Annotated in this window: 55 protein-coding genes and 3 pseudogenes (2 of these 58 running past the window's edge); 28 read left to right on the top strand and 30 right to left on the bottom strand. The window is 59.9% G+C overall.

The window, feature by feature from the left end; translation table 11 throughout:
* Positions 1-913, bottom strand: a pseudogene (locus ACQY4G_RS03860) (IS3 family transposase) (it extends 438 nt beyond the left edge of the window).
* A gap of 107 nt (positions 914-1,020) precedes the next feature.
* Here ACQY4G_RS03860 and ACQY4G_RS03855 point away from each other — a divergent pair.
* The 5 genes from ACQY4G_RS03855 (at position 1,021) to ACQY4G_RS03835 (ending at position 5,123) form a co-directional block, all read left to right on the top strand.
* Entirely contained in the window at positions 1,021-1,644 is a 624-nt protein-coding gene (locus ACQY4G_RS03855; RefSeq protein ID WP_067695897.1) for a hypothetical protein, read from the top strand.
* Between the two features lie 44 nt (positions 1,645-1,688).
* Positions 1,689-2,051: a hypothetical protein gene (locus tag ACQY4G_RS03850; protein WP_157075206.1), complete on the top strand. Its 363-nt coding sequence runs from the start codon at positions 1,689-1,691 to the stop codon at positions 2,049-2,051.
* 127 nt (positions 2,052-2,178) lie between these two features.
* A complete protein-coding gene (locus ACQY4G_RS03845) occupies positions 2,179-2,976 on the top strand; it encodes a Fic family protein (RefSeq protein ID WP_083508390.1) in 798 nt (265 codons plus the stop codon).
* Between the two features lies 1 nt (position 2,977).
* The gene (locus tag ACQY4G_RS03840) at positions 2,978-4,138 is read left to right on the top strand and encodes a hypothetical protein (protein ID WP_067695891.1); all 1,161 of its coding nucleotides are present in this window, start codon (positions 2,978-2,980) and stop codon (positions 4,136-4,138) included.
* A gap of 202 nt (positions 4,139-4,340) precedes the next feature.
* Positions 4,341-5,123, top strand: a complete 783-nt coding sequence (locus ACQY4G_RS03835) for a hypothetical protein (protein ID WP_067695888.1) — start codon at positions 4,341-4,343, stop codon at positions 5,121-5,123.
* Between the two features lie 192 nt (positions 5,124-5,315).
* Here the strand turns inward: ACQY4G_RS03835 and ACQY4G_RS03830 are convergent, their stop codons facing one another.
* Positions 5,316-6,371, bottom strand: a complete 1,056-nt coding sequence (locus ACQY4G_RS03830; protein ID WP_067695885.1) for a hypothetical protein — start codon at positions 6,369-6,371, stop codon at positions 5,316-5,318.
* A gap of 111 nt (positions 6,372-6,482) precedes the next feature.
* Between ACQY4G_RS03830 and ACQY4G_RS03825 the strand changes: the two genes are divergently transcribed.
* From ACQY4G_RS03825 to ACQY4G_RS03795, 7 genes are all read left to right on the top strand, one after another.
* Positions 6,483-7,624 (top strand): IS3 family transposase gene (locus tag ACQY4G_RS03825; RefSeq protein ID WP_157075205.1). Its coding sequence is split into 2 segments (ribosomal slippage): positions 6,483-6,720 and positions 6,720-7,624, totalling 1,143 coding nucleotides; the frame shifts between segments, so codons are not numbered across the junction.
* Between the two features lie 67 nt (positions 7,625-7,691).
* Complete coding sequence (locus ACQY4G_RS03820; RefSeq protein ID WP_083508389.1) at positions 7,692-8,594, top strand: patatin-like phospholipase family protein; 903 nt, start codon at positions 7,692-7,694, stop codon at positions 8,592-8,594.
* A gap of 245 nt (positions 8,595-8,839) precedes the next feature.
* A complete protein-coding gene (locus tag ACQY4G_RS03815; protein WP_067695873.1) occupies positions 8,840-9,769 on the top strand; it encodes an ArdC family protein in 930 nt (309 codons plus the stop codon).
* An 11-nt stretch (positions 9,770-9,780) separates the two neighbouring features.
* Positions 9,781-10,221, top strand: a complete 441-nt coding sequence (locus ACQY4G_RS03810; protein ID WP_011413780.1) for a hypothetical protein — start codon at positions 9,781-9,783, stop codon at positions 10,219-10,221.
* Between the two features lie 219 nt (positions 10,222-10,440).
* The gene (locus tag ACQY4G_RS03805) at positions 10,441-11,376 is read left to right on the top strand and encodes a DUF2493 domain-containing protein (protein WP_067695871.1); all 936 of its coding nucleotides are present in this window, start codon (positions 10,441-10,443) and stop codon (positions 11,374-11,376) included.
* A gap of 70 nt (positions 11,377-11,446) precedes the next feature.
* Positions 11,447-11,716, top strand: coding sequence for a hypothetical protein (locus ACQY4G_RS03800; RefSeq protein ID WP_067695868.1), 270 nt, complete (start codon positions 11,447-11,449; stop codon positions 11,714-11,716).
* 268 nt (positions 11,717-11,984) lie between these two features.
* Positions 11,985-12,383, top strand: coding sequence for a single-stranded DNA-binding protein (locus ACQY4G_RS03795; protein ID WP_067695865.1), 399 nt, complete (start codon positions 11,985-11,987; stop codon positions 12,381-12,383).
* A gap of 66 nt (positions 12,384-12,449) precedes the next feature.
* On the opposite strand, the gene ACQY4G_RS03790 is transcribed toward ACQY4G_RS03795, so the two are convergent.
* The gene (locus ACQY4G_RS03790) at positions 12,450-12,716 is read right to left on the bottom strand and encodes a DUF6437 family protein (RefSeq protein WP_067695862.1); all 267 of its coding nucleotides are present in this window, start codon (positions 12,714-12,716) and stop codon (positions 12,450-12,452) included.
* Positions 12,717-13,061: 345 nt separating this feature from the next.
* Between ACQY4G_RS03790 and ACQY4G_RS03785 the strand changes: the two genes are divergently transcribed.
* From ACQY4G_RS03785 to mobF, 4 genes and pseudogenes are all read left to right on the top strand, one after another.
* On the top strand, positions 13,062-13,283 hold the full coding sequence (locus ACQY4G_RS03785; RefSeq protein ID WP_067696232.1) for a hypothetical protein: 222 nt from the start codon (positions 13,062-13,064) through the stop codon (positions 13,281-13,283).
* Between the two features lie 731 nt (positions 13,284-14,014).
* Positions 14,015-14,347 carry a hypothetical protein gene (locus ACQY4G_RS03780; RefSeq protein ID WP_083508388.1) on the top strand — a complete coding sequence of 111 codons (333 nt, stop codon included), beginning with the start codon at positions 14,015-14,017 and terminating at the stop codon, positions 14,345-14,347.
* A complete protein-coding gene (locus ACQY4G_RS03775; protein ID WP_067695856.1) occupies positions 14,337-16,649 on the top strand; it encodes a type IV secretion system DNA-binding domain-containing protein in 2,313 nt (770 codons plus the stop codon). The genes ACQY4G_RS03780 and ACQY4G_RS03775 overlap by 11 nt, the downstream gene beginning before the upstream one ends.
* Positions 16,650-16,708: 59 nt before the next feature.
* Positions 16,709-19,632, top strand: a pseudogene (gene mobF, locus ACQY4G_RS03770) (MobF family relaxase).
* A gap of 15 nt (positions 19,633-19,647) precedes the next feature.
* On the opposite strand, the gene ACQY4G_RS03765 reads toward mobF, so the two are convergent.
* Positions 19,648-20,283 (bottom strand): S24 family peptidase, encoded by a 636-nt coding sequence (locus ACQY4G_RS03765; RefSeq protein ID WP_067695850.1) that lies wholly within the window; start codon positions 20,281-20,283, stop codon positions 19,648-19,650.
* A gap of 439 nt (positions 20,284-20,722) precedes the next feature.
* Between ACQY4G_RS03765 and ACQY4G_RS03760 the strand changes: the two genes are divergently transcribed.
* Genes ACQY4G_RS03760 through ACQY4G_RS03740 form a run of 5 tightly spaced genes read left to right on the top strand, consistent with a single transcriptional unit; the run spans position 20,723 to position 25,557 of the window.
* Positions 20,723-21,019: a HigA family addiction module antitoxin gene (locus tag ACQY4G_RS03760; RefSeq protein ID WP_234002412.1), complete on the top strand. Its 297-nt coding sequence runs from the start codon at positions 20,723-20,725 to the stop codon at positions 21,017-21,019.
* Complete coding sequence (locus ACQY4G_RS03755) at positions 21,016-22,632, top strand: N-6 DNA methylase (RefSeq protein ID WP_067695844.1); 1,617 nt, start codon at positions 21,016-21,018, stop codon at positions 22,630-22,632. The genes ACQY4G_RS03760 and ACQY4G_RS03755 overlap by 4 nt, the downstream gene beginning before the upstream one ends.
* Positions 22,623-23,543 carry a XamI family restriction endonuclease gene (locus ACQY4G_RS03750; protein ID WP_067695841.1) on the top strand — a complete coding sequence of 307 codons (921 nt, stop codon included), beginning with the start codon at positions 22,623-22,625 and terminating at the stop codon, positions 23,541-23,543. Before ACQY4G_RS03755 ends, ACQY4G_RS03750 begins: the two co-directional genes overlap by 10 nt.
* 28 nt (positions 23,544-23,571) lie before the next feature.
* A complete protein-coding gene (locus ACQY4G_RS03745; protein ID WP_421993148.1) occupies positions 23,572-24,843 on the top strand; it encodes a hypothetical protein in 1,272 nt (423 codons plus the stop codon).
* A gap of 9 nt (positions 24,844-24,852) precedes the next feature.
* Complete coding sequence (locus ACQY4G_RS03740; protein ID WP_157075203.1) at positions 24,853-25,557, top strand: hypothetical protein; 705 nt, start codon at positions 24,853-24,855, stop codon at positions 25,555-25,557.
* Positions 25,558-25,785: 228 nt separating this feature from the next.
* Here the strand turns inward: ACQY4G_RS03740 and ACQY4G_RS03735 are convergent, their stop codons facing one another.
* Positions 25,786-27,084 carry a type II toxin-antitoxin system HipA family toxin gene (locus ACQY4G_RS03735; RefSeq protein WP_067695830.1) on the bottom strand — a complete coding sequence of 433 codons (1,299 nt, stop codon included), beginning with the start codon at positions 27,082-27,084 and terminating at the stop codon, positions 25,786-25,788.
* Positions 27,081-27,440 (bottom strand): helix-turn-helix domain-containing protein, encoded by a 360-nt coding sequence (locus ACQY4G_RS03730; RefSeq protein ID WP_067695826.1) that lies wholly within the window; start codon positions 27,438-27,440, stop codon positions 27,081-27,083. The genes ACQY4G_RS03735 and ACQY4G_RS03730 overlap by 4 nt, the downstream gene beginning before the upstream one ends.
* 149 nt (positions 27,441-27,589) lie before the next feature.
* On the opposite strand from ACQY4G_RS03730, the gene ACQY4G_RS03725 reads away from it, so the two are divergent.
* The gene (locus ACQY4G_RS03725) at positions 27,590-27,793 is read left to right on the top strand and encodes a hypothetical protein (protein ID WP_320181559.1); all 204 of its coding nucleotides are present in this window, start codon (positions 27,590-27,592) and stop codon (positions 27,791-27,793) included.
* Here ACQY4G_RS03725 and ACQY4G_RS03720 read toward each other — a convergent pair whose 3' ends face one another.
* The 18 genes from ACQY4G_RS03720 to ACQY4G_RS03635 are packed head-to-tail and all read right to left on the bottom strand — an operon-like array spanning position 27,794 to position 45,523.
* The gene (locus ACQY4G_RS03720; RefSeq protein WP_067695821.1) at positions 27,794-30,505 is read right to left on the bottom strand and encodes a conjugal transfer protein TraG N-terminal domain-containing protein; all 2,712 of its coding nucleotides are present in this window, start codon (positions 30,503-30,505) and stop codon (positions 27,794-27,796) included. It lies immediately after the preceding gene.
* Positions 30,506-30,517: 12 nt separating this feature from the next.
* The gene (locus ACQY4G_RS03715; protein ID WP_160726843.1) at positions 30,518-31,954 is read right to left on the bottom strand and encodes a conjugal transfer protein TraH; all 1,437 of its coding nucleotides are present in this window, start codon (positions 31,952-31,954) and stop codon (positions 30,518-30,520) included.
* Positions 31,944-32,774, bottom strand: a complete 831-nt coding sequence (locus tag ACQY4G_RS03710; RefSeq protein WP_230833605.1) for a conjugal transfer protein TraF — start codon at positions 32,772-32,774, stop codon at positions 31,944-31,946. Before ACQY4G_RS03710 ends, ACQY4G_RS03715 begins: the two co-directional genes overlap by 11 nt.
* Positions 32,771-34,504: a conjugal transfer protein TraN gene (locus tag ACQY4G_RS03705; protein ID WP_067695815.1), complete on the bottom strand. Its 1,734-nt coding sequence runs from the start codon at positions 34,502-34,504 to the stop codon at positions 32,771-32,773. The genes ACQY4G_RS03710 and ACQY4G_RS03705 overlap by 4 nt, the downstream gene beginning before the upstream one ends.
* The gene (gene trbC / locus ACQY4G_RS03700) at positions 34,501-35,253 is read right to left on the bottom strand and encodes a type-F conjugative transfer system pilin assembly protein TrbC (protein ID WP_050599554.1); all 753 of its coding nucleotides are present in this window, start codon (positions 35,251-35,253) and stop codon (positions 34,501-34,503) included. Before trbC ends, ACQY4G_RS03705 begins: the two co-directional genes overlap by 4 nt.
* Positions 35,250-36,263 (bottom strand): conjugal transfer pilus assembly protein TraU, encoded by a 1,014-nt coding sequence (gene traU, locus ACQY4G_RS03695; protein ID WP_050599555.1) that lies wholly within the window; start codon positions 36,261-36,263, stop codon positions 35,250-35,252. Before traU ends, trbC begins: the two co-directional genes overlap by 4 nt.
* Positions 36,260-36,898: a type-F conjugative transfer system protein TraW gene (traW, locus tag ACQY4G_RS03690; RefSeq protein ID WP_082835680.1), complete on the bottom strand. Its 639-nt coding sequence runs from the start codon at positions 36,896-36,898 to the stop codon at positions 36,260-36,262. The genes traU and traW overlap by 4 nt, the downstream gene beginning before the upstream one ends.
* Positions 36,895-37,416, bottom strand: a complete 522-nt coding sequence (locus tag ACQY4G_RS03685; protein ID WP_050599556.1) for a S26 family signal peptidase — start codon at positions 37,414-37,416, stop codon at positions 36,895-36,897. The genes traW and ACQY4G_RS03685 overlap by 4 nt, the downstream gene beginning before the upstream one ends.
* Positions 37,413-37,799, bottom strand: a complete 387-nt coding sequence (locus ACQY4G_RS03680) for a type-F conjugative transfer system protein TrbI (protein WP_228135197.1) — start codon at positions 37,797-37,799, stop codon at positions 37,413-37,415. The genes ACQY4G_RS03685 and ACQY4G_RS03680 overlap by 4 nt, the downstream gene beginning before the upstream one ends.
* Complete coding sequence (locus tag ACQY4G_RS03675; protein ID WP_050599558.1) at positions 37,792-38,172, bottom strand: hypothetical protein; 381 nt, start codon at positions 38,170-38,172, stop codon at positions 37,792-37,794. The genes ACQY4G_RS03680 and ACQY4G_RS03675 overlap by 8 nt, the downstream gene beginning before the upstream one ends.
* Positions 38,169-40,712 carry a type IV secretion system protein TraC gene (gene traC / locus ACQY4G_RS03670; protein ID WP_421993146.1) on the bottom strand — a complete coding sequence of 848 codons (2,544 nt, stop codon included), beginning with the start codon at positions 40,710-40,712 and terminating at the stop codon, positions 38,169-38,171. Before traC ends, ACQY4G_RS03675 begins: the two co-directional genes overlap by 4 nt.
* On the bottom strand, positions 40,709-41,296 hold the full coding sequence (locus ACQY4G_RS03665) for a hypothetical protein (protein WP_050599560.1): 588 nt from the start codon (positions 41,294-41,296) through the stop codon (positions 40,709-40,711). Before ACQY4G_RS03665 ends, traC begins: the two co-directional genes overlap by 4 nt.
* Positions 41,293-42,165 (bottom strand): DsbC family protein, encoded by an 873-nt coding sequence (locus ACQY4G_RS03660; RefSeq protein ID WP_050599561.1) that lies wholly within the window; start codon positions 42,163-42,165, stop codon positions 41,293-41,295. Before ACQY4G_RS03660 ends, ACQY4G_RS03665 begins: the two co-directional genes overlap by 4 nt.
* Positions 42,162-43,478: a TraB/VirB10 family protein gene (locus tag ACQY4G_RS03655; RefSeq protein WP_006834211.1), complete on the bottom strand. Its 1,317-nt coding sequence runs from the start codon at positions 43,476-43,478 to the stop codon at positions 42,162-42,164. The genes ACQY4G_RS03660 and ACQY4G_RS03655 overlap by 4 nt, the downstream gene beginning before the upstream one ends.
* Entirely contained in the window at positions 43,478-44,293 is an 816-nt protein-coding gene (locus ACQY4G_RS03650; protein WP_006834210.1) for a type-F conjugative transfer system secretin TraK, read from the bottom strand. The genes ACQY4G_RS03655 and ACQY4G_RS03650 overlap by 1 nt, the downstream gene beginning before the upstream one ends.
* Positions 44,290-44,859 carry a type IV conjugative transfer system protein TraE gene (locus tag ACQY4G_RS03645; RefSeq protein WP_067695812.1) on the bottom strand — a complete coding sequence of 190 codons (570 nt, stop codon included), beginning with the start codon at positions 44,857-44,859 and terminating at the stop codon, positions 44,290-44,292. Before ACQY4G_RS03645 ends, ACQY4G_RS03650 begins: the two co-directional genes overlap by 4 nt.
* 12 nt (positions 44,860-44,871) lie before the next feature.
* A complete protein-coding gene (traL, locus tag ACQY4G_RS03640; protein WP_006834208.1) occupies positions 44,872-45,159 on the bottom strand; it encodes a type IV conjugative transfer system protein TraL in 288 nt (95 codons plus the stop codon).
* Between the two features lie 31 nt (positions 45,160-45,190).
* Positions 45,191-45,523 carry a hypothetical protein gene (locus ACQY4G_RS03635; RefSeq protein ID WP_006834207.1) on the bottom strand — a complete coding sequence of 111 codons (333 nt, stop codon included), beginning with the start codon at positions 45,521-45,523 and terminating at the stop codon, positions 45,191-45,193.
* A 364-nt stretch (positions 45,524-45,887) separates the two neighbouring features.
* On the opposite strand from ACQY4G_RS03635, the gene ACQY4G_RS03630 reads away from it, so the two are divergent.
* From ACQY4G_RS03630 to ACQY4G_RS03620, 3 genes are all read left to right on the top strand, one after another.
* The gene (locus tag ACQY4G_RS03630; protein ID WP_006834206.1) at positions 45,888-46,379 is read left to right on the top strand and encodes a hypothetical protein; all 492 of its coding nucleotides are present in this window, start codon (positions 45,888-45,890) and stop codon (positions 46,377-46,379) included.
* A complete protein-coding gene (locus tag ACQY4G_RS03625) occupies positions 46,372-46,587 on the top strand; it encodes a helix-turn-helix transcriptional regulator (RefSeq protein WP_006834205.1) in 216 nt (71 codons plus the stop codon). The genes ACQY4G_RS03630 and ACQY4G_RS03625 overlap by 8 nt, the downstream gene beginning before the upstream one ends.
* Positions 46,588-46,796: 209 nt before the next feature.
* Entirely contained in the window at positions 46,797-47,186 is a 390-nt protein-coding gene (locus ACQY4G_RS03620) for a hypothetical protein (RefSeq protein ID WP_421993144.1), read from the top strand.
* 591 nt (positions 47,187-47,777) lie between these two features.
* Here ACQY4G_RS03620 and ACQY4G_RS03615 read toward each other — a convergent pair.
* Positions 47,778-48,008: a hypothetical protein gene (locus ACQY4G_RS03615; protein WP_006834202.1), complete on the bottom strand. Its 231-nt coding sequence runs from the start codon at positions 48,006-48,008 to the stop codon at positions 47,778-47,780.
* 85 nt (positions 48,009-48,093) lie between these two features.
* Between ACQY4G_RS03615 and ACQY4G_RS03610 the strand changes: the two genes are divergently transcribed.
* A protein-coding gene (locus ACQY4G_RS03610; protein ID WP_369765956.1) for an IS3 family transposase occupies positions 48,094-49,286 on the top strand; the annotation gives its coding sequence in 2 pieces (ribosomal slippage) (positions 48,094-48,343 and positions 48,343-49,286; 1,194 coding nt in all).
* A gap of 138 nt (positions 49,287-49,424) precedes the next feature.
* Here the strand turns inward: ACQY4G_RS03610 and ACQY4G_RS03605 are convergent.
* The 3 genes from ACQY4G_RS03605 to ACQY4G_RS03595 form a co-directional block, all read right to left on the bottom strand.
* Positions 49,425-51,011, bottom strand: a complete 1,587-nt coding sequence (locus ACQY4G_RS03605) for an ABC1 kinase family protein (protein ID WP_006834199.1) — start codon at positions 51,009-51,011, stop codon at positions 49,425-49,427.
* Positions 51,008-51,574 carry a MarR family winged helix-turn-helix transcriptional regulator gene (locus ACQY4G_RS03600; RefSeq protein ID WP_006834198.1) on the bottom strand — a complete coding sequence of 189 codons (567 nt, stop codon included), beginning with the start codon at positions 51,572-51,574 and terminating at the stop codon, positions 51,008-51,010. Before ACQY4G_RS03600 ends, ACQY4G_RS03605 begins: the two co-directional genes overlap by 4 nt.
* Positions 51,575-51,904: 330 nt before the next feature.
* Positions 51,905-52,090, bottom strand: coding sequence for a MarR family transcriptional regulator (locus ACQY4G_RS03595; RefSeq protein ID WP_228135198.1), 186 nt, complete (start codon positions 52,088-52,090; stop codon positions 51,905-51,907).
* Between the two features lie 263 nt (positions 52,091-52,353).
* Here ACQY4G_RS03595 and ACQY4G_RS03590 point away from each other — a divergent pair, with 263 nt between their 5' ends.
* Both ACQY4G_RS03590 and ACQY4G_RS03585 read left to right on the top strand, forming a co-directional pair.
* Complete coding sequence (locus tag ACQY4G_RS03590) at positions 52,354-53,241, top strand: alpha/beta fold hydrolase (protein ID WP_011415890.1); 888 nt, start codon at positions 52,354-52,356, stop codon at positions 53,239-53,241.
* Positions 53,238-53,651 carry a hotdog fold thioesterase gene (locus tag ACQY4G_RS03585; protein WP_006834195.1) on the top strand — a complete coding sequence of 138 codons (414 nt, stop codon included), beginning with the start codon at positions 53,238-53,240 and terminating at the stop codon, positions 53,649-53,651. Before ACQY4G_RS03590 ends, ACQY4G_RS03585 begins: the two co-directional genes overlap by 4 nt.
* A 156-nt stretch (positions 53,652-53,807) precedes the next feature.
* On the opposite strand, the pseudogene ACQY4G_RS03580 reads toward ACQY4G_RS03585, so the two are convergent.
* Positions 53,808-53,978, bottom strand: a pseudogene (locus tag ACQY4G_RS03580) (IS3 family transposase); the annotation flags it as partial.
* Positions 53,979-54,298: 320 nt separating this feature from the next.
* Positions 54,299-56,397: the 3' portion of a TonB-dependent receptor gene (locus ACQY4G_RS03575; protein WP_034922553.1), read on the bottom strand. The gene runs 634 nt beyond the window's last position; only the last 2,099 of its 2,733 coding nucleotides appear in the window; its start codon lies off the right edge, out of view — the gene reads right to left on this strand; it ends in the stop codon at positions 54,299-54,301.

Raw genomic sequence — 56,397 nt, 5'->3', positions numbered from 1 at the left:
TCCTCAGCCTTCATCGTCGTGCAGAGCTTCCAGGCGATGATGTAGCGTGAGTAGTCGTCGAGCACAGTCGAGAGGTAGACCCAGCCCCACCCGATGATCTTGAAGTAGGTGAAGTCCGTCTGCCACATCTCGTTGGGCTGGGTGGTCTGGGTGTGGAACGCCTCTGCCGCCTTGATCACCGTGTAGGCCGGGCTGGTGATGAGGTCGTGGGCCTTCAGGAGGCGATAGACCGTGGCTTCCGACACGAAGTAGCGCTTCTCGTCGGTGAAGCGCACGGCCAGCTCGCGCGGGGACAGCTCGGTCTGCTCCAGTGCCATCTCGACGATCTGCTGCTGGATATCGTCTCCGATGCGGTTCCACACCCGGCTCGGCGCTGAAGGGCGGTCCTGAAGCGCCTCGGGCCCGCCCTCGAGGAAGCGATCGTACCAGCGGTAGAAGGTGCGCCTAGCCACACCGAGCTGATCCAGCGTGCGCTTGGCAGGCAGATGCGACTGCTCGACGATCCTGATAATCTCGAGCTTCTCGGATGCGGGATACCTCATTCGTCGTCACCCCCATCCGCGATCATGCTTTTTTTGAGCAGCCGGTTCTCCAAAGTGAGATCGGCCACACACTCCTTCAGATCGCGTGCCTCACGGCGCAAATCCTTCACCTCGTCCGTGGTCGCAGCACGCGCAGTATCGCCAGCCAGGCGACGCTTGCCGGCTTCCATGAACTCCTTGGACCAGGTGTAATACAAGCTCTGGGCGATCCCTTCGCGGCGACACAGCTCGGCGATGGAGTCATCACCGCGCAGGCCATCGAGCACGATCCGGATCTTGTCTTCTGCAGAGAAATGCCGACGGGTCTTGCGGCGGATGTCCTTCACCACCTGCTCGGCAGGCGATTTGGACCTTGAGGATTTGGGCTTCATCTTCGTTCCTTCGTCACTACGACGAAGCCCAAATCCTCCTTAAATCACAACCGCCAATCTGTGCCATAGGTGCTGACGGGGGACACCACACCGAACAGAGCCTTGCGTTGTTCCGCCGCAGCTTTGTCCAGGCAGATGGTGCCTATCAGGCATTCCGCGAGCAGGCGCGCAACAAGGGGCTTCGGCATGCGCAAAACGAACTCCTGAGACGGCCCTCCCAATTTGGCGAGGTCGCGCTTGCGCCTACCCCGGCGGACCTAGAGGCTGTGGCGCCTTCACTGCGAAGCATTCAATATACCGAGAAGAAGATGTTCGAGGTCCGCCTTAGCGCAGACGACACACTTCTTGAAGCTGCCGCGCTGGAACGGGCGATGAGCGAGCATGGCATCTCCGGTCCGCGGTGGCAGCATTCCGCCCGCGCAAGACAGAATAGTCTTGCCGCGCAGATCTCGGCAGGGCGAGACGCACTTGAACGCGCTTTGAGTGAACCCGATGGACGCAGGCTTATTCTGATGGCCGAGGCCCGCGCCGCGAGCATCAAGCTCGATCAAGATACCTACAGGCGTCTTGATCAACACCAGAGGACCAAACTCAAGGCTATTGCGGAAGCTTTAAAGAAACCTGAGAATGCGGAGCGCCTCCGCGCCTTGGAGAAGGCGCGGACCGAGCAAGAGCGAAAACCGTTCCAGGATCAGGCTGATCCTCGAAAGTATCAATACTATCAGCGATGAGCCCGCGCGCTTCCAGACAAGCGCCGGGCGGTATAAATTTCACAGTGGACGCTAACGCCAATCCGCCGCCCGACGCCGTGCCTCTCGAACCTATATTCGAGAGGCTCATTAATCCGAAGACCGGTGAGCAGGTAATTCGACCGCTTGCGCGTAGCGCCACTCGAAATGGCCGCATCTATTTCCAGCCCATGCCGCTCATCTTTGGTGTGCCAGTGCGCGCGAAGATGCCGGTGCGACGGAGCACAATGAGCTTGCCGCCACGCAGCGACGCCGACGGGAAGAACTATGTTTGGGGCGGGCACCTAGAAAAATGCGTCGACCCCGATACCGGGGCAATTTGGTATGAACCGGTGGTCTACATCGTCGAGCAAGCTGCGCATCCAAATGGACGGCTGGTGCCCAAATAGATCCATGTCCGAGGCAAATAAGTCGGCGACAGAGGAGCTTGGGAGCCCACATTCCCTCGTCCCGACTATGACGTTGGCGTCGACGCCGACTAAGTGAAAAAGGGCGTCTACGGGCGCCCTTTTTTCGATGGCTTTGCTCAATAGGGTCGCAATGCGAGAGGACCGATTTACCTTACCGGAATGCTCACCGCACCTGACGGAACGATATTGTGAGCTGGAGAGTGTCGTCACCTCGCTCAACCGATACTACGAAAATGCAGTGTGGCGGAGCTACGGGAGCGAAGTTCGAGCCTCGGGACTCCTGCAAACTGTTTCTTTGCACGATGAGCGCATAGCGACGCATCCTCGGATTTCTTACCGCGCGCCGAGCCTGGCGACCTTTCAAGAAAGGCTATGCTCGGAGCCGGTTCTCGTCGAGCGATGGGAGCAGTTCCTCGATTGGCAAGTCAACCCTGAGTGGGCCATTGAGATGGGCTCAAAATTGCTCGGCGAAGTGGCCCAATTTCGCAACAATGAAATAGTCAAGCCACGGATGGGGCATGTTGCGGGTTGGAAATACATAAATGTAGAGAATTCGCGGCTATGGCATCCGGAATTGAAGAATGTCCGAGCGCGTCGATCCTTTCCTCCGTTGTTGGAGGCGGTAATTCTATACGCGGTCTTCGTAATTTTTCATCCTTTAAAAGAAGGCAATGGACGTGTGGCGCGCGCAATTTTTCATGGAAATCTTGCAAATCGAGGAGTGATTTCAGCACCCTTTCTTCCGCTAGGCCCCATGATTTATCATTATGGAAACTCTTTCACGCCGGCATTCCGCGGCATGGCCCAAGACGGAAGATGGGAGGAATTTCTCCAATTCATGTTAGATCTCATCGAACTCTGCTGCCAATTCACAGCATTGGAGAGAGGTATCTCGGAGCTTTAGAATGACCAATTTTCGATCCCCACGTGTGCTTATCGTCGCAGAGCCCCAAGATCACACGGCCTACGTAATGGCATTTTTGCTGGAGAGGAGGGGTGTTCAGGTCGAATTCTTTATGCCAAGCCTCATTCCCTATTACGATGAGCAAACCACTTACGTGGGCGACGGGTGGTCATTCTCAACCGAGAGCCAAACGATCCTGGGTCCTGATGTCGTCTATGATACCGTCTGGCTCCGACGGACGGCGGGAGACTCCGTCAAGGAGTTTGAAATCCACGAAGATGATCGGCCATATATAGAGCAAATTCACAAAGCTCACCGGAAATCAATTCTGTCGATGATTGATGTTATGTGCAAGAATGCCGGGAGTCTGATGGTCAACGATTTTCCAGCTAAGATGATTGGAAACAGTAAGCATCTGCAACTGATTATTGCGGCACAACTCGGCTTGCAAATCCCACAGACCCTAATCACCAACTCACCTGAACAGGTGGAGCGCTTCCGTGAGAAAGCTCGAGGACGGCTCATTTGCAAATCGCTTCTTCCTCACACTTGGAAGGGAGAGCAATCGAGTTGGCACGCCTATTCGGCAATTTTCCCGCCACGTTCCTCGCGCACTGACGAAGCTGTAAGACTTCAGCCGGCTATCTTCCAACAATATATAGAAAAGAAGTATGAGGCGAGGGTAACTATCTTCGGGGAGAAACAATTCGGCATAGCGATCGAATCCCAGGGACATGAAAAGGCAATCGTAGACTGGAGAATGTCTGGTTTGAGTGGCGTAAAGTGCTATCCCTATGAGCTATCACCGTCCTTATTCGAGAAGTGCTTGCAGCTAATGAAGGAGCTTAACCTAACGTATGGGGCGTTTGATTTTATCATAACGCCTGACGATGAAGTTGTCTTCTTGGAAGTGAACGAGAGCGGACAATTCCTTTTCTTGGAGAATAAATGCCCAGAGGTTCCTATCACCGACGCGTTTTGCCACTTTCTGGCTTGGGGAACCCTAAGCGACTGGGATGCGTCCAGCGCCCAAAACCTGTTTCCCGATGTGCTGAGTGACCCGGAATACCAAAAGTACATTGAGCAGTTTAAGTTTTTCCCTAGCCCTGATTTGGGCTTTGTGACCGATATTGGTGAGCAGGTCCCCGCGCTTTCTGCTTAGCTATCTGGAGTGCTTTGTAATGGGATATGATCAGGTCCTACGAAGTGGCGCATTCCTGAGAATGTTTAGAACTGTGCCGATATCTCTTTGCCTCCTAGGGGCGGGTGCTTTGCATGCGGGGCGGACAGACGCCAGCAGCTTGGCGGGTCTACAAGGTTCATGGTACGTTTGTGCAGAAAGTCAGGCAATTTTCCGAATTGATTTGACCAAGGAGGAAGCGTGGAGTGCCTCTCTTCTTGCACCGTCTGAATATCTGACGGACGGAGAAGATTTTTGGCAGGTGTCCGGCCCCGCCGTCTCGCGAAGATCTCTTTGGATTGAGGAACAGGAAGGTACTCTCGCAATTGCGTTTGAAGATCCCGGTGACCCTGACAACCCCGACATCATCGAGTTAAGTCCCGTAGATCAAACCAAGGGGGAATTTTCATTTAAACTGCTACCCTTTGAGCCTTTCACCATGCTGAGGGCTCCGAGTGAGGGAAAATGCGCATTTGAAGATTGGGACTCAAACGCCCGCTATAGTCACCTTAGATTTCGCCCAAGTAACCGCGAAATCGCGTCGATCTTTGACGAAGACCAGCGCGAAAGAAGCGACGCTGCCTCGTTAGATGACCAAGGGCTGCATTTGCTGGCACTCCGGGATCGAGAAAGGCGGAATCGAGCAAAGAGTTTGCTGCGGGAAGGTCAATTGAAATCAGGAAGGGACTTTTATTTCGCTGCATTCATCTTTCAACACGGCGAAGAGCCATCGGATTATTTACAAGCACACGCTTTGGCGATGGTCGCACTGGCACGCGGTGAACCGTCCGCACGCTGGATTGCGGCAGCTTCCCTCGATCGCTTTTTGCTGGCGACAAATCAGCCGCAAATCTTTGGCACACAGTTCCAGGTTGAGGATAAAAAGCCGTCGTTGCGCCTCCCGTATGATCCTGATGTTATTTCTCCTCACGTCTTGGAGGCCTTGGGGGTTCAGAAGTCGCACTAGCGCTGTAAGGATGACAGTTCCAACTACTCGAATTTCGTGGGGGCCTTACCCGTGTATTGTGGGGCTTGATCCCAAGAATGTGATCATTAGGTGCGCCAATCTAATGTGCGCGGCTGAACGGAACTAGGGACGATCTCCTACTGCCTGGAACACGAAACTGCCGTTTCGCTCGTGTTCTCGAACAGTTCGAAGTTATGGTGCTTCCCAGACCAGCGCCGTGCCTAGGCGATCAAAATGTGAGATACGAACCTGCTCGGACATCTGTGCAAGTGCGAACTCCAATGGAACCGGGTCCGCAAAAACTAGGTGGCTCTCGACGTCGGTCAAATCGGCGACCTTGGTGAACCTCGCCACAGCGTCGATATTGCCGCGAAGAATTTCGACGCGATCAAGGTGTTTACGCAGATAATCGGGCTTTCCATTCTCACGGATGACGCCCCGGAAATCAGCGAGTTGCTCCGCCACTTCGCCGTAGGTCTTCCGAAAATGCACATCCTTGCACTCAACGATCAATACCCGGCGGCTGTTCGAATCCCATGCTAGAACATCGACGTCGCCGTAGTTCCTGTCTTGGCGCTCGCCCAAGATCTTGGGGATTGTCACCTCGGTCTCGGTGCACCATCCGAGTTCTCTCAAGCGCTCCGCTACTTTCAGCGTGAAATCGTGTCCTTTCTTGTCGGCAGCCTTGCCAGCCCAACGCTTCATTTTCGGCGAAAGCTGAGTTTGCGGGAACTCACCGCGAAGCAGATTTCCAAGCATATATTTGAAACTGTCGCGCATCTGGCCAGGAGCAAATATGAGCGTTGGATCGCTATCCTCATCAAGCTGGATCAATGGGCGCCGTAGTAGCGAAAGCTGTCGGCGGAAGCGCCAAGGATGCCGGTCGCGATCCTCGAACCCGTCAGGCGTTTCCCGCCATGTGGAACGCGGCAAGTGGATAAGTGCGTCTAAGAGGCTCGCGACGGAAGAGGAGGTAATTGGCCAAGCCCCGTCACCGATCGCTAGAAGTTCACTTTTCTTGAGCTGCTGAACAGCGGACTCCGCCTTGATGCCAATGTCTTCAATCGCATCTACGAGCGCTCGGGTTTCGTCAAAACCTGCGCCGAACTGCTCTTGCCACGCCTCAACGAATTCCGGGGAAAGAAGGTGTTCGGCTTTCGGTGTCGTTTCATATTCCGTCAACTGCTCGGGATAGCTCTCGGCATCTGATGCAATCCGCCGCTCATTCGTTACGTGCGCATGAGGCATGATGATGTCATCGATAAACCCAAACCTCGCATGGATGTCGCCTAACGGGGTGTGAATAGCCCCTAGATTTGTGGACGCTTTCTTTCCTAATTTTGAGGACAGGAGGCGACGATGGGGAAGGCTAATTTCAGCGATGAGTTCAAGCGCGATGCGGTGGCCCAGATCACCGAGCGGGGCTACCGGGTGGCGGAGGTTTCCGAGCGACTCGGCGTGAGCCAGCATTCGCTGTATGCATGGAAGAGACAGTTCGCAAAGCGGCCCGAAGATGGATCAAAGGACGCCGAGATCCGGCAACTGAAGCGCGAGCTGCAGCGGGTGACCGAGGAGCGCGACATCCTAAAAAAAGCCACCGCGTATTTCGCCAGGGATGCAAAGTGAGATACGCGTTCGTGGCCGAGCATCGCACGCTGTTCCCGGTGCGCGCGATGTGCCGGTGTCTTCGCATCCAGCCCAGCGGCTTCTACGCCTGGTTGAAGAACCCGCTGAGCAGACGGGCGAAGGAAGATGTTCGCCAGACTGCGATGATCCGGCAGGCGTGGGAAGACAGCGGCAAGGTCTATGGCTACCGCAAACTGCACGACGACCTGCTCGATCAGGGCGAGACCTGCTGCCCGAACCGGGTGGCGCGTCTCGCCAGTCGTCTGGCGGGTATTAAAGCGAAGATCGGCTACAAGCGCAGGCCGGGCAGCTATGGCGGCAAGCCATCTAGGGTGGTCGACAACACGCTGGCCCGCCAGTTCGATGTCGCGGCACCGGACAAGACATGGGTGACCGACATCACCTACATAAGAACACAGGAAGGCTTTGCCTATCTGGCGGTGGTGATCGACCTTTACTCCCGCCGCGTAGTGGGCTGGTCGATGCAGAACCGCCAGACCACCGACCTGGTCCTGCAGGCATTGCTGATGGCGGTGTGGCGCAGGAAGCCAAAAGGGAAGGTTCTGATCCACTCGGATCAGGGATCGCAGTTCACCAGCATGGACTGGACGTCCTTCCTGAAGGCCCACAATCTGGAGCACTCGATGAGCCGCCGTGGCAACTGCCATGACAACGCAGTGGTCGAGAGCTTCTTCAACCTGCTCAAACGCGAACGCGTCCGGCGGCGGACCTATCGCTCACGAGACGAGGCCAGACAGGATGTGTTCGATTACATCGAGATGTTCTACAACCCGATACGCAAGCATGTGAGAAACGGGATGCTGTCACCCGTAGAGTTCGAACGGCAGCAGATGATGAGCACCGAGGGCGTCTAGAAAACTAGGGGCTATTCAGTTGCGACAAGGTTTTGTCTGGCCGGCAGCCTACGAAGCGGTCTTTAGTTTGGAAGGGCTGAAGGCGCTCTTCACCGTCTTGCTCATATCCCTTGATCGATTGGCCGCTTTGCCGACGAAGCTGATGATTTCACTATTGCCAGTGAGTCCACGCCGCGATCGCTGGCCATACCGGACGATCCTCCACCGCAGAGCAAGTCGAACGACAATTTTGAGGCGAGTTTTCGACAAAGTCTTTGGTTCGAAGCGCCTGTCCGAATTGCGTGGTGATCGACCCAGGTTGATCATAGTCGCCTGTGAGTTGCGCGCAAAGGCTGCGTTCTACTTTACAAGAGAAAAGTTGCATTGCTGGCGATACGGTTCAGCGACCTCCGAAGATACAAGCCTGGCAGATGCAGTCGCAGCATCAGCAGCATACCCGTTGGCACTGCCAGCGCTTGATACCACCGTTGAGTTCGAGCGCAACGGAACAAAGCGCTCTGATCGGATCTCACTCACTGACGGAGGAGTCTACGACAATCTCGGCTTGATGCCGTTTTGGCCGGACCGCGATCACTCCATAAGCTTGGAGGTTGATCCGGTTTACAAATTGATCGCATGTCGTGCGGGCTACTCGCTGGATGTTGGCGAGCCCTCGTCGTTAATGCCAGCACGCATGGCAGCAGTTTTTGAAAGCATTTTTGCGAGGGCTCAGAACGCATCCACCACTCGGCTCTTCGATCTGCAACGAGCCGGAAGGATCGGTGGCTTCATAATGCCGTATCTCGGACAAGACGACGCGCGACTCTCGAACAAACCAGATGACTTTATATCCGGCGACACAGTTGCTGGTTATGGAACCAATTTTTCGGCGATGGATGATGAATGGATCGATCGCCTTTCTTTAAGAGGTGAGCAGCTCGTGGTCTCCTTGGTGAGCGAGCATTGGCCAGAGATCCAGGCGAAAAACTAGCGAACGAGGAGTTCTGAGGTCTGTCCGGTGGCAACCGCGATGCATGCCTTGATCTTCGAAAGTCGCCTCCTGAGAAAAGGTTTGGGCTATCCTCCGCGCTCGACACCTCTGGAAGTGTCTATTGAACAAATAGCGCGTGAGATGAAGCTCGCGCCTGCGGTAGCCGCCACATGTAAAAGAGAGAGGAGGGAGCTTTGCCTTTCCTGAGCCGGGGCATGCCCGTCCCGGCGATCAGGAGAGCTCCCATGACCAAGTCCCGCCGCACTACTTCGACTTCGCCAGCCCAGCGCATTACCGCCGCCATTATCGAAAAACTCGAGCAAGGCACAAAGCCCTGGGTCAAGCCTTGGCGCGGTGTGCCCGTCTCGCGGCCGTTGCGCTCCTGCGGAACGCCCTATCGCGGCATGAATACCTTCTGGTTGTGGATGGTGGCCGATGGCAACGGCTACGTCTCGCCCTATTGGATGACTTACCGCCAGTGTCAGGCGCTCGGCGGACAGGTCCGCAAAGGCGAGAAATCGACCATCGCGATCTTCTACAAGAACTACACCAAGGAGGTCGAGAACACCGAAGGCGAAGCTGACACCGAGTACCGGCGCGTCCTCAAAGCTTATGCCGTGTTCAATGCCGACCAGTGCGACGGCCTCCCCGAGTTCTATCATCCCAAGCCACTCATTGCCGCGCTGGAGCCCAAAGGACGCGAAGAGCGGCTTGATACCTTTTTCGCCGAGATCGGCGCTGACCTGCGGCATTCTGGAGCCCAGGCCTATTACGAGCCGCAGCGTGACCGGGTCACCATGCCGCCAGCCGAACTCTTCGAAGCCTATGACCACTACTACGCGACGCTTGCACACGAGCTGTCGCACTGGACGGGGCATTCTTCGCGGCTCGACCGCGATCTCAAGAACCGCTTCGGGAGCGATGCCTATGCTGCCGAGGAACTGATCGCCGAGCTGTCCTCGGCCATTCTCGGGGCCGAACTGGGTCTTCCGGTCACCCACCTCGACCATCACGCCAGCTACATCGCGTCCTGGCTCAAGATCCTCAAATCGGACGAGCGCGCGATCCTGACCGCTGCGGCCAAGGCCGAGGAAGCGGCCAGCCTGTTGCTTGATCTTGGGGGTCACCAATTCGGCGAGAGCGAGGACGATATCGACCTTGCTGACGCCGCCTGAGGAGCAGTGAGATGGGACGTTCCGTCAGTTATCCGACCGGCTCCGTGGTGGCCTTTCGCCTGCTTGATGAGGGCGAAGGCGACGATGTCGACTGGGTCTACGAGTGCCTCGTCGACGAGGTCATCGATAACACGAAGGCGACCTTTCCTTCTTTCGAGCGTTTCGATGGATGGCGCGGCCGCGAGGACAGAATCCTCTTGCGCAACGCCTTCGCCGATTGCGGCATATCGACCTATTGCGGCCTTGCCGCGATCTGGCTCGCCGAGCGTGACGATGCCCGGTACTGGGAGGCGGATTTCTACAACCCACGAACGGCGAGGGCACGGCACTGGCTTACCCAGGTGTCGGATAGGTTCATCGACCTGTTCGGGGATCTGCGCCTGGTCGGGCGGTTCTCGAATGGCGAAGCGATCTTCGAGCGCTCCCGATCGAAGTGCGACACCGGGTCCTGATCCTGCCTCATCCCAGTCCGCCGGGAGAGGCCCTTGGGCCGGTCGGGGCGCGCCGCAACCTGCGGCCCGTCGGCCCGTGTTACCCGCGCCAGCCTAGGGCCGCAGGTTTCCCGCTTCGCGGTGCGTCTCGCCCCTTGTCCCGGCCCTGATCGGGCTCCGGCGGACAGGACCGAGGCAATGGTGCCTCCTCGCCTTGTCCCCGCGATCAGGAGACACCTCATGTACGACAGCTTCATCGACCAGTTGAGCGGCCTCGATCTCTCAGGCCTCAGCATCAGGCCGGCCCCATTCAACGAGACCGACTTTCCCTGCGAGGATGCGATCGAACAGACGCTTGGCGCAGTCTGGTCCGACCTTTTTGCGATGTTTTCCGACACTGCCCTGGAAGCAGATGCCGAGGATATTGCCTGGGGTATGGTCAACCTTTTCCACCGCGCCGCCAGCCGCAAGTCGGCTCAACTTGACCAGGCCAGCGACGAGATCCGGGTCCTCCTTGCATCCGCCGATGGCTCCGAAGTGCATTCGAGCAATCTTGAAGAGCAGGTCGAGCGCGCGCAGGCCGCCGAAGCCAGCATGCTGGCCTTCGAGCAGATGCGCGAGGCTGCGGCAGCACTTTACCGCGACGAGACCGGTTCCTCGTGGAAGCCCGTTTCCGGCTCGCGCACGAGCCATTCGCGAAACCTTACCTCGGCCGTGATCGATGCCCGCGATTTCCTCCGCGCACGCGCCGAGAACCGGCGTAATGCCCTGATCCCGGAAGGCACTCCGGTGGTTTTCGCCGGTGGTCGCCAGAGCTTCGAAAGCGCCGAGGACGCGCGCGTTTATGCCGACAATATCTGGGCGACGCTGGACAAGGTTCGCGACGTGGTTCCCGATCTCTTCCTGGTCCATGGCGGCGACGGCAAGGGTGCCGATCGCCTGGCCGCCAGCTGGGCCGAACGCCGCGAAGTCCAGCAGCTGACCTATTCGCTCGATCGTCGGCTTGGTGCCCGCGCCGGGTTCAAGCGCAACGAGCAGATGCTCTCGCTCAATCCGCGTTATGTCGTCGCCTTTCCGGGCAATGGCGTCACCGAACGACTGGTGATCGATGCTAAGACGCGCCGGATCACCGTGGTCGATCGTCGCGGCCTCTTGGGCACTTCTCCTGGGTCCTGAGGGGCCCTTCATCATCTTCATCTGAATTGCCTGGATGTGCATTCAGCGCCGACCCGAATATGAACCGGTCATGCAACTTGACGTTCTGCTACAGCGCTACTTTGCCACCAGCGACCTTTCCGGGGTTGCCCCAGACACCTTTGCAGCCGGCATTGAACATTGCCGGGTCGATCTCGGCCTTGAGAAGGATCGGGGCAAGCGCTTTGCATTGTGGTCGTTCCTACACATGTTCGGGTCCGCCCCCGATCTCGATGTGGCGTTCGAGAACGAGGAAGACCGGGAAGCAGCCCGCAACTTCATGGATCTACTGGCGGCATCGGAAGGCGATGGAGCAGGCTGATTGCAGTAGGGTCTTGGCACCTTCAGACCCGCACCCGATACCCATCCGGCTTTCTTCGCGAACAGTCCTGAATCAGGTCAGCTGAGTACAGCAACCCGTTCCTTTCCGGCCGTGTGGTCGCGCTTCGCGCGCCTGCCCGCACCACCCGTCATGAACAGGTTCCCCTTGGAGCTTCGCTCCTGCGGTGCAGTCCTCCCATGCCCTGCTTCTTTGGCAAGTTCGCAAGCCGGAGATGGTCTCCGGTTTGAGGAACTGAAGGACTACTATCATGACCAATATCGCAATCCTCACCGGCCGCATCGCCCGCGATCCCGACACCCGCGAGACCAAGGGAGGCACCAACGTCACCGGGATCACCGTCGTCACCGATCGCCCCGCACGCGACAAGGACGGCAAGACCTACAAGGACGAGAACGGCTATACCGCCAAGGAAAGTGAGTTCCACCGGGTGACCTGTTTCAACGGCCTCGCCAAGACCGTCGGGCAGTACTGCTCCAAGGGCCAGTTGGTCAGCGTGCAGGGCCGCATCCACTACACCCAGTGGGAGGACAAGGACGGGGTCACGCGCTACGGCACCGAGATCCTCGCCGACAAGGTCGACTTCCTCTCCCGCGGTAGTGGTTCGAGCGACGACAACGACAACACCGACGCTCCCGATATCGACTGACATCGATCCCGATCGTCCCCTTACGAAGAGGCTCTGCCGCAAGCGGCAGGGCCTCTTCCTCTGGGGTTACTGGGTTCCCGGCGCTGCATTCGAAGCACGTGTTGCACCGCGCCCCGTCAGTTTCTCGATCGCGGCATCCTCGCCGAGTTTCCCGAGTTCTTCGGCAACCTTCCTCAGGCCCCTCTTCGAGAAGCTTTCGAGACCACTTCCCAGGATGATTTCGCCGAGTTCTCTGGCCGCCTGCACTTCAAGTTCGCGTTGTCTGGCGTCGAGCGCCTCGCGGTCTGCTTCGAGCTTTTGCAGGGCTGCTATCGCGCTCCTGTTTCGGGGCATGTTACTTGTCCTTTTGTCCCCCTCGGATCTGCTCCCCGGTTGGTTTCATGCCCGCGTCATCGGGGTGTAGGAAAGACAATTCGCACGCAGCAGATGTTTGATATTGGGCGGAGGTGGTGGGTCCTTGCTCACGGTTCTCCCAGCATGATGGCCTTGCGCCTCCCGCCTCAAGGACGGCGGGGCCCCACCATTTTGCCCGCCACCGGATTGCATCCGGCGGCGAACAAAATCGTTACCCCCACCGCCGCTATCGCGGTCGCCCATCCGGGCGATCCCTGACCCGGGATGCACAAGACCATCGCGCGCACCTCCTGTCGTCTCACGACAGAAATCAGGAGGATTATCATGGCTTATTCGATGCATTGCGCCCTTCCGTCACGGAGCTATTTCGAGGCTCTGGAGACAGCCGAGAAGAGAGCGCTGCACAGCTTCTTCGATCAGCACGTTATCGAGGATGACGAACTCGGGTACTTTGCCCTCGACGAGGGTGACTACAACATATTGCCAGTGCATCTCGCAGCGCGGGTGGTCCACACGGTCCACGGCGGCATGCTCGACGAGTTTTGAGACTTCCGACAGGGCGGGAACCGGAAGCGGTTCCTGCCCTTTTTTCTTGTTCGCCGGGTAGTCCATCGAAGCACAAGAAACCGGTTCGGTCGGTTGCTCTGACGGCCGCCCACCGCAATGCGGCGCCGCCCGATAAGTGGAGCGGGGCTGTGGACGCACTCTGTCCCGCGCATCTTGCGATGCGCTCCTGAGGGTGCGGCGTAATTTGTTCTTGGGCCCCGCGCGCACTTGCGAACCGGCACCGGGTCGGGCGGCGGGAAGCTTGGGCACGCGACAGGTCCCGCTTGCTTTGCTTCCCACGCGCCCTTGGCCGCTGCCTCTTTCGCAGGTGCTGTCTTCGGCTGGAGGCGTCCAACTGCTTTCTATCTGCATGCTGTGAGCTGCCAGGCTTGGTTGCTCGCGCTCCAACATGGAGATCGGGAAAAGTCGTCCTTGATGAATCCCCCTCATTGCCTGGACCACCTCGCGCACTTGGGAACAAAGGAGCACACCCTACCCCGCGATTTCGGGATTAATCTTTCTGTTATTGCTAAAGAATGTGGTTTTGGGCGAAATCAACCCGTCTGCGAGTAGAGCGGCTTTGCGCTGATCCGCTGACAACTCACATCCATCTATCACCTTGAAATATAGTCCGAATCTTTCGATTGACTGCGAGTTGTTCACGATTTATTCTCATTGCCACCTTCCGCAAGGTGAGCCAGGTTCCGTCGGCCCGACAAGGAACCTGTTTCATGACCCGACAAGATCGGCTTCAGACATTCGTATCTCTCTCCGTGGGTAACTGGGTTCGCCAGTGTGCCGCGGACCATGGCGTCAGTGTCAGCGTCTTTATTCGTGACCTCATCGTCGCAGCGTGGCAGCGCGATAACGAGGCGAAGGACAGGCCCGCAGGGCTCGATCCCGCGCGCCAGGCAATCTTCATTTCGGTGGCGCTCGATGCGCTTCTGGCCAGCCACCCTGACGCGAGTTTGCGCGACCGTACTCACGAGGCATACCGGCGACGCCTCGAGCGTCTTGGCCTCCTCGTCAACGCAAACATGGGAGGCCAATCCCATGAAGCATAATCTCCTGAATTTCACCCGCGGGAGCCAGTTGCTCGGCCACTTTGGTTTCATGTTTGCAGCCGGCCTGAAGGGCCCCTTGATTGTCACCGGCCTGGTAGCGGTCGGCACCTGCTATTGGGAGGTGCGGTCGGCTCTGAGTGATCACCAGATCTACCTGGTCTGGATGCATATCTACGCCAGTCTCTATGCCTTCATGGAGTTCGATCCGGCCAAGCTGGTCAACCTTGAACTGCTTGACGGCGAAAGGGTCGGCCTCCCGTTCGGCATCGTTCGCGAGTTCCCGCCGATGCGCGAGGCGGTCGAGGCGTTTCGTACGGCAGTGAAGCAGGGATTGCTGGTTTCGGCAGTACTGCTGATCCCGGCCTTCGTGTTCTTCTGGTGGTTCGCCGAGCGCTTTGGCGGTCGGTCAAAGGAGCGCAAGCACGAGCGCGGCGCAATGCTTGTTTCGCTCGACGAACTCGAAGAAGAAATCGAGCGTCACAACAAGGCATTCAGGGCCGAAGAACTGGGCCGCAAGTTTGGCTGGAAGTGGCGGCTTGCGAGCTCGTCGGCGCTGGCCGAAGCAGGCCATTACCAACCCGCACATCTCGCCGGTGTAAGCTGGCCGTGGCGGCTCGAGCAGAGCCACGCCATGCTCATCGGTACGACCGGAACCGGCAAGACCGTGGCGCTCACCGAACTTGTTGCCGAAGCGCGTGAACGCGGCCAGCGCGCGGTCATTTTCGACCTCACAGGGGCATTCATTGAGGCCTTCTACGATCCTGCACGCGACATCATTCTCAATCCTGTCGATGTGCGGTGCCCGCTTTGGAGCGTGTTCAACGACTGCACGACGGAAGCTGAGTTTCATGCTGCCGCTGAAGCGCTCGTGCCCCATGACGGGGGTGGTTCAGAACAGTTCTGGGTGCTTGCGGCGCGCATGCTGTTTGTCGAGATGTGTCTTCATCTTGCCCGTACCGGCACTGCAACCAATGAGGCGTTGGCACGGCGGCTGATGACCGCTGATCTGTCCGAGGTGCATAAGCTGATGCGCGGTACCATGGCCGATCCGCTGACCGCTCCGGAAGCGGCCCGCATGGCGGAATCGATCCGCGCTGTGTTCAATGCGAATGCGAAAGTGCTCAAGCTTTTGCCCTCATCCGGACCGCGCTTTTCGGTCCGCGACTGGGTCAAAGGCGACTACCAGGCGGGCTCGATCCTGTTCCTTTCTGCCCGCTATGTCGACATGAGCATCTCCTCGCAGTTGCTGACGCTGTGGCTCGACACGGCGATGAATACGCTGATGACGCTCGAGCGCACACATGACCTGCGGATGTGGTTCCTGATCGACGAGCTCGGTGCCCTTCACCGACTACCGGCGCTTGAAAAGGGGTTGCAAACGGCGCGCAACTTCGGCGGTGCGATCGTCACCGGGGTGCATGCGTTTGCCAAGCTCAAGGAAGTCTACGGCGAGAACATGGCCATGACACTTTCCTCGCTTGCGCGAACGAAGCTCATCCTAGCGACGGCCGATCGAGAGACAGCGACCTGGTGCTCCGATTTCATCGGCCACCGGCAGGTGCGCGACATGGAAGAAGGCTATAGCTACGGGTACAACAATGCGCGCGATGCGGTCAGCCTGACGCCGAGGCGGCAGATCGAGCCATTGCTCCTGCCCGACCAGTTTATGAACCTTCCGAGGTTGTCGGCCTACATCAAATTTCCCGACGGATTCCCCGCTGCGCCGGTATCGCTCATTCCGCGCACGCGTGGCCGTATTGCCGAGGGATTCATCGCCCGCGAGAAACCGCTCATTAAGCCTGACCAGGGTCCTGCGGCAACGGCGCTTCAAGCAAGACCGGGTTCGAAACCGATTGATGAGCATCCCGCCTCGAACGACGACGGTGCCGGTAAACCTGTCGATACAAAGCAGCTCAAACTCGACTTGGAGGGGCAGCGCCGTGTCGCCGATGAACCGCAGGATCGGCAGGAGCCTGTGCCGCTTGAAAAGCTGAATGCAGGACGCGCTACTGGTGAGCTCGGTGCCGAAACCCGTTCCGATACGCATCTGGATGCAGGTCCAACGCTACCTCTCGCCGCAGTGCAAACCGGTGAGGATGCACCAGCAATGGGCGCGGAACAGCATCCGTCCGAACCCGGAACCGCCGGCGATGACACAGGTGGCAAGGCTGGTTCGACGCAACGAGGCCGTTCAGCTGCCAACGGGCGCCAGCCTCTCATACCGGTCGAGAAAGACCTGCGTGAAGGTGCGGTCGCAGATCCTCCGGAAAAGGATTTCGGCGAGTTCGAGCCCGACATGTGAAAGGCAAATAGGGAGGGATTACCCGGCCGCGAGGGGAGCCGTGACGAGGACCAAACTGGATGCTTTCCGTCGCCAATGTGCGCTCCCCTTCGGCTGCTGCGAGCTATTTCGCGGCAGACAATTACTACACCGGCGCCGATGCCGATCGTTCCGGAACCTGGGTCGGGAAGGGAGCGGAACGACTTGGCCTTGAGGGCCGCGTCAGCGCCGAGCAATTCGATGCCTTGCTGCGGGGAGAGCTTCCCGGCGGTATCCAGGTCGGCAACGCGGGCCAGGCCCACAGGCCGGGAACCGACCTCACATTTTCACTCCCGAAAAGCTGGTCGCTGCTCGCGCTGGTGGGCGGCGACCAGCGGATTATCGATGCTTATCGTGAGGCCGTCATCGAGACCTTGCGCTGGGCAGAAAAGAACGCGGCGCAGACCCGGATGGGCAGTCAGGCTGGTTACGGGAAGGTCGCGACAGATAACCTGACGATTGGTCTTTTCCAGCACGACACCAACCGCAACCAGGAGCCAAACCTGCATTTTCACGCGGTCGTGGCGAATGTCACGCAAGGCAGCGACGGAAAGTGGCGCGCGCTTCGCAACGACAAACTTTGGTCGTTCAACACGCTGCTCAACTCGATGACCATGGCTCGCTTTCGTCTGGCAGTCGAGAAAATGGGCTACGAGGCTGGGCCGGTTGGAAAGCATGGCAACTTCGAAGCAGCGGGCATTGCCCGCCAGCAAGTTATGGCCTTTTCGACGCGGCGCGAAGAAGTCCTCGACGCGGTACGCCAGCTGGGGGAGAATACTCCGAAAACCCGCGACATTGCTGTGCTCGATACAAGGAAAAGCAAGGCGCCCGTTAGGGACCGGGAAGGCCTTCTCGATGGGTGGCGGCAGAAATCCCAGGAAGTCGGGATTGACCTTACCGGCTTGATCGATGCGTCGCAGATGCGCGCTGCAACAAAGGACATTCCCAGCTCGAAAGAAGGGAACCTTCTGCAGCGTGGAATTGCGAAGCTGAGAGAGTTCGCGCAGCGGATCAAGGGCAATCCGGCGGATCCACTGATCCCTGCCCATGTCCTCAAGCAAGATGCACCGACCATCGCGGCAGCGCAGGCCGTTGCTTCCGCGGTGCGCCATCTCTCGCAGCGCGAGGCAGCCTTTCCCCGTGAGGGATTGCTGAAGGCGGCGCTCGATTTTGGGCTGCCGACGACGGTGGACCACATCGAAACCCGTGTGAACGCATTGATCAGAAGCGGCGCACTCGAATCCGGCAAAGGCGAGCACAAAGGCTGGCTGGCGAGCCGGGAGGCGCTTGACCTTGAAAGCACCATTATTGCGAATGTCGACCAGGGACGAGGTGCGGTGTTGCCCATCCTGGATCGGGCGGACGCTGCAGAGCGGGTTCAGGCTGTTGCTGCGCTCAACCACGGAATTCGCTCAACGAAGGACAGGAGAATGCGGCTGGCCTTGTCCTTTCGTCGCGTGACCGGACCGTAGCGATCCAGGGCATAGCCGGGGCGGGCAAAAGCAGCGTGATGAAGCCTGTTGCCCAGCTGCTTCGCGAGGAAGGCAAGCAGGTACTGGGGCTCGCCGTGCAGAACACGCTCGTCCAGATGCTCGAGCGCGACACCGGCATCCGTTCGATGACCATCGCCCGCTTTCTCGCGCAATGGGGCAGGCTTCTGCACGAGCCGGGAAATGCCACGTTGCTGCGTGAGGCTCGGAGCGCTCTCGGAGACCATGTCCTGGTGCTCGATGAGGCGTCGATGGTGTCGAACGAGGACAAGGCCAAGCTGGTACGGCTGGCGAACCTTGCAGAAGTCCAGCGCCTGGTTCTCGTCGGCGACAAGCGACAGCTAGCCGCCGTCGATGCCGGTAAGCCCTTCGACCTCGTCCAGCAGGCCGGGATCGAGCGCGCCAACATGGATGTGAATTTACGCGGCCGCGATCCCATACTGCGGCGAGCCCAGGCCGCAGCGCAGGAGGGACGCATCGACGATGCGCTCCAGGCTCTTGCTCCTTCAACCATCGAAGCTCGTGGGGACAGCGCGATTGTTGCTGCCGAAAAGTGGCTTTCGCTCAGCCCGGCGGATCGGGATCGGACGTCGATCTACGCTTCGGGACGGGCCTTACGTTCTGCGGTCAACGAGGCTGTGCAGTGCGGACTCAAGGCCAACGGCGAGCTCGGCCCACGATCGGGCCGGCTGACCGTTCATTCGCGGGTGAATGTGACACACGAGGAGCTGCGCTATCTTCGCACTTACCAACCAGGCATGGTCCTTAACTTCCGCTCGCGCGACAGCACCCAGAAACTCTCCAAGGGTGACTACACCGTCAAGACCATTGACCATGCGCGGAAGCAGCTCGTGCTTGAGGACAGGAAAGGACGGCTTCGCAAGTTCAATCCCGCGCGCTTGCGGCCGGGCGCAGACGATAGCCGGCTGTCGCTCTTCGAGCGCAAATCGCTGTCCATCATTGAAGGTGACAAAATCCGTTGGACCGACAACGACCACAAGCGCGGGCTGTTCAACGCCGACCAGGCGAGGATCGTGGCCATCGACACAAAGGGCGTCTTGGTCGAGACATCAGTGGGCAAGGAGCTCCGCCTGAACCGCGGCGACCCCATGCTCAAATGCATGGACCTCGCCTACGCCCTCAATGCGCATATGGCGCAGGGACTTACTTCGGATCGCGGGATCGCAGTGATGGACAGCCGCGAACGCAATCTCGCCAATCGGCAGACTTTCCTGGTCACGGTCACCCGGCTTCGCGACGGCCTTACGCTGATTGCAGATAATGCCGAGAAACTCGGCCGGGCCATCAAGTCCAACAGCGGCGAGAAAGCGTCGGCCCTTGAAGTAACGCAAAGGCTCAAGGCGGCAGCGGCCAAGGGCCTTTCGCAAGACGAGGATGTCCGCAGCCCTTCGCCTGCAAGTGACAAGCCCGAACTCACGAAGGAAAGGGTAAAGCATTTCGAAATCGGGATCTGAGCCGACGAGAGCTTTCTATACCGCCCGCCCAAACCAGATGACCCGTCCGACCACTTGGATCTCGGACCGGTCGACATCGTCCCAGCTCGGATAGGCCGAATTATCGCTGCTGATGGTGATATTGCGGCCACCGGGCTTGAGCGTCACGCGCTTGACCACCAGCGCATCGTCGGCGCGCAGGACGTAGATACCGTCGCGCAGCCGCGAGCCTTGGTCCGATGCATCGACCAGCACCTCGTCGCCATCGCTGAGTGTCGGCTCCATGGAGTCGCCCAAGACGTGGATGATCGAAAGGCTGGCGCTCTTCGCCCGGGTCAACCGGCCAAGCCAGCGTTCGTCGAAACCGAAGCGGGTATGGGCGGTCTCGCTTTCGGCAATCGCTCCAAAGCCCGCCGATGCATCGACATTGAGCACGGGTATTTCGATCAACCCGTCACGCATGGGTGCGGGCGGTCCGCCAAGCACTTGCTCGTCGACCCCGAAGAAGCTGGCAAGCGTGCGCCGGTCATCGTCATCCAGTTTGCGCGGCGATCCACGCTTGATGAATTGCTGAATGTAGGACGAGTTTCTTCCGATCATCCGCGAGATCGAGGAATATCCGAGCCGTCGCTGCTGGATCAGGCGATCGAGCTCCTCTCTGACATGTTCCATGTGTCGTTCCTTCTAGCGGTCTCAGGAGAGAAGGAAATCTCCTAGACTCGATGGAACCTTCCTACTAAGAACAAAACAGGAACACAAGTGTTGAGTGAGTCGAGGAAGGCCATGAAATTGCTGGATCGCATTGAACGACATCTGAAGGAATCGCACATTTCGGCGACACGGTTCGGTCGTCGCGCGGTTGGCGATCCGCGCTTCGTGCTTGACCTACGAGCTGGCCGCAGGCCGCGCCGCCGAACAGTCGAGAAGGTAGAGAATTATCTAGCTCGACGCTCGTGAGGCTGCTTTCAGCTCCAATTGACAGTGGAACAAAAAAAGAACAAAGGTACACTTGTAACCCGTAGCGTTACAGGGCAATAGACTGCAAAGGGGATACCAAATGGGTACTGCGACACAGTTTAGAACGGAGCATCCCGGGCACCCTGGTCGGTTCTTGAAAATCAAGTTGATTGACGAGCGTGGGATATCCGTCACGGAGGCAGCAAAGGCTCTAGGCGTCGCGCGTCCTTCGCTATCCAAACTCATCAACCAACGAGTTCATTTGTCTCCAGAGATGGCAGTTCGGTTGGAGAAGGCATTCGGATTTCCATTGGAAGCGATGATGCAGATGCAGACTGCATTTGACATCGCCGAAGCTCGCAAGAAAAACAGAGAAATTGAGGTGCAGCCGTTCCAATTTGTTGGAACCACGTCGATGAGCCAAAGCGCAAATCGGGAGGCGGTCCGATGACTGATCTCCCCATTCTCTTCGCGTCAGAGAAGGAACTGATTTCGGCAGCCTTGCAACTCGGCGCGCTCGATGTCGGGCATGGGTTATCGGAGGCTGAAAAGAGGCTCGCTGCAAGCTCTGCCAAGCAGCGAGTTTCCGCAAAGAGAGTGGCTCTGCTGCGTGATTCAATTCTCAGCGGAAATGACCCTTTAGGAGAAGGGTTCTCGTCAATCCGATCTGCGGAGACACGCCGGTCTGATGGGGCGACGTACACTCCTGAGGGCATTGTTCAGTCGATGGTGCAGTGGGCCGCGAATAACTCAAGTCCATCGCGCGTTGTCGACCCAGGGGTTGGCTCAGGCCGCTTCCTCTCAGCCGCCGGGCGAGCGTTCCCAAATGCTCAGCTTGTCGGCATTGATGTGGACCCGGTCGCAACCCTGATGGCCCGTGCCAATCTGTGTGTGAATGGGTATGCAAAGCGGGCAAAGATCATACTCGGTGACTTCCGAAATTTCACCGAGAGGACTGCTGGACAGACACTGTACATCGGTAATCCACCATACGTCAGGCATCATCAGATCGATGCTGTGTGGAAGGATTGGCTCGCGCAAAGAGCGGCAGAATTGAAACTGCCGGCGAGCAAACTCGCTGGGCTCCACGTGTACTTTTTCCTCGCGACAGCACTTGAAGCCGAGAAGAAGGACGTAGGGGCATTCGTTACAGCTTCCGAGTGGCTTGACGTGAACTACGGCTCGCTCGTTCGGTCGCTGATGCTCGGCGAACTCGGCGGGAAGAACATTACCGTAATCGAACCGACCGCGCAGCCATTTCCCGATGCTGCCACGACCGCAGCGATCACAACCTTCGAAATTGGTGCGGAACCCAAGACTGTTAGCTTTCAGAGAGTAGATGACCTCGCAAGTCTGGGTAAACTCGGAAGTGGTCGACGCATTAGGCGAGACCGTCTCGCTACCGAGAAGCGGTGGTCACATCTGACGCGGGTAGCGGAACGTCCACCCGAGGGATACGTCGAGCTAGGAGAACTGTGCCGGGTTCATCGCGGCACTGTTACCGGGGCAAACGGCGTATGGATCGCCGGAGAGCATAGTGCTGGTTTGCCTGACTCGGTGCTTTTCCCAACCATCACGCGCGCTCGCGAGGTCTTCAATTCCGGCGGCTTGTTGAAAGATCCCGACTTGCTCAGGCAAGCCATCGATCTGCCAACCGACCTAGATGAACTTTCTGTCTCAGACCGCAAGCGCGTTGAAAGCTTCCTGAAGGTAGCAAAATCGATGGGTGCACATAGCGGGTATGTCGCACGCAATAGAAAGGCTTGGTGGTCAATTGGGCTTCGCGAAGCGGCCCCGATCATATCGACATATATGGCCCGACGCCCTCCTGGCTTTGCCCTAAACAAAGCCGGAGCAAGGCATATCAATATCGCTCATGGGTTGTATCCTCGTGACCCGATGAACGAAAAGTTGAAGCGCGCCTTGGTCTCCTATCTGCAGCACAACATCTCGCAAAAGTCGGGACGGACTTACGCGGGTGGTCTAACCAAATTTGAGCCTCGTGAAATGGAACGGGTGATTGTGCCGAGCCCGGAGTTGCTCACAAGCGGAGTATGCCTGTGATTGATCGGCCGCTTTGGAGCGACGAAGAATTAGAGGTCGAAAGAGAAAAGGCAATCGCGGCCTTTTGCACCGAACGTCTCGAAGAACCTCTGGAAGACTATCTCGACGCTTTTGACGAGTATCAGGGGCATATCGAGGAGATACTCGAGACCACCGTCGACCTTTCTCGTCTTGAGGATACGGCGCTCGATGTTTTGGGCGATCCAAATTTGCTTGAGGCGTTCAGGTATCTCGCAGGTCCTCCGATTTCTCAGGACGATCTGAAGACCCTTTCGGATGCACAATCGCTCACGAAAGGACATCTTGCGGCCACACCGGCACTGGTCCAGCGCGTAATAGCTGTAGTCCGCCAGGTGCTTGACCGTCGGCGCTTCGCTTGGGTCGTTGAAGATCGTGAACCGACCGAGGCTGAGCGCAATGCAGCCGTGCTTGCCTCGGCGGCGTTGATGGCTGCGAGTCGAGCTCAGACAAAGCGTCGGACATCTGGCAAAGATCGTCAGGAAGGCGCGGTGAAGGATTCACTCTTGAAGCTCGGTTTCGAAGAGGTGGAACCGCGAAAGATCACTACGATCGCCCTGGCACCCGAGCCAGGACAATTCTGCGGCGAAAGTGTGCTCGGCAACCGCAAAGGCGATATCATCGTGCGACTTTGGGACCATCGCGTGATGCCCATAGAGTGTAAGGTGTCAAACTCATCAACCAACTCGGTCAAGCGGTTGAACAATGATGCTGCGGTGAAAGCTACGAGCTGGAAAACGGACTTTGGCCTGCGGCAGGTTGTGCCAAGTGCGGTCCTCAGCGGCGTCTACAAGTTGCACAATTTGTTGGATGCGCAGGAACGCGGCCTGACCATCTTCTGGGCACACGATCTGGAGCCATTGACGGAATGGATCGCCAGCTCAAAGAAGTGACCAGCATCAATGACTAAAGGCGGCCATCTTGCTCTTTAGTCGTCGAAGCATTCAAGCACGTTTGGACGCAATCCGGCCCTGCACTCCGAGCGAGTGGCATGCGGACTTAGTGCGCCGATTAAATCAGCCAAATCGCGATAGGCTGGCAGCCGTTTATGAACTCATGGTTGTACACGGCCTCAATCAAGTCGGGTCGGTAGCTGTTGAAGCGGAGCAGGTGAACGGCAAAAATCCCGATATCGAGTACGCAGGCCTAGGCATATCGTTTGTAGCAGACGTGACTACCGTATCCGACGCGGGGCTCGACAAGAAAAATCCATATGAAGATCTGAGCAATCTGGTTGAAAGTCTGAAAACCAAGCTCGGAATGCCAATAGGCGGAGTGGATATCCGAATAGGATCGAGTCGAGAGCGAAAGGATCGAGGCGAGCAAACGACCTTGCAGATGCCCAATCGGTCAAGCCTGCGCCAATACTTCAAGACAGCCATCGAGCCTGAGATAAGGCAACAGCACCGCTCTGGGCAGTGTCCGATCCGCGTAGACATTGTGGACGAGGAAACTGAAATTTCAGTCAGTATTGATCCGGCCAAGAGCCCCTACAGTAGCGGCGGCTATGCCTCATATGACCGCCCAAGCATCAAAAATCGGAACCCCTATTATAAGGCGCTGAGATCGAAGGTTCCGCAGTTGAAGGGGGTGGATGCCTTAACCGGGATAATCATCTGCGATGCGGATTGCGCCACTATGGCCGATGGTGGCTTCGGCAATCGCATCGATCTCATGGATACTCTGACACGCGATTTCTTGCGGCAGAACAGCTCGGTAGACTTCGTTTTGGCGATTAGCGTTCGTGAGGAGAGACGTGGCTGGCATCCCGCCGAGGGCTACGACCGGCAAATGTTTGCAATGCTGCGCACGCAAGACGCATTAAAGATTGCTGGCGATCTCGACACGACCTTTCGTTCGATGATGCGAAACTTCCCTTATCCCCGAGACATGCCAGTCAATGCTGCACGAAGGGCGATCGAAGCAGATTATGGATGGGGGCACCATGGAGGCTGCAAAATGTCAGGCGATAATGTCAGATTGAGCTCTCGCATGATTATGGAGGTTCTCACTGGCCAAATCAGTGTGGATCGTATGTCAGAACTTCAACGTGGCAATCCATTCAAACTGCCGTTCGCGAACGGGAGGCTTCCGACAAAGATTGAGGTGATTCCTGGCGGCGAGGACGATAACGATGATTGGATCGAATTCACGTTCGGCGGCTCCGATCCAGCCATCACACCCTTTAAGTAGCACCATTCTATGATCTCAGATCGCTTCGAAACTCTAGCCCAAGCGTTTCGAGTTTTTGCCGAACAGCATCTTCGCTTTCGCCAACTTTTTCTGATCGATGCACCAGAAGCCGTCGGCAATCTAGACCACGCAATCGATGGGATTCTGAATGCATTCCATGGCCTTTATGACGCAGTGAAATTGGAAGCGCCGGAAGCTTTCAATTTCTACGATGACCCCTTGTGCGCATTTGTCTTGCGACTGAGAAACGCTCGACACCATAACCAAGCCAACGGGCTTCGAAGCGTTTATCGACGGGCTAGAGCCGAAGAGCATCCCAGAGACTATCTGCTGATCAATTTCGAAGCAGGTGAAAGCGAAGATGGTGGAAGTTTCGCTGAACACTATGTCAGCTGGTCTGACATCCGCGCAATTCTAGATTTGCAATCAGCCAAGTACGCGGATTCTGTTGCTGCGGGGCGTGAAGCCATTGCTGCGGACCGCTTCGAGGATTGGTGTCTTGCTCACAGCTACGAAGTGGACCGTATGTTTGCCAATTTGATCCCGATCCTGTCAGCGGCATGCTCTCGCTGTACTGGGGCGATCTCTCAATACATTGAACCAGAAAGCGTCGAGGCGGAGGCATTTCTGAATATATTTCAGAACGTCGAACCAGCGGACTTCGATCGTCAGGAGTACGTGGAGCTAACAAGCGCTGTTTTCTGGCCAACCTAGAGACAGCACTCCCAAAGATTCAATTTTGCATGCCAATTGCGGTGGCCGTTTTGAAAATCAACCTACAGCTTCTCCAAAGTCTAGTCGGTATGCCACGATGTGTAATCGAACTGACGGAGATGATCCCAAGTTTATCACCTTGGAAGCCGCGATGACACCGCACAGTAGTTTAGCCGCAAGGACTGGCGTGAGTCCTGGTCTCGGATCACTTTCAGTGTGCAATTTTCATTATAGTTCGGCTCGGAATCCGGCTTTCGCACGCGCAGAGAGTCGTTTCGAAAGACCCGCCAAGTCCGTAAATCTGTCCCAAAGGCTGATTGCGGATCTGATTTCGGCAATCATGTTTCTGATCTCACCTGCCTTCAGGTCAGCGAACTTGCCGAACGCTAGCAAGTCATCAAGCTCGAAGCCGTCAGTCTTTCCGGCCAGAGACATCTGGTGTTCGTTGGTCCAGTCCCCGTCAGGATTGTAGGCATAGACGACATCGAATGCGGGCGAGAGGCTCCAGCGACCCGAGCTATCCATGAGGAATGCGATGTTCTTGGTGTGGTCGTCCTGGTTGCGGATGAAGATATTGAGCAGCGCGCGGCGCACCTGCTCCTTAATCGCTTCGCGGCCGAGACCGAGCATGCGGATGGTCTCGATCGCCTGCTCGTAGCTGTATGCGCGAGCGAGGTTGAAATCGAAATGGCGCATTGCGCAAAGCGACTGCATGTGAAGCTTCTTGCCATCAGGCGTGCGGTCGAAACGCTGTGTCATGAAATGCGCCCGGCCGCCTTCTTCATGCAGACGAGAACGAGCCATGTCGATGCCGGCCTCTCGGGCTAGCAGATAGCAAGCGTATTCAAGTCGGCCGAAGCCCATCGGATCGGCTAGCTCCTTGTCGGCACTGCCCGACACGCCGTCGAACTTGACGAGCCATTGCGTATACCTGGGCCCTGCAGTCAGCTGCCCTGAATGGAATTCTCCGGTCTCCTCATTCCAGGCGAGGACGGCCTTGGCCCGGGCGCCACCAGCAGAGGTGCCGACGCGCAAGATCTCTTGAAGTGCGCGATGATCATCTTCACCCTTGAGCACACCGGCCAGTTCTTCACGCGCGGCAATGACCCTGTTGGCGAGTTCGACAAGCGGAGCGATATCGACCGGCCGACCCTGTTCACGGCGCTCACCGGTAGCGGGCTCGAATTCGAGCGCACCCATGCCTCGGCGACCGGTATAACAAAGGCGCTCGACCGGATCGAAGCTGTCGGCTGTGCGGCCTTGCTCGGCAAGCCAGCGATTGATCAGCGCGTTACCAAACTTGTCGGGCAGGCTGTCTGCCAGCATGCCCGGTAGCCCTTTAAAGGTCTCGTAATTCAGCGCGGGAAAATCGTAGACGCCGCTTCGTAATGGCATTGTGAGCGGAGCGACTTCGATGCCGCTGCGACTGAATTCCGGAGTGTATTCGAAAACCCCGACATCGCGATCTTCATCCCACAGGACGGCGCCGATCTGACGACCCCAGAGATTGACTACCGCACGCGTCATGGGGCCTCGTCACCCCAGCTCCATTCCTCGCCAGCCTCACCTTCAGAAGACTTGCGCACCCTTTGCCGCGCCTTGCCGGTGTCGGACCGGGGATCGAGCGGTCTCAGCTTGGCGTCCGGCATGACATCCAGCAGGCGGTCTTCAATGTCGAGCGCACGCATTATCCTGGCGAGGCTATCGATGGTCCCGCCATTACCGGCTTCCAGGCGGGCGAGCGTTGAACGCGAGATACCTGCCATTTCCGCAAGCTCGGCCTGCTTGAGATTGCGTGATATGCGATATGCTTCGATCTGCTTCCCGAGGTCGGATAGCAGCACCGAGAGCGGACGCAGATCTGGTGAATCATAATGTGGCATTATCGAGACATTATCTCCGTTATGGAGCTTTGTGTAGCGATTTTGCGTCTTTACGTGATGATATTTAATGTGTCAATATCGAGACGTAAATTGGCTTATGCCCGATAATGCATCAAATTTGCTACTTTATTTAGGTCGGAGTGATGGAAATGGATGACGAGAAGGAGCAAAACGACCAGACGGACTGGAAGGGCCTGCGAGAGATCGACCGTGCCATCTCCGAAAATCGGCGCATGGAATACAGCTGGAAGAAGGCTCTAGCAGATCCTTGGGAACGACGCGGACTCTGGCTACTTGGGCTGGTCGTCGTCGCATTTGCGGTGTTCGTCATCCTGCAGGATTTCGTGCTGTAGCTATCTATTGCCCCATTCTTTGACGTCGTCTGCAGCTTCCTCACTCGCGCCCGTGGCGCCTTCCGTTTGGCGATCAAGATAAGTTCGCACGGTTCCGATCCTGCCACGACCCTGTCGGCGCACCCGCTCGACCTCATCCGTGATGTCAGACCGATCAGGAGCATCGGGCATTGAGGGACCACCCGCAGAGCCCACGGCTCCTCTTGCGCGTACCTGCCCAGCACTTCCGATCCCGGGGCGGCTGACAGGAGCGAAGTCCGGCAGCGAAAGGTCGGCTTCGATGTCGTCTTGTAGGCGATCAGCATAGCTCTCGACAAACCGCGATTGCAGTTGTTGGCCGCGCGCGCTCATCTGGAACTCGATGTCGTCGAAGCGCACCGGCCCGTAATAGTCGCGATTGGCTTCGATCTCGGCCATGCCCCATTCGCGATAAGCCTGGCTCAGGTTTAGCGTGCCTGCGGCACTATTGGCCTCGTACCAACTGGCCTGGTTCTCGAGGCGGCTGGCCACCTCTTCGGCCCGACGCGCCTCTCGTGTGTAGCTTTCGGCTTCGGTCAGCGATCGGCTGAGACCCGACGAGCTGGTTGACACCTGCGATACCGAACTCGAACTCGTCTCGCGCAGGAAGCCTTCACGCGTGTTCGACCAGTTGCGGCTATCCGAAAGCTGCCGCAGCGTACCCATTATCCTGCCGCGATCTTCCGAGGCGATCCCGATATCGCTGTCGGTCCACGACTGATTTCGGCCACCGCGGACGCCCGCCTGCGCGTTTAGTACTCCACCTTCGGCCTTTGCTCCGGCTCCTGCTTCGCCGTTGAGGAACCAAGAAATAGTAATGTCGTCTGACGCGCGCCGGGACAGGCCGAACTGCTGCTGGAGCGTCCTCGAGGCATTGTCGACTTCGCTGAATGCCGTGCCGATGCTGTCGTTCGTACCAACGCCGCTGACAGTATCGGAGCTCTGACCCTGGCTGTAGGCGTTGCGGATCTCGCTGAACCGGGTGAGCGCAGAGCTCGTCGATTGCTGGGCGAGGTTGGCATAGGTCTCGCTCTGCGTCCGGCTCTGGCTCGCCATCGTTCCTAGGCGGCCCGTGAAGTCCTGCCCGAGCGTCGGCGTGAACGGATAGCTTGAATTCGGGACTGCAGCGAACTCGCCATCGGGGAAGCTGGTCGTCTGCGTGCCGCTGTCGCTGAATCCCCGCGTCTGTGCCGCGCCATAGGCAATGTTGGGGGCAAGATTGCCCTGCGCAAACTGGCGGGAAAACACTGTCGAATTGTCGATGCTCGAGTTGCCGAGTGAGACGTTGCCGGTGCTCGCTTCGCGCGAGGCTTCCTCGGCTGCATTCTGGCTCGGGTTGAGATAGCTCGTTGCCTGGCCCGAAATCGCCAGCGCACCACGCGCCACGCCGCCGGCAAGGAACGGGATCGAGGCGACAAGATAGCCTGCCAAGATGCCGATATCGCTGTTGACGTCGCTCATGCCAGCAAAGGTCGCGAGGCTGAGGCCCGTGCTGCCGCCAGCGGCGGCGACATCGCCCGCGCCTTTGAACATCAGGATCATGTGCAGGATGACGAAGAGCGGTCCCCACGCCGCAAGATAGAAGAAGCCGGTGACGTAACCTCTCAATGCAATGGGTCCGGTCCGCGGCATCAGGAACAGCGGAAACAGGACAGGGAACAGCGCGTAGAACACCACCGTCAGTACGACATTGAGGATTGGGACCCATTTCATCGCGTTGTGCGCGATCGAAGAATAGGTCCGCTCGGTCTGAATATCGGCCCGGGTCTGCGCGAAGACGTCAATACTGCCGGTGCCGCTCGCCCCTGCAAAGCCGTGCATGGCCTGGTTCATGGCATTGATCGTCAACACCTGGCGGAAAATGTCGCTCGCGCTGCGCGAGATGCCGGTAAGATACTGATAGGCAATCGGGAGGTCGGCCATGAGCTTGGCCTTGGCGAGCGCTTCGGTCTGGCGCGGATAGAGTTGGCGTCCCGCGACAAGCGTCATCTCGTCAATGAGGCTCGCCCATTGCCCCGAAAGCGCGGTGTAGGCTTCGCGGCAGGTGATGATCGAGGCCGTCACGCTGTCGTCGGCCTGCCGGGTCAGGAATTTCTGCGCGCGCGCCGCGCTGCCGGGTGCGATCGTCGCCCAGATATCATCGCTCTCGGACAGCTCCTTCATCGAGTAGCGGCCGAGCAGCAGATCGTAGAACACGCATTGCCTGACATGCTCGTCGAAGTTCGCAGCAAACTCCGGATCGGAAATGCGCAAGCTCCGCGTCGATTCAAGCAGCCGCGCGCCATAGATCATGCCGTTCTTCGAGTAGTTGAGGTCGTCCGGCAAGCCGAAGACGAGCTCGGCCGAGCGGGTCAGATAGTCCCCCGCCTGGCTGGTGAAACTTGCCATCAGGGCGAGCCCGAGCGGAACATTGGCCACCGTTGCCGGTGCAAGGCTTGGATTGACCCGGTCTGTCACATGGACGTCCATGCGCGGCACCATCAGACACATGTAGATGAGCGTCGCACCGAGGAACCAGTTGAGCCATGCGCGCCAGTCCTGGTTGAACGCGACCACGATGACCGCGAGCACCATGCCCATCACCAGCGCGACCTGAATCAGGCTCTTGTAGCCGCCCGCTCCGGTCCAGGCGGCAACGGCATTGAGGACATTGACGATATACTCGCCGCCGCCGACCGTGAAAATCTCGACCATGCTGCCTCACCCTTATGGAACGATGGAGCGGGACTGCATCCCGCGCGACCAGTCGAGCGCGGCGGCCATCGATGGCGACATCGAGGCGGCGAGCATGTTCTCGATCATCGCGGTCTTCTCGATGATCTGCATGATCGCGGAGACCCGCGCCTGTCCGGTCGCTTGCCTCTGGGCGAGGCTTGACCGGACTTCCGCGACCTGAGCGCGCCAGATCGCGAGTTTCGCTTCATCGGCCGCAATGAAGCTCGCCATCGAGCGTCCGGCCTCGGCTGTGATGCGTTCGAGGATGGCATAGAGAAGATCGATGCTGGCGATCTCGGCCAGCGTGTCGCGGTCGTCGGTTGCCATCCCGCGTCCATAGGCCGCCTGCACGGTGAGGATCTTGTAGAGCGGCACCGATGCCACCTGGAGCAGCTCCTTCTCCTCGTCGCCGATCGCTGTGTCGCTGCGGATGGCCTCGACCATGCTGCCGATGAGCTGGGCAACGCGGGGCCGGATGGCCTTCGCGCTCGTGAGGCTCATCTGCTGGAAAGTGGGGTTGAGGCACTGGTCGGGCTCGTCACACTGGAACACCCGCACCGACTGGCCTTGCGTCCCGTCGAGCAGCGCGGTCACCAGCGTCGAGGAGGCATCGCCTGCGAAAGGCACGAACTTGCCTGGTTCGTCATCGCGGGGCGGCACGTAGATCACCGTGCCGATGAGCGTCATCGCATACTCGGCGAGGTCGCGGTCGAAGGTGCCACCAGGGTTGAAGAAGGCGCTCTGCTTGAGGACATGCCAGGTGTAATTGCGCGGTACACCGGGATTGACGTCGGCATAGTCGGCGCCGGCGCTCTCATTGGTCGAGGCGCGCTGACCCCTGGTGCCGCAACCGTGTTTGGCGGCAGCATAGTCGGTGAAGATACCTTCGGAATTGCCGATCGCTTCGCAGATCGCCTTGTCGGCGAGATCGCCCTTGGGCCAGACGCCGCCGACCAGCCCCTGCGCCATCTCGCAGGAGTTGATCGAGAGATTGTTCATGAGCTGCGCCTTCTGGCTGAACTCCTGCATGATCTTTGAGCACTCGGGGCAGACGGTATCGATCGCGAGGCTGAAGGCGAACCCCACCGCATTGTTCGCGACGGCCTTCAACAGCGCGACCATCTCGCTCGCGTTGATGAAGGAGAAGGACCCGGCGAAGATATCGATGCCGCCGCAACCTGCGCGGGCACGCGGCAGCTGGAGGTTGGCGATGCTGGTCGTCTTCTGCGGGAAGCGCGTCCAGACATTGCCGAGGCTGTAATAGCCCGCCGACTGTCCTTCGAATGCGCTCGGCCCGGTGACATTGGCCGCAGCGCCCATGTCGTCCATGAAGCGGTCCATGCTGTCGCCGACGTTTGCGGCGACGGGGGACGCGACCATGCTGGCGGCAGCTATGGTGAGCGCCGCATTGCGGATGCTAGTAATCATGTCCGGCTTCCTTCGAGGTGAGGAGGTAGATGCGGTCCTGCAGCTCGTCGGCCGAGAGCACGCCGTATCCGATCGGGATCGGGCGCCTGGCCACGCTGTCCCAAAGCACGAGCGCCGGGGTGATGCCGGGTTCGAGCCCCATGCGGGGCCGCTGGCCGCTTTCGACCTTGTAGTCGGGGAAGTGCCTGGACGGCCCGCCATCGGTCGAGATCGCCCGGACCGTGATATGCCAGCGGTCCGCCACCGAGCGCACGATCGGGCTCATCACTTCGCAGGCGCCGCAGGTCTGGGCGAAGAAGTAGAACAGTCCATAGCGTTCGGAGAGCCTGGCCATCACCGCGTCGCGGTCGGCAGCGCGCGCGTCCTGCCATTGCTTCTTGGCGAGTGCGCCGACCGGTCGTTCGAGCGTGTAGTCGAGCTCGGGATCCTGCCAAATCGCGCGTTGCCAGACATCGGAGAACAGCGAAGCCCGGTCGAGCTGGGCACGCTGGAAGCGGATATAGGCGGTGACGTTTTCCGGCGTCGGATAGAGGATCGCGCGCGCCTTGAGTTCGCGCAGTTCCCCCGTGACCGCGTCCAGCTCCTGCGTGGCGGTCACCTGGGCTGGTGGCTGCGCCATCTGCGGCTCGTCTGCCGGCACCGGCTTTACGCAATAGAACCAGTAGCCGAGCCTGCGCTGCTCGCAGTAGAGGCTGTCTGCCGAAGCAGCTGGCTTTGCCTGGCGCGCTTCCTGGGCGGCTGCCCGAACGGGGAGCAGTGCAGCGAGAATCATGGCCAGTGCTGGGAGGGCCAGCATCGGCAGTGATTGGCGGCGCGTCATTGGCCACTCCTTGCGTAATAATCTTCGATTTTCTGCTGGATGAGGATGCTGGTCTCGAGCTCGTCGGGGAGCCGTGCAGCCTCGGTGAACTCGGCATAGACTTCGCTGAAATCCATCTGGCTGAGGTCGAGCCGGGCGAACTCGTCGAGCGTGAACCCCTCGCACTGCTCTTCCTTGGGCTTGTCCCAGGGCTTGCGCAGCTGGCGGCGACCCTGTTCCTGCAGGATCCGCGAGAGCTTGCTCTCGAAGCAGCAGTAGACCTTCTTCTTGGTCAGGCAGACGCCGAGGAACTTGTCCGAACAATAGGTCCCCACGTAGGCGCACAGCCCCTGCGCATCGCGTTCGTGGAGCAGAACTTCCTCGCGGTTGCAGCCGAGCGCGACCAGCAGGCTGATGCCGGGGATGAGCGGGAAACCCTTGCCCTTGCAGCAGTTGAGCACGCCGAAGACCTTGGACGAGCAGGTGTTGCGCGTGCCGCGGAACAGCGTCAGCGTCTCGGGATCGAACTGCCCGCGGGCCTCGTCCATCGCATGGAGCGCGGTGACGGCATCCTTGAACTCGTCGTTCGCGGTGCGCTGGATCGTCTCGCAGCTGCCGTCGATGCAATAGACATCGCCGTCGCAGACATACTGGGTGGAGCTGTCGGTCCCGGGAAGCGGGCACTCGTAGATGCGCTCCCAGGTCTCGCAGGGGTCTTCGTCGGTGAGGCATTCCTCGCGAACAAAGCGACAGCTGCCCTGGCTTTCGATGTCGGAGCAATCGGTCGCCGCTTCGCGCGCGATGCAGGTGTAGCTCCTCTGCCATTCCCAGCAGGGCTTTGTGACAGAGACGCCATCGACCACGCGGGTCTGCGGATCGGTATCGGTGCAGATCTCTGCGTCCAGCGTGCAATCGCTATTGTCCGCAAAACCTGTGCACTGGCTTTCGTCCGGGGTCGTGGTAACGGTGGTAGCGTTGGCAATGCGGTAGGGCGTCTGACCTGCGACCTGTTCGTCGCAGGTCAGCTCGGTAAGCGGATCGCCCGGCTCGGTGCACCACTTGCGACCACCGGACCAACCCCACTGCAAGCAAGGACCATCGCGGTGCCCGGTCACCCGGCAAAGAGCGCCCGAAAACTCTTCGCAGTCCGGCTCACCTGATAGGTTGAAGCTGCCCAATGGGCTGCAAAGGTAATGATACTGCGGTTGCTGGCTGACCCTGACGACGAGTGGTACCGCGCATTGGCCAACCGACTGATCGATCCGTGTGCCCGTATTGCAGGTCGCGGTATATGTGCCCGCCGCGCCCGAACCGGGCGGCAGCGGAACGCAGGATCCCTGGCTGCCCGAAATTGCCATGCCGCTGGTGTAGTCGAGCGGCGTCTCGTTGATGGCGAGGCTGCGCGCGATCACGTCCTCGATCTCGTTCGGCTCGAACCGTGCGCGATTGGCCATGCTGTCGCGGATCGTCCGCATCGGCGTGCTGGTCGTAGCGGCGCTGCGGGCGCGGGTCTCGATCTGGTCGGGATCGCGCGCAAGATCCTGCAGATCGCGCGTCGCTTGCGGATCGAAATTGGGAACGCGTGCTGCGTCGGGATTGGTCGTTGCTGCCTCGCGCGCTTCGCCCAGCAGCTCGGTGGCAAAGTACTTCCCGTCAGCCCTTGCCGCATCGCGGGTCTGAGCCTGAATGGAAGCCGCGCTTGTGAGGGTGACGAGTGCCACAAGGAGATGGGCGAGGGTTTTGGCGGTCATGGCCGTTCCTCCCTGGAGAGCTGGCGCAGATGGAGGCGGGCAAGTTCGGCGCCCGGACCCTTGCCCGAGGCAAAGGTCTCGAGGACTTCGCCCACGCTAATGTTGCCGGCGATGCGGTCGTGCGGCGGCACCTCGCTGGTGCAATCGAACCCGTCGCAGGGACTGAACTCGGTGCTCAGCATAATGAAGCTCGGTGCAGCTTCGATGTTGAAGGCGCGGAACAGCCTTGGATCGATGCCGAGCGAACCGGCCGCGTCTCGGGTGCTCCAGATGGCGGCGAGCCGCTTCTTGAATGCCTCGCTGTTACCTTGCGGGAAGCCGCGCAGCACGGTGACGCCTCCCGCCCTGGTCATGTCGTGGACCAGTGCTTTCAGCGCTTCGGGCGGCATCGACAGGCTGGCAAAGGCAATGAAGCGCGGGGTTCCCCCGAGCGACGCCTTCTCTGCGGCGGCTTGCCCTGCGATCATGGCGTCGAAGTCGAGGACGGCGTCGGTCTCGGTTGCCTTGATGCTGTCCGCATAGGCTGCGCGATTGGCCTGCGCTTGCGCCTGGATAGCCTGTGCGTCCTCGGTCAGCGCCTCGGCGCGTTGGCGGACATTGGTGCTGAGCGCCTGCGCATCGTCGGCGTGTTCGGCCGCACGCTCGCGGATCGCTTCAAGGTCGATGCCTTCGGGCGCGCTCTGGGCGAGAGCGAGGCCACCGAGAGTGACGGCAAGGCCGACGGGCAAAAGGAGGAGGTGCTTGTTCATAGCGCGCAGCAGTTCCGCTTGCGCCAGACGAGGTATCCCATGTCTTCGCCGATGGCGGGAATGACCTGTCCGGCCGATTGAAAGGTGGTGGAGGCGCCGATGGGCGGGCAGGCGTAACGGCCCGAAGTCGCCGGGTTGGGGTTGGTGGCCTGGAAGCGGTATTGTTGCTTGCGCATCACCGGCATCAAATATTTGCCGCACAGGCCCTTGGACCCCATCGTCCCCCACGAGACGAGTTCGCGGTGGAGCTTGTAGGCAAAGCGCGAAAGCACGAGGCGCGAGGCCTGGACGTGGCCTATGCTGGCCGAGACATTGCCGTTCATCGGGTACATCGACCCCTGGCAGCCCGCGCACCAGAACATCTCGTCGATCGGCAGCTTCGCGGTCGAGGCGACGCAGTCGGCCGCACAGGCAGCGAGCGCCAGCGGGTTGGCGAAGAGCACGGCCTCGGGGTTGATGATCGCGGTGAGCTCGGAATCCTGCCACAGCGGATCGATCTCGGAGATGTAGAGGATGTCGATCGAGCCCGATTCCAGGCACAGAAAATCGGCGACGATCTCCATCCAGTAGATCAGCGGATAGGCATACCAGTGGACGTGCCAGCTCGAATAATACTGGCTCGCGCCGCCCACTGCTGATGGACCCGAGATCGAGCGGAAGCCGATATCGAAGCCGGGATCGAGCTTCATGCCGCCGAGGTTCACGAAGCACCACGGCTTCATGCTGACATCGGCAAGCCGCACGGGCTCCCAGAAGCCCATCGCAATTCCGGGCCTCAGACCGCACAGGCACACCGGCAGGTCGGGGTTATCGGGATCGGGCCGGCTCGAGGGCCAGATGTCCAGCCCGCCGATCGAGATCGGGAACAGGCACGACCAGCAGATGTCGGTGATCGGGTTGACAAAGCTTCCGGTGCAGCGTCCCGGACCGGCATCGGCCATCGCGGGCGTTGCAGTGGCGAGACCAAGAATGGCGGCCAGCATGAGCGCCAGCTTTCTTAAGTGCGTCATTGGGCCGTCCTCCTTTTCGGTGGCAGCGCGATTTCGCTGATCTCGAGCAGGCGGCCCTGCTGGCGCACGCGTGCGGGCACCGATCTGATCCCGAACCTTTCCGTGAGCTTGCCGCCCTGGTCGAAATAGAAGCGGCGCTGGCGGGCCTTCATCAGCTCGAGCGGCGCACCCTTCACCAGGATCAGCTTGGCATTGGCGGCCTGCTTGAGCGCCCAGGCGAGCTGGTCGGGATCGTCGCCGTCGAGGAAGAGAAGTTCGGCGCGTAGCTGCACGCTGTCGAGCGGATTGACCCTCGTGCCAGCGGCATGGATCAGCTCGCCTTTTGCCCCGCGGATATCGGCAGCGAGCGTGATCGTCGGATCAAATTGCCAGCGACGGGCTTCGCTGGCCCGGACGATTCCGGCGACGGGGTCGGGCCGGTTCACGCGCGCGATCGTGCGGCGCTTCAGGTCTTCATTGAGCCGCGCGGTCTCCCCCGAACGTTCCATCTGGGTCAGGCGCGAATGAATCTGCTCGAGGAGGTCGCGCTCGATCACGGGAAACACCGTGCCGCGCTGGCCATAGTCGCGCGCCAGCACCTCGGCAGGGCAGAGCAGGACTGCAAGTAGCGCTGCAGGGAGGATGAGCTTGCTCACAGGATCGCCCTCCCGCTGCCCAGGATCTGGCCGCGGCAGACGAAGCCGATCTCGGCGTAGCGGCTGTCGAGGCCGCGCTGATGGCTGGTCCCGGTGTAGAAGCAGCCGTCGGGGATCGGGCCTTCGGGGCCCTTGTGAAGCGCAATGCCGAGACGGGTCTCATCGAGCCGCGCGGCGATCTTGCGGCCGTTGATGAAGACCTCGTGGCCACGGTGGCTCACGACATCGCCCGGCACGCCCAACACCCGCTTGCCGAAGAGCTGCGCGCCTTCTCCGAAATGCGCTTCGACGAGTCTGCTCGCCGGCGGCTCGAAGAAGATCAGGCTGCCGCGCTCGATCCGCGCATGCTTGTCGAGCCAGAAGGCCCAGTTGGGCAGGCTCGGGCTGGCATTGATGAGGAAGGCATGGTCTTTCGCGAAGGCGTCGACCGCGCCCCATCCAAGTGGCAGCAGCACCAGACCGGTCAGGACGAGCGGTCGTTTGAGCGTGCGGACAAAACGAGAGGCAAAGCGCGTCACTGGCCGCCTCCCTGCCCAAGCTGGCGAGCGATCCGCACGCGCAGTTCATCGGTAGCATCGGGGGCATCGCCCGCGAGCACTGCTTCGCCGACCAGCACCACGCGGCCATCGGCCCCCATTTCCGCAACAGCGCGCTCGGACGCCTGAAGGAAGGCGAGCACGCGCGCCTGGCTGGCTTCGGGATCCTGCTCTGCGCGCGCTTCGGCATCGACGAATGCGGCGATGGTCTCGGCAAGCCGGACGGTGACGATCTGCTGGCGCGGCTCCGACAGTTCGCGGCTGACCCAGGCTGCCCAGAGTAATGCGACCACGAGCGCGAGCACGCCGAGAATTCTCAGCAACAGCGGGCGATTGAAGGATGGTAGTCTGCGCGTCTCAGTCACGTTTAGCCTCCCGGGCCGGATGGTTGTCGAGATCGGCCGCAAGCCGCCTCAGGAAGCGGGGCATGCGAAACAGCGTCACAGCGCCAGCGAGGGCGAGGAAGCAGCCCTTGAGGTCCTGGCTGAACAGGCTGCGGCGCAGCCCGTCGGCTTCGAGATATCGGTCCGACAGATTGGCGAGCTGGGTGAAGAGGCCGCCAAGGTCCCAGCCCGCAACGAACAGGAACAGCGCGAGCGGCAATCCCAGCACGATCAGCAGTGAAGTCGCGGCAAAGCGCGCGGTCTCGATGAGGACGAAACAGCTCCCTTGCAGGAACGGCAGCAGGCTGCGGAGATTGGCCGGAGGGGTCCGGTCGACGAGATGCGAGACCATCATTGTCCGCCTCCCGCCACGATCCGGATGGCATCGGCGAGGCTGTGCCCGCGCCGCTCGCAGTCCTGGATCGCCGCATAGGTGTCGGGATCGGAGGAGTAGATCGTCGCCGAGAAGGGATCGAGCACGAGCCGACCGACCGCCTCGGTCTCGGGGCCTTTGATGAAGACCTCGCTGTACTCGGTCCCCGAACGCTTGAGGCTGCGGATCAGCGTCTCGGTGCGGTCGTCCATGTCGAGCCGCGCGTTCGCCCTGAAATCGGCGATCGTCTCGGCCTTCTGCTGAAGTACCAGCATCCAGTCGCTATTCTCGAGCGCGGCGCGCGCGCCGTCGGACTTGTAATAATCATTGAGGGACTGGGTCGCGGTGGCGAGCGCGCCGCCGTACTTGCGGGCAGTGCGGGCATAGGTTTCGACGAACTCGCCCATCGACCCGCCCTTGAGCATGGCCCAGGCCTCGTCGATCAGCAGCAGCTTCTTGGTTGCTCGCGACGAGCGGGTCATCGCCTGGCTGGTCATGAACATGATCGCCGAAAGGACGACGCTGCGCAGTTCCTCGCGGCTTGCGAGATCGCTCATCTCGAAGACGGTAAAATCATCGTCGAGCGCGAAGCTCGCCTTGCCTGCAAAGAACCCGCCGTAGCTGCCGCCGCGGCAGAAGGGCGCGATCGCGGTGGCGAGATCGCGGCCCGCCTCGCTTTCCGATCCATGGAGCGCATGCGCGACATCGTCGACCGATGCGCCGCTGCCGAGTGCCTCCCAGGTCGCGGTCACGGCCCGATCGATGAGCCCGCGCTCGGTATCGCTCGGCGCGGTGCCGGGACGCGCCATCTGGCCAATGATTGCCTTGATCATGGCGAAGCAGTCGAGGCGGTAGTCCTCGTCTTCGTGTGCGCGGGCATCGTCGACCATCGAGAAGGGGTTCAGGGAAAAGCCCGAGGCGGGCGTGAACTCAACGAAGCGTCCGCCCTGCAGTTTGACCGAATGCTCGAAGCTGCGGCCGTCGTCGATCACCACGACCTTGGCACCGGCGCCGCGCAGGGCGGCGCAGAGTTCCTGCAGCAGCACCGACTTGCCCGAACCCGACTTGCCGCAGATCGCGATATTGTGGTTGCCGGCACCGTTCTCGAATGGCGACCACCAGAAGGGCTGGCCGCGGCGGCCAACGAGCAGGAGGTGCGGGATTACGCCGCCGAGATATTCGCCCTGCATCGGCGCGATATGTGCCGCTGTCGTCGAGAGCATGGTCTTGAGACGCTTCAACCGCGCCATGTCGTCGGCGAGGCCATCGGCGAGGCACAGGGGAAAGGCAGCGACGAGGCCTTGGAGCTGGAGGAAGCGCTCGTCGGCAAGGTCCCAGCCCGCCGCCTTGTAGATCGCCTTGATGATGCGTTCATGCGCGTCGCCCTGGCCGAGCGGCGAGATGCTGGTGAGCCCGTAGAACAGCTTCACGAGCTTCTTGCCAGCCTGGAGTTCGGCCTGGACGTGGCGCCACTCGGCCGACTGTTCGGCAAGCTTGGGCAAGAAACGCGCGCTCTTGGTCTGGCTGAGACTGGTCGTGCGCATGAACTTGAAGCCCGCGCGCGCCGAAGCAGCTTCCTGGTCGGGGTAGACCAGGCACAGCATGGTTGCCGTCGGACAGGGGAAACGCAGCTTGTCGGTGAACATGTCGCCGATGAGCCGCGCGCATTCCCAAGGTGCCCAGCGCTCAGGGGTAGAGCGCACGGCATAGTGCCGCACATCGAAATGGTCGGGATAGCATTCGCCGACTTCAGGATTGCCCTCCTCGTCGCGGCCCGTCTCGCGAAAGCGCTCGGTCCTGAGGATCAGGCGATCGTCGCCGACCTCGAGCTCGATGTCGCGGCGGATCGCTTGGGACTGAAGCGTATCGTGCGGGTTCCACGCATGGATATCGGTCTCGTGCGCGGTAGTCGGCGAGGTGAGCTCGTCGATCAGCGCCAAGAGGCCGCCCGGACGCAGCTCCTGCGCGTGCAGTCCGAGCGAGTGGAGCATGCCCATCAGCCCTTCGCGGCATTCCGAAAGTTCCGCGTCGGTCACGCTTCCGGGCACCGGCACGCCGAGCGAGACGATCAGCCGGACGTTGCGAGCATGGAACGGCGCATGCGCCGAGCCCGAGCTCCAGACGAGATCGTAAAGGCGCCTGGTGCGCGCTCTGGCGATGGCCTCGTAGATCCCGCCCTGCTCGTAGCGCGGAGCGAACCAGGGGCCGACCACGCTGCCGATCCGCGGAGATGCGAAGTTCAGGACCTGGAGGCAGGCGCCCTGCGGCAGGCCTTCGGAGAAGAACTGACCGAGGATCTCGCCGGTCCGTTCGTCGGCCCCGATCAGCGGGGTGACTTCGAGCACGAAGCCTTTGGAGCGGGCGTTGCGGTAGAGCTTCGCCCCCTCGTCATAGACCCGGTAGGGCAGCCAGTCCGAGAGCATATCGAGCCCGAAATGCGCCCGCGGCTTTTCGGGCCGAGCCGTGTCGGCAAACAGGCCCCGCGAGAGTGCGTCGCGCGCGGCAGCAAGGGATAGCGTCACTGGCTCTCTCCTTCGGTCATGTCAGGTTGGGGGACCGGCTCGCGGGGAGGGGAAAACGAGCCAGGTCCCCCGGGTTCCGGCGCGTCAGCGCCGGGCATCGCCGGAACGGGCTGCGAGGGGATGAACAGCTGTTCCGGCAATGTGTCTGCCTCTTGGATTTTTGGCGGTTGGAAATCGGTTGCGGGGTTGCTCTCGCGCGTCGCGGCAATAGTCGATGCCAGCGAGCGCAGGACTTCGCGGCGGCCCTGCGGCGTGCGCCAGCCTGTCCCTGCCTGTTCGGGCAGCGTCAGGTGAACGACGCGCGCCTCATGGTCGCGGCCCGCCGCGTCACGGTAGCCTGTCAGCACGACCAGCAGGCGACGAACCGCTTCGCCGGTCGGGGTCACCGTCCGATGCGCGTCAACCGTGTCAGCCTTTTCAATGCCGGTCGCCCCGGCATCGATCGCGGAAGTCGGCGCGCAGGTCCCTTCCGGAGCCCGGCAGGCAAAGCTGCCTTTGACGTTGCCGCCGAGGCTGGCGCAGCCACTGGCCAGGAGGAGCGGCGCAGCGAGCACCATGGCGCGAAGGATTGGAAGCCGGCTCATTGCGCCACTCCCTTGCCTTCGGCGACGAAGCGGCGGATCGCCGCGGCATCGCGGTAGCCATGAAGCACCGCCCCATCGCGGGCGCGCACGATGACCGGAGTTCCGGCAAACCCGTTGGCCTTCGCGAAGGCTTCGTTGGCATCGAGTGCCTTGGCCTCCTTGCAGGTCTTATCAGTCGCCAGAGCCTGGCCGGAATAGGCCGCATGGAGTGCCTTTGCCGGATCCTTAGCGCACAGCACCGCCTCGGAAATCTTGCGGCTTGCCGCGCCGAAGATCGAGATCGGTCGCTCTTCGACATGAACCTTGGCCTTGGCGAGTTCGGCGGTCAGGCGCTGGCAATACCCGCACTGGAAATCCGAGAAGACGACCAGGCGTTCGCCCTTGAGGTTGCCCCAGTGGATCGCGCCGGCAGCCGGAAGCGACGAGAGGTCGACATGGTTGGCGGCCGCCTGGACAGGCGTTTCGTCGCGTCCCGCCGGCGCGTCACTGGCTACGCGCGCCGCACCGGCCGCGAGCAGATCGGGATTGAGTTCGAGCAGGCGGGCGGCAGTGACGTCGCGCCGTTCTTCCATGTCGTAGAGACGGCCTACGAACAGGTAGCGGGCGGTCTCGTCGATGTAGAACAGCGTGTCACCCGAGACGACTTCGCACCAGGGCCCGAGCGTGTCGCAGCTGATCGCATCGATCGGGGTCTTGGGCAGCCGCAGTTTCAGCGCCTGCGCGACATCGCTCGCCATGCCCGCGGCGCTCGCAGGCATCGCAGTGACGGCAGAGACGCCGAGCGTCAGCACGGCGGCGGCGCTCGAGAGGGCAAGGGCAAGGTGGGCGGCGCGCGCCTTCAGGCTTGGCGGCGAGTCATTGTAGTTCATTTGGAGGGGCTCCTGACGTGGACGCCGTCGAGAAAGACGATCTCGACCTCGATGCCGGTCGGCATCTCGACGACGGGTTGGTATTGTTCGGCGCGTTCGATGAGGTATCGGCTGACGGTGTCGGCGGCTTCGCCGGCACCCTGGCCAAAGCCACCGGCGAGGATGTCGGTCGGCGACAGCGCCTCGCGCTGACCGTTGGCGCCGACCTGGCCGGTAAAAATGCCGTTGGCGTTGGCGGAAAATCCGCGGCCGAAGCCGCCCACAATCCCGGCGAGCAGCGCCTGGCTGACAAGGCTGCCTTCGCGGCTGACCACGCGGCCGCGCACGCCCGACTTTCCGGCGAAGGAGATGAACCCCTTGACCTCGCTCACCGCGAAGCGCCCACCGGGTTGCGCGCAGGTCATGCGCACCAGCTTGACGTAGACCTTCTCCGCCGAGAGATCGCCGCGCGCCGCGCCATTGACGAGGCAGCCGGTGATATCGGTGGTGAGCAGTTTGTTGCCGCGCATCACCGAGCGGGCCGGACCGGTGATCCGGAGCACCACGGGAAGCGGATCGCTCTGGCTGGCAACGCCGGTCGAGGCATCGACACCCACGATGACCGTTGCCGGTGCGTAGCTGTTGGGCGGAAGGTAATCGCGGCTCGCTTCGAGCAACAAGGCTGGCGCAGTCTCTGCCGCACGCGGCTTGCCGTCCTTGCCCGTCTCCGCGCTGAAGCTCATCAGGCTGAGCTGTCCGCCTTGCGTTTCCGGCGCTCCTTGCGGTGGCTGGACAGCTCCGCCGGTGCCGACGCCGGGTCCATAGGCAGGTGGCGGTGGCAGTGGCGGCGCGGCGGCAGGTGCCTTCGCAGCTTCGCTCAGCTGTGATCGCAGATTGGCATTCTCGGCCGAGATCGCGTCGATCGCCGCCTGGCCGTCGGAGCGCATCTGCGCGTTCTCGCTGCGCAGGGCTTCGAGCTCCTGTTCGATCTCGGGGCGCGGCAGCTGGGCCTGCTGGAGATCCTTGATCGCGCGGCCCTGTGCATCGAGCCGGTTACCGTAGCTCGCGACGAACTCGCGCTGCGAGAGGTTGCGATTGACGAGGCCGCCGGTGTCGATTGTCGCCGCACCATTGGCATCGGTGCCAGCCTCGTCGCCGTCGCCGCCGAAAATGAACATGCCGCCGCCGATGAGCGCGATGGCCCCGATCCCGGCGAGCAGCATCTTCTGGCGCTGTGCGATCTGCGAATTGAGGTTGCGCCGTCCGCTTTCTCGCGCTTCCGGCGAGCCCGGCAGAGGCCTCTTTCCGGCGTCCTTCTGTGGTGCCTCGGCCATCAGTCGAGTCCTCCCTTGGCAAAGACTAGGAAGGCACTGGTCGCTTCACCGGGAGCGAGTGCATCGCGGCCATAGGCAAAAGCGAGCGCGCCTGCGGCACCTTCGCGCTCGGAGCCAAGCGCAAGGCTTTCCTGGCCGAGGTTGCGCACGAGGAAGCGCTGTCCGGTAAGTTCATCGCCCTGGTATTCGGCGACCAGCTGGACCTCGATCCCGCCGGTACGGCGCGGAGCCGACAGTTCGGCGCGGGCAGTGAATCCGGGCAGGACGGCATCGCTCGCCATCGCCTCGATCAGGCGGATCGCGGCGTCCTCGGGACCGGTCTCGGTCTCCCATTCGGTGGCCGCGGCTTTAGCGAGCGCGGGATTGGTGATGAAGAGCTGGGTCGCTTCCTCGCCGCCGAGACGGCAGGCGAACTTGTAGACGTAGCCCGCCTTGCTGGTCGCAAAGAAGCTGACCCGGGCAGCGGCAAATTGCGGGGGCACGGAGATATAGATGTCTCCGCGCACTGGCTCGTGCGTCACCTGGAAATCATTGTAGGGAAAACCGCTCGCGATCTTCGAGACATTGGCAAAGCCGTCATCGATAAGCGCGATCCGGGTGAGTTCGCCGCGAGCGAGCTCGCAGTCGATGGTCGCGTTGTCGGCCGCTTCGACGAATTGGTCGGCATACGCCGGGACCGGCGCGAGCGCGAAGGCAAGCACGGCGAGGCCGGTCAGCTTGAGCCCGGGATCGGGGCGCCTTGTCGCGCCGATCGCGAAACAGGCAAGGCCGGTTCCGGCAAGCGCAGCAGCGAGGGGAGATGGGAGAAGGCTCATTGGCCGGGTTCCTCCTTGTCGGTGGGAAGTTGCTCAAAGCCGGCGAGCGCAAGGCTGAGGCCACGCTTCGACCAGCGGAAACGGAAGGAGCGGCGCTGGCTCGCGATCACCTGCGCGCCGACAAAGGTCTTGAGCGTGCCGGTGACGGTCGAGGTCAGGGCCTTGGGGTCGACGTGCATTTCCGCGATCACGAAGGCCTGGCTGATGTCCGAGCCGCGCTGTTCCTCGACGATTTGGACGAGCTCGGCCTTGAGGCGGCCGTGCGCGGCGGGATCGGCGAGCTTCAGGATGTTCGTCATCCAGTAATCGAGGCTTTCGGGCGCCCGGTTGAGGAGCATCAGTGCCGTGTCGCGGGTGACAAGTTCGAGATAGGGCGCGTCGATCCCGCCGCTCGAGACGGTGATCCGCTCTGAGGTGATCGGCACCAACACAACCTGCTCGTCGCGGGTGACCGCGGCGCCGAGGCTGACCAGCGTGGTCAGGCCCAGGACACCTGCCAGCACGGCAAAGCGGTTGCGTTGCCGCAGGTAGGTCTGCGCCTGTTCGTGCGCGAATTCTGCTCGCATGGTTCGCCTCCCTCAGCCCGCCAACAGGCGGCAGTGGGAGGGCGGCGTGGCCTTCAACCCGAGAAAGCTCCCGGGCAGGTACCAGTACGCAGCATGCACCAGTGCCGAACCGGCGCCGCGTGCCTTTGCCTTCCGCAAGGCAAGCCAGGCCCCGGCGGCCAGGCCGATACCGATGAAGATATGCTGCGAGAGAATGCCCCAGGCGAAGGGAATAAGGATCCCTGCAAACTCGTCGATGGTCCAGAAGCCGATGAGCTCCGGGTCGTCGAGCCGCCGTGGAACGAGGTACCTGTCGGCCATGCCGCCCTCCTGTCGTGACCGGATCCGCTGATCAGATGACCGCGGTCACGACCGAGGTGACGATCGGAACGCCGGTGCCGACACCGATGCCGACGCCGACCGGCACCGCGACCTGGCCGAGCGAGAAACGCCCGGAGGCGAGACCGATCAGGCCGCCCGCAAGGCTGAGCACAGTGATGATCTTGCCGCCCGAACCTTCGAGGAAGTCGGTGAACTTGGTCAACGCGGGATCGAAGGTGGTGTCGGCGCCGGCAAAGGCGGCACCGGCGCAGGCCAGCGCCACGCAGGCGGGAAGAATGTAGTCGCGGCCGCGAGCCCCGTTGGGCGAGCGCTGCTGGACCGGAAGGGCAGTCTTGGTGGTCATGGATGGAAACTCCGAGGATTGAACATCAGCCAGCGATGCGTTCGCTGTATGTTCTTTCCTCTCCCCGGAGCCGGGCTGTAGGAAATCGGGAATTGGATTTTGGGGCTTTCGACCAAGCAAAAAGCGACATCGGGAGGTGCGATGCACGGGATTCGCGCAGGCTGATCGCGCAACAGCGCTGACTGTGCCGGCATCTGAGCGAAGAGAGCCGCGATATGCGCGCAGGCGACCGAAATTCGCGCGAATCGTCGGAGGAAGCTGATCGTTCCTTCCTCTATGTTCTCTAAATGTTCTTTTTGTTTTCCTACAGGCTTCCTTCGCGGTTAGCCGGAGAGTCGATCACTCTGGAGATAAGGATTCGTCGATGACCAACATGGCGCTCTTTGCCGAACAACAGGTTCGCGCCGACCTCGCCCGGCTGCTTTTGGCCGCCGTCGAAGCCAGCGGCCGTGCCCGCTGCGACATCGCTCGCGACGCGCAGATCCATAAGGATGCCCTGCGCCGTGTTCTTGCGGGCGAACGCTCGGCCAGCCTCGGCGAAGCCTTGCGCATTCTTGCCGCGAGCGGCGTCGCGCCGCACGCACACCTGCTCCTGTTCCTCGTCAGCGGCGGCGATCACGCGATTGCGTGGCTGCAATCGGACCTCGCGCAATTCTTCGAGGACTTTTCCGGCGAACTGCCTTCAGCGCTCGAGCGTGTCTTGGGCAACCAGGTTCACGATGTGAAGCCGCGCTGGGCCAAGGGGACCGCGCACCGCGTCGCCCGCTTGCTCTCCGACCACATCGACGAGCTCGAACGCAAGGATGCGCTGCTTGGCGATGTCTTTGCCGGTGCCGAGGGAGGCCATCGTGGGTGAAGAGATAGACAAAGGAGCGACCGAAACCCGGCGGGTGACGCGGCTCATTCGCCTGCCCGAAGTTCAGCATCGCGTCGGGCTTGGCCGTTCGACAATCTATCGCTGGATGGCCGAGGGCAAGTTTCCGAAGCCCGTGCAGCTGGGTGGATATGCGGTCGCATGGGCAGAAGACGAAGTGGAGGCCTGGATTTCGGACCGCCTGAAGTGACCGCTTATTGGTCTGGAGCTGACTGGTTGGAGGCGGACGTGCCATCGACAGGGGCAGTCAAAGGCATCCTTTGCGCGGTCGCCGGATCGAAGCAGTCGGCCCGATACCCTCGAGTATTGGGAGCGCTCGTCGCTGCAAGAACCGAGCTGATTTCGGAAGCCACCGGCGCCTATTAAGGAACATACAATATTGAGTAGGTCGAGCCGATCATGACAAAGTGCATCGAACAAGATTTCCCGTGTCAAAATCAAGAGTACGATGCGTTCGATCAAATAGCGCTCTTAGAACTAAGCCAGCCAATTTCTGCCCATGAGTTGGTGAACGAGAGCGCATTTTGTGCGGAACTGCCGGTCTACGACGAACTTCGTATTGGGAACATAACGTACAAGCTCTATCTTAAATTCCTCCGTGGTCAGACAGGCCTCTATCACCTGTGGGTAGACTATGACGCCTGCGACGACCATGGCAATTACACGATGTTATGCGTGTATGTCGGGAAAGGGTTTGCTGAGCTTCGCGTTGATAGCCACGTCAAAAAAATGGCCGAAGAATGCCCAGCTATACGTGACATTCACCAGCATGGAGAATCGTCTCTTTAAGTACTACGAGCAATTGTTTCTCGATGTGTACGATTTCGAATTAAACAACATTGAGAATTCTGGCGCAGAACATCTGTTTGCGGTTTGGGATGAGGAACGCCATCACTTGGAAACGCACTTGAATGAGGTTTCCAATCTGAGCAAAATTCAAAGTTTCGACGACTGGTAAGAAGTCGTAATCCGACCGGCCTCAGGTCGAACGAACTCCAGTCTACAGCCCACGCCGTTACCGGTCTGGACGTCTGGTGTTTTGGCGCAGAGCGGCGGCTATATTACACCCCAAAAGCGACCGCCGAGCACGAATATGGCCGCATGATTCTTCAAGAGATCGCACACCTGCGTGGAGCAATGAGAGCTTCCGGATCAGATCGGCTTAATGCCTTCGAATTGGACATCGGCAGCGTGTCCCCGCCAGATGGGCCTTTCAACGTTTTCCGCCAACGCAAAGCCAAAAGATGCGAAATTCCCCAAGTGACTGAGAGCTTCGCATTGCTTAGCGATGGCCTCTACGTTGCTCGGGATCTGAGCCACCTTTTCTGGATATCGCGCTGCTCGTACGATTACCCACTCGGGTCCATTGTCTCCGACAAATCAGATGTTCGGATCGACGTTGGGATTTGAGTGAGTGGACATGATCTCGAAACCCTTCCTTTGGAGCCATTGCTTGACAACTTGAACTGCAAAATCAAGTAGTTCCCAGTCGGTAACCTCGATGAGTTCATCTGAGGCCAGGGAAAACGGATCGACCGATTGCGCGTTTCTAAGGTCGATCAAGCCCCAACCGCCCAACTGCGGTTTCCAGCCTGTCAGCGTCCTTCCCATCGGCCAGAGGTGACCTTCCCCCCGAAAAGTGGTCCGTTTTGAGAGTTAGGATTTCGGCTATTTACGGCTTGAAAGGGGCTGATGAATGGCACGGAAGAGATACACGCCGGAACAGATTATCGGGATACTGCGTGAGGCCGAAGTTCGGCTCTCGCACGGAGAGAAGATCGGGGAGATCAGCCGATCGCTGGGGATTTCGGAGCAGAGTTACTATCGCTGGCGACGCGAGTACGGTGGGCTGAAGGTCAGCCAGGCTCGGCGATTGAAGGATCTCAAGAAGGAGAACCAGCGGCTCAGGAAGGCGGTGTCTGATCTTACGCTCGATGCGCTGATCCTGAAGGAGGTTGTCGAGGGAAAGTACTGAGCCCTTCACGGCGTCGGCTGGCCATCGACCATGTGCAGGAGGCATTGGATATCTGCCAGCGCCGTGCCTGCCGGGTCGTTGCCCAGCACCGCTCGACCCAGCGCAAGCTGCCCGCACCACCAGCCGACGAGAAGCCGCTGACAGCTGCAATCATCCGGCTGGCCCAGCAATATGGTCGCTACGGCTATCGCCGGATCACGGCGCTGCTGCGCAATGAAAGTTGGTTGGTGAACGCCAAGCGGGTCGAGCGGATCTGGCGCCGTGAAGGGCTCAAGGTTCCGCAGAGACAGCCAAAGCGCGGGCGTCTGTGGTTCAACGATGGATCATGCGTGAGGCTGCGTCCGCAATATAGTGGCCATGTGTGGAGCTACGACTTCGTCATGGATCGCACCCATGACGGCAAGGCCTTCCGCATGCTTACCGTGATCGACGAGTACAGCCGCCAGTGCCTGGCGATCCATGTCCAGCGCAAGCTCAAGAGCGATGATGTCCTGGCCGTGCTGACCGAGCTGTTCCAACGCCATGGTCCGCCTGATCACATCCGTAGCGATAATGGCGCTGAGTTCACTTCTCATGCCGTGCGCGACTGGCTCTGGCGGATTGGTGTGAAGACTCTCTACATCGAACCCGGATCACCATGGGAGAATGGCTACAACGAATCCTTCAACGGCAAGCTCAGGGATGAGCTTCTCAACGGGGAGATCTTCTACACTCTGAAGGAGGCAATCATCCTGATCGAGCGCTGGCGTATCCACTACAACACCGTCCGGCCACACTCTTCGCTGGGCTACCAGCCGCCGGCCCCACAAACGATCTTGCCTCGTCCTGCCATGCTGCCTTACGCTGCGCTCCAGGCCGCCCAGCAGGGCGACCCCAACCGCCGGAACTCTAACTTAACCGGTGGACCACCCTGATGGGGCAGGTCAGCAGCATGGTGGCGGCAGGCACCGCTTCGGCAGGTTTCTGTTCGGTCATTTCCACTCTTCTCCCTTGATGTAGCCAATATCGGTGCCGGGCGGCCGTGGTCTAAGCGTTCATTGTGTGTGGTCTTATCAGTTCCATCTAGGAATGAGTGCTATTCCCGCGAAAGCCAGAACAATTCCTGCCAGTAACAACGATTGGTCGGCCAGCAATGCGGCAGAGATGATCAACGCTGCCACCACCGGACCCTTGACGGGGGTGCTGCGGTCCTCTTCCCGCGTCAGATGGTTCAGACTGGCTGGGTCGATGGATACCTGAATCGTACCTGATCGAGCGACCGAGGCAACGTTATCGATTAGCTCGGGCAGCGATGCCGAGAAATCAAGCAGGCCACTGCGGACCTTGGCCAAATGATCCCGCGCGGCTCCGATCGAAAATCGCTCGGCAAACAATTGCATCACGATCGGCTTCGTTTCTTCGGCGATATTGTAGTCCGGCGCCAAAGAGCGAACGAAGCCCTCTGCGGTCAGCAGGGTGCGCAGCAAAATAGCGAGGTCGGGCGGCAATACGAGGCGATAATCGCGCAACAATCCGAAAACCCGATCGAAAATTGCCGCGAATTCTATCCCGGCAAGAGCTGTGCCGCTAAATTCCGCGATCAGCTCATCCAGGTCCATCACCAATTGCGCGCGATCCACGAGTGGATTGCCTGCCCAGTCGAGCAGCAGATCGGCCACCTTGTCTATCTGTCCGTTCGCGATAGCGAAAATCAGTCGGACGATTTCCTGACGCCGCGCGCCGCTGAGAAAGCCGACCGAGCCGAAATCGATGAAGCCTACCTGGTTCCCTTCCATCCAGAAGACGTTGCCGGGATGCGGGTCGCCATGAAACTCTCCATTGAGAAGGATCATCCGTAGCACTGCATCGGCATAGCGCTTCGCGAACTGGGCATTCCCTGCCGGATCAGTTGCCGGGTGCCGCGACGCGGGCTTTCCGCCCAGGGCTTCCTGCACATTGATCGTCAAGCCTGTGAGTTCCCAGTGGATCGCGGGCGTCTTCACCCCAAGCATCTCCAGATAACCGCCAATCCTTTCACAGGCACGTGCTTCTGCCGCCAGGTCCATCTCCCGCGCTAAATTCTTGGCGAATGTCTGAAGGAATTCCACGGGTCGATAGCGAGCAATGTCGCTTGACCGACGCTCGGCGAGGCCCGCGAGCCGTGTCAACAGCCTCATGTCCGCCTCGATCCTGGACGCCATGCCGGGTCGGCGGATTTTCACGATAGTCTCGCTTCCGTCCAGCAGGGTTGCGACATAAGTCTGCGCGATAGAGGCTGAGGCGATCGGGTTTCTCTCGAAAGCGGCGAATTCACGTTCCCAGTCGCTGCCCCAAGCCGATACAATCACCGGTTCGATCTTATCGAACGGCAGCGGTTCCACCTGGTCGTGGAGAGTGCCGAACGCGGAAATCCAGGGTTGTGTAAACAGATCGCTTCTGGTCGCCAGGAGCTGGCCAAGCTTTATTCCGACAGGGCCGACATCGCGCAACAGCGCCACCACCGATGCAGGACGCAAGTCCTCGGTATCTGGCTCATTCTCCGAAACCGGCATAAAGCCAAGCAAGCTTCCGAGATTTTTCAGACCGTGCCGGGCGAAAATCTGACCGAGTTCTGCTAGCCGCGTCAGTTCACCGACACTGTTTTCCAGATCATGCTTCATCGGCTTTCTTCGCAAGTGTCAGCCTGCTTCTGATTCTCCGCAACTTTTCGAAGCATCGTACGCAGGAGGTCGATTTGAGGCGCAGACATTCCCTTCCAGAGAATTTCGTGGAGTCGATCAGCCGCTTCGCGCAGTTCCGGCCAGATGGTTCTTACTTGCTCGGTGAGGTGGAGGTTCCAAACCCTTCGATCGTGCGCCGCCCGCTCTCGCTCGATCAAACCTTTTTCAACCAAAACTGCGACAGCCTGTCCTATCGTCGCCGATTCAAGCTCGAGCAGGCGAGAAATCTCGGTCTGTGTTAGCGTAGGTTCTCGCAACAAGGACGCGATGATCCGCCATTGTGTTTGATTGAGGTCGAGCCCCACGATCAGAGCGTCGAAGGTCCGCCGAGCGGTCCTGTTCACCTCTTCTAGCAAATAAAGGATGTCATCCTTTTCGTTGGGGGCGTAATCACGTATCTCATCTTTCGGCATATGCTTATCCATAGCGCTATCTTGGAAGGCTCGCGCATGCCTGGCGTGTTCAAGCTCAGCGTCAACCATATTCGCTAGCAGTGCCGCCATGCAAACACTCGCTGATTTCACGCTACAGCAGAAACTGAATCCGATGGTCGCTCAAGCTGATAAGGAACCGAACGGCGCTGGGTGAGTGCGGGGGCTCCGGCCACCTCGCCTGCCACGACTGCCGGGATGTTATGATCGCATGCGCTCGGCGTCCCTCATCTGAGCATCAGACCCCCTGAAGGGCAAACGCGGGCGTGAACGCGGGGCATGGGCTCGATTTCGAGTGATTATGGCTCGCTGCCCAGATTGTCATGCATCCTAGCCAGCGATCCGCGTAAGCGCTCCAGTTCCCCAAAACGGATCCCCCCGAGCAAGCGAGCATACATTGCATCAGCTTCTACTCGCATCTTGGGAAGTAGCTCGATTGCGGCAGGGCGTAAATGAACCCGCCAAACGCGCCTGTCGTTCTTCGCGCCTGCGTCTTTCCACCAGCTCAAGTTCTTCCAGGCGATCAATAGTCTGGCCGATGCTAGCGCGCTCTAGCTTCAGTTCCCGAGCCAGCTCTGTCTGGGTCATGCCTGGGCTCCGAAAGATAAGCCAATATACTCCATTGCGTCCGCGTGAGCCCGAATTGTTCAACCGAAGAATCGGCGGTCCTGCGCAAACGCCGGGTCACTTCCTCCATAAGAAAGAACAGCCGATCGGTATCGGTGAGGGAACTTGCCCCCCTTTGTATCCGCGTCATAGCCCGTCATGGCAGCCATCTAGGGCAACCTACCATAGCGGATCAGGAAATAAAGCCGTTTACTGTAAATCGATTTACAATATGAGGTTGCGGTATGCAGTCGCAAACTTTCCATATCGGGGGAGATGGTGGCATCTCCATAGCAGCCGAAGCGACCGGAAATGCCGATGCTTTACCGGTCTTGCTCGCGCATGGGGGCGGCCAGACCCGTCACGCATGGAAACGTGTCACAGCCGATCTCGCCAATGCGGGATTTCGTCCGATCGCAATTGATATGCGCGGTCATGGCGACAGCGAATGGTCTGCCGAGGGCGCTTACGAAACGCGCGACTTCGCTTCAGATCTCGTTGCGATCGCTTCAAAAATGGACCGCAAGCCAGCGCTCGTCGGGGCCTCCCTTGGCGGGTTGGCCGGACTGATCGCCGAAGGACACCTTGCGCCGGGCCGCTTCGCGTCGCTCACTCTCGTCGACATCGCGCCGCGTATGGAGACGGGGGGCGTTATGCGCGTAGTCGGCTTTATGGAGGAGCACGTGGAGACCGGTTTCTCTTCACCGGACGAAGCGGCAGAGGTCATCGCGCGCTACATGCCACATCGCCGCAAGCGCGGAGCCGGCAAGGGCTTACGGCGCTATCTGCGAGAGAAGGAAGACGGCCGCTACTACTGGCATTGGGATCCGGCCTTTATCCGCAACATCACACTAGCCAAGCGAAGCGATCCGGCTCATCAGGAACGCCAGTTTGATGCGCTGAACGATGCAGCCAGCAGGCTTTCGCTGCCATTGCATATTATTCGCGGCGGATCGAGCGATCTGGTTTCCGAAGACGCGGTCGCGCAATTGCTCGAACTTGTTCCACACGCTGAATACACCGACATCGCAGAGGCAACACATATGGTGGTTGGCGATGCCAACGATGCCTTTTCGGCAGCGATACTCGATTTTCTCAAGCGTAATCACAGTCCGCAGGGAGCCGTTACATGACCGATAATCTGACAAGGATCGATCCTAAGCGCCTCGAAGAGATCCTGCAGATTGCCCCGTTTCACCGGTGGCTTGGCCTCACTTTACGGTCATGCTCGAACGAGCAGCTTGAACTGGAGATGCCTTGGCGCGACGAGATCGTGTCAAACCCGGCAATCGGTTCAGCGCATGGCGGCGTGCTCGCCTCTCTGATCGATTTAACCGGGCTCTACACCTTATTGTCGCAAGGTACAGGGGCCAAGGCGACCGCCGATCTGAGGGTCGACTACCACCGCCCGGCAACCTCGGGACCACTCGTAGCATCGGGCAAAATAATCAAGATCGGTAAAAATATCTCGGTCGCTGAAACACGTGTATACGGTCCTACTGGCAACCTTTTGGCTAGCGGCCGCGGTGCCTACGTATGCTAACAGCGTTATCCTAATGGAACTAACTGCAGGGCGAAAATTAGCAGGTCTGTTCCTCGAAGACCTGCAAAATAGTCCCACGACTTTCAGAGCGAATTGCGTCGCGATAGCCGCCTTCCAATGAGTGACGTGACCCCCTGATCTTCCCCCCAGCCGGGATTAGAGCCGAGCTGCGTTGATGCGTATGAGCGCGGTTGAAGCAATGGGCTGCGCAGCGGAGCCCGTAGGGCGTGGCGAAGCAGGCCATTGCTTATCTAGTTCGGCGGCGAACGCCGCCGATGTCGCGTAGCCAAGGGATGAGGGCGGTCTCTCTCGGTTGTAGTCTTCCACCTGATCTGCCCCATCAGGGTGGTCCACCGGTTAAGTTAGAGTTCCGGCGGTTGGGGTCGCCCTGCTGGGCGGCCTGGAGCGCAGCGTAAGGCAGCATGGCAGGACGAGGCAAGATTGTTTGTGGGGCCGGCGGCTGGTAGCCCAGCGAAGAGGGATTCATGCAGCGAACACCGCTGCCGGCCTCTCCCTATCACATCATCGACGATATTGAGCACACGGAACTTTTGTTCGGACGCCACCTAGTCGTGAGCAAATAAAAGTTCGAAAAAGAGGGCTCGACACAGCGAAGCGCCGAACCCTCTTGCAATTAGCGAGTAAGTTTAAAACTTGCCGCGCACGGTGATGCCGTAAGTCCGCGGTTCCGCAAGAAAAGCGGAGAACGTTTGTTGCGGAGCCACGAAAGGCGTGTTGAAGGCCACCTGCGTATACCCAACGTCAAACAAATTATTGACCCATCCCTCGATCGCGAAGCGATCCGCAATATTGGTCAGACCCACACGCCCGTTCACTACGACGAAGCTGTCCTGTTCCTTGCCGAAGAGCAGGTCGGAGCCGGTGTTGTAATCACCAGCCATACGAGCGTTCACGAAGACCAGGCCTTCGAGCCCACTGTCGCCGATTGGCGGCGTCCACGTAAGCGACGATGTTGCCACGATCTCTGGTGCATTCGACAGGTTGTCGCCTGGCAGCAAGCGTAGTGCGGGGTCGAGCGGTGCCCCGGTATCGTCCCCGATAAGATTGTCTTCAAAGCTCGTATCAGAATAGGTGACGCCAAGGGTAATATCCAAATCACGAGCGGGCCGTAGATAGGTTTCGATCTCGACACCTTGAGCGATCACACCTGGTGCAACTTCATCGGAAGAGCATGCACCGGTTGTCGCGCTTGCGTCTCTGTCGGCCCCGCCGAGATCGCTATCGCAACTATTGACCGTCTGCACAATGTAGAACGCCCCATTGAACGTGTTCAACTGGAAGTTACTGAACTCTTGCCGGAAGCCTGCAATGCTAACCCCGAACTCGCGTGTCGAGTATTTGAGGCCGATCTCATATGCATCGACTGTTTCTTCATCGAACTGCAGCGCGGCTGCCGAGATATTGGCCGGATCGAACGCAAGCGGATTTGACAGTGCAGACCTGTCGAGGTTGAAACCGCCCGCCTTGTAGCCGCGTGAATACGAACCGTAGACTAGCAGATCGGGAGTTGGCTTCCAGCTCAGGATAGCCGTGCCGGTAAACTCCTCTTCTTCGCGCGAGTCTTCGAGAGAAACTCCATCGAGCTCCGATGTCGAATTGCCTTGGCAGGAAAGGCTGATGATACCACCGGCCAGAGGTGCCAAAGTCGGAACACCCAGAAAGCCTCCGAGCAGATTGCGGTTTGTCGGACAAACCGTGTTGTCGTTGCGGAAAGTTGCGTCGAAGTCCTTGGTTTCGTTTGTATAACGAAGCCCCAGCGTCAAATCGAGCGTATCCGTGATCGCAAAGATATTATGCGTGAAGAACGCGAAGTTCTCACTCGTCTGATTGTAGACCTCGCTGACCGTTCCCAAATCGCTGATGCTTGCAAGGTTGTTGATACCTGCGAGGATCGCCGGGGTTGCAGCGCCGAATGCCGGGCTTCCGGTCAGCGTACCGTCCAATGCCGCCACGTTGGCACCCAGGCAATTGGAAGCCCCCGGATTGACCAAAGCCGGGTTGATCGCGATAGCGATGCGGCACGCTACGAAATTGCCGTACTGGGTGCCGAACCGCAGATTGTCACGCACCTGCAGTTCTTCATTGGCGTAATACGCGCCGATCAACCAATCGAGTTTGCCATCGAAGGCCTCACCGGTAAGGCGCAGTTCCTGAGTGAATGTTTCAAAGTCTCGAGCAAGAGCATTCTCGGTCGGAGCGCGGTAGAGAATATCGACAGTAGTGTAATCGGTGTCAGATCCCTGGCTGTTGGCATATTCACGGTAGCCCGTGATAGACGTCAACGTGACGTTCCCGAAATCCCAATTGATCTCAGCCGAAATACCGTAGTCTTCGGTTTCGCCTTCATAGCTTCTGCCCGGCGTAGGGTACAGGTCGCGGTTGAATGTATCCTGGGTGAGGGCACGCGGATCCTGCCCAAGCGCAAGCAACACGGGAACGATCGGATTTGCGGTACTCGTCAGGGCGGCCCCATCCGATGGCCTCGTAAAGGGATCAAATCCAGCGCTGATCCGTGCAAGCGGAGCAAACTCGGGCTGGACGAACGTCGCGGCACAGCACGCTTCGTCCTTTTTGGAATAATCCCCGACAAGGCGAATGGACAGGTCGTCATTGGGTTCGAACAGGAGCTGACCGCGGACCAGATAACGATCGCGATTGTTGATCGTCCCGCCGTTGGTAATATCGTTGTAGAAGCCGTCGCGCTCAAAATACACGCCGTCCACAC

Source organism: Qipengyuania sp. (assembly GCF_965277845.1).
GTDB lineage: Bacteria > Pseudomonadota > Alphaproteobacteria > Sphingomonadales > Sphingomonadaceae > Qipengyuania.
The sequence above is the reverse complement of the archived record's forward strand: the minus strand, read 5'-3'. Positions and strand labels throughout refer to the sequence as shown.

Coding starts and splice junctions, on each gene's coding strand:
- ACQY4G_RS03845 (WP_083508390.1), top strand. CDS start 2,179: ATGGCTTTGCTCAATAGGGTCGCAATGCGAGAGGACCGATTTACCTTA.
- ACQY4G_RS03840 (WP_067695891.1), top strand. CDS start 2,978: ATGACCAATTTTCGATCCCCACGTGTGCTTATCGTCGCAGAGCCCCAA.
- ACQY4G_RS03830 (WP_067695885.1), bottom strand. CDS start 6,371: ATGCCTCATGCGCACGTAACGAATGAGCGGCGGATTGCATCAGATGCC.
- ACQY4G_RS03815 (WP_067695873.1), top strand. CDS start 8,840: ATGACCAAGTCCCGCCGCACTACTTCGACTTCGCCAGCCCAGCGCATT.
- ACQY4G_RS03810 (WP_011413780.1), top strand. CDS start 9,781: ATGGGACGTTCCGTCAGTTATCCGACCGGCTCCGTGGTGGCCTTTCGC.
- ACQY4G_RS03805 (WP_067695871.1), top strand. CDS start 10,441: ATGTACGACAGCTTCATCGACCAGTTGAGCGGCCTCGATCTCTCAGGC.
- ACQY4G_RS03800 (WP_067695868.1), top strand. CDS start 11,447: ATGCAACTTGACGTTCTGCTACAGCGCTACTTTGCCACCAGCGACCTT.
- ACQY4G_RS03795 (WP_067695865.1), top strand. CDS start 11,985: ATGACCAATATCGCAATCCTCACCGGCCGCATCGCCCGCGATCCCGAC.
- ACQY4G_RS03790 (WP_067695862.1), bottom strand. CDS start 12,716: ATGCCCCGAAACAGGAGCGCGATAGCAGCCCTGCAAAAGCTCGAAGCA.
- ACQY4G_RS03785 (WP_067696232.1), top strand. CDS start 13,062: ATGGCTTATTCGATGCATTGCGCCCTTCCGTCACGGAGCTATTTCGAG.
- ACQY4G_RS03780 (WP_083508388.1), top strand. CDS start 14,015: ATGACCCGACAAGATCGGCTTCAGACATTCGTATCTCTCTCCGTGGGT.
- ACQY4G_RS03775 (WP_067695856.1), top strand. CDS start 14,337: ATGAAGCATAATCTCCTGAATTTCACCCGCGGGAGCCAGTTGCTCGGC.
- ACQY4G_RS03765 (WP_067695850.1), bottom strand. CDS start 20,283: ATGGAACATGTCAGAGAGGAGCTCGATCGCCTGATCCAGCAGCGACGG.
- ACQY4G_RS03755 (WP_067695844.1), top strand. CDS start 21,016: ATGACTGATCTCCCCATTCTCTTCGCGTCAGAGAAGGAACTGATTTCG.
- ACQY4G_RS03750 (WP_067695841.1), top strand. CDS start 22,623: ATGCCTGTGATTGATCGGCCGCTTTGGAGCGACGAAGAATTAGAGGTC.
- ACQY4G_RS03740 (WP_157075203.1), top strand. CDS start 24,853: ATGATCTCAGATCGCTTCGAAACTCTAGCCCAAGCGTTTCGAGTTTTT.
- ACQY4G_RS03735 (WP_067695830.1), bottom strand. CDS start 27,084: ATGACGCGTGCGGTAGTCAATCTCTGGGGTCGTCAGATCGGCGCCGTC.
- ACQY4G_RS03730 (WP_067695826.1), bottom strand. CDS start 27,440: ATGCCACATTATGATTCACCAGATCTGCGTCCGCTCTCGGTGCTGCTA.
- ACQY4G_RS03725 (WP_320181559.1), top strand. CDS start 27,590: ATGGATGACGAGAAGGAGCAAAACGACCAGACGGACTGGAAGGGCCTG.
- ACQY4G_RS03720 (WP_067695821.1), bottom strand. CDS start 30,505: ATGGTCGAGATTTTCACGGTCGGCGGCGGCGAGTATATCGTCAATGTC.
- ACQY4G_RS03715 (WP_160726843.1), bottom strand. CDS start 31,954: ATGATTACTAGCATCCGCAATGCGGCGCTCACCATAGCTGCCGCCAGC.
- ACQY4G_RS03710 (WP_230833605.1), bottom strand. CDS start 32,774: ATGACGCGCCGCCAATCACTGCCGATGCTGGCCCTCCCAGCACTGGCC.
- ACQY4G_RS03705 (WP_067695815.1), bottom strand. CDS start 34,504: ATGACCGCCAAAACCCTCGCCCATCTCCTTGTGGCACTCGTCACCCTC.
- trbC (WP_050599554.1), bottom strand. CDS start 35,253: ATGAACAAGCACCTCCTCCTTTTGCCCGTCGGCCTTGCCGTCACTCTC.
- traU (WP_050599555.1), bottom strand. CDS start 36,263: ATGACGCACTTAAGAAAGCTGGCGCTCATGCTGGCCGCCATTCTTGGT.
- ACQY4G_RS03675 (WP_050599558.1), bottom strand. CDS start 38,172: ATGATGGTCTCGCATCTCGTCGACCGGACCCCTCCGGCCAATCTCCGC.
- ACQY4G_RS03665 (WP_050599560.1), bottom strand. CDS start 41,296: ATGAGCCGGCTTCCAATCCTTCGCGCCATGGTGCTCGCTGCGCCGCTC.
- ACQY4G_RS03660 (WP_050599561.1), bottom strand. CDS start 42,165: ATGAACTACAATGACTCGCCGCCAAGCCTGAAGGCGCGCGCCGCCCAC.
- ACQY4G_RS03655 (WP_006834211.1), bottom strand. CDS start 43,478: ATGGCCGAGGCACCACAGAAGGACGCCGGAAAGAGGCCTCTGCCGGGC.
- ACQY4G_RS03650 (WP_006834210.1), bottom strand. CDS start 44,293: ATGAGCCTTCTCCCATCTCCCCTCGCTGCTGCGCTTGCCGGAACCGGC.
- ACQY4G_RS03645 (WP_067695812.1), bottom strand. CDS start 44,859: ATGCGAGCAGAATTCGCGCACGAACAGGCGCAGACCTACCTGCGGCAA.
- traL (WP_006834208.1), bottom strand. CDS start 45,159: ATGGCCGACAGGTACCTCGTTCCACGGCGGCTCGACGACCCGGAGCTC.
- ACQY4G_RS03635 (WP_006834207.1), bottom strand. CDS start 45,523: ATGACCACCAAGACTGCCCTTCCGGTCCAGCAGCGCTCGCCCAACGGG.
- ACQY4G_RS03630 (WP_006834206.1), top strand. CDS start 45,888: ATGACCAACATGGCGCTCTTTGCCGAACAACAGGTTCGCGCCGACCTC.
- ACQY4G_RS03620 (WP_421993144.1), top strand. CDS start 46,797: ATGACAAAGTGCATCGAACAAGATTTCCCGTGTCAAAATCAAGAGTAC.
- ACQY4G_RS03615 (WP_006834202.1), bottom strand. CDS start 48,008: ATGGGAAGGACGCTGACAGGCTGGAAACCGCAGTTGGGCGGTTGGGGC.
- ACQY4G_RS03605 (WP_006834199.1), bottom strand. CDS start 51,011: ATGAAGCATGATCTGGAAAACAGTGTCGGTGAACTGACGCGGCTAGCA.
- ACQY4G_RS03600 (WP_006834198.1), bottom strand. CDS start 51,574: ATGGCGGCACTGCTAGCGAATATGGTTGACGCTGAGCTTGAACACGCC.
- ACQY4G_RS03595 (WP_228135198.1), bottom strand. CDS start 52,090: ATGACCCAGACAGAGCTGGCTCGGGAACTGAAGCTAGAGCGCGCTAGC.
- ACQY4G_RS03590 (WP_011415890.1), top strand. CDS start 52,354: ATGCAGTCGCAAACTTTCCATATCGGGGGAGATGGTGGCATCTCCATA.
- ACQY4G_RS03585 (WP_006834195.1), top strand. CDS start 53,238: ATGACCGATAATCTGACAAGGATCGATCCTAAGCGCCTCGAAGAGATC.